We start from the raw sequence: 57,671 nt of genomic DNA on the forward strand, positions 1-57,671 counted from the left end.
CGCGTAGCTCGACTCCTGGCCGCTCGGGAGACGACTGAGAGTGAGGTCGCCGCCGCCGACCAGGACGATGCTCCCGGGTGTCTCGCCGCGCACGACCGTGGTCGGGATCCGTGTCTCCGGCCCCAGTACGGCGAGGGCCGCGGCGGCCGTCAGCACTTTCAGGGCGGAGGCGGTGCGCGAGGCGGTGGTTCCGCCGCGGTCGAAGAGCACCTCACCGCTCGTGGCGTCCACCACCCGCGCCTGCATCGATCCCAGGCGGGGATCCGCAGCGAGCTCGGCGACGGAGCACGTGCGCACGGGCCGCGGAGTCTCGTCAGCGGCGGGCCGGTCGGTGGCGGTCGGCTCCTGAGGCGGGGTGGCCGTGGGGGACGGGGATCCGATCGAGACCGGCTCGGAGTCGCGGCCGAGTGTCGATCCGATGGCGAAGGCGCCGGCTCCGAGGGTGAGCGCCCCGACCACGAGAGCCGAGACGATCGCCGCGAGCCGGAGCCGAGGGGAAGGGGTCGCGGTCATCCGGGCCATGGTAATCGCCACAGACGTGGGCTGGCTGGACGGTGCAGAGCTTCGCGGGACGAGTCTGTGGATGACGACAAGTCTGTGGAAGACAGGGAGTCTGTGGAAGACAGGGAGCCGCCTGTGGGAATCGAACCCACGACCTTCTCATTACGAGTGAGACGCTCTGCCGACTGAGCTAAGGCGGCGTGACGCAGAGCCTCGGCCCCGGACACGAGTACACAGCATAGCCTGCTCGCCGGCCCGGCCGTGAATCGTCGACGGCGACCTCAGCGGAGGACGGTGCGCAGTTCGTCGAACGAGCTGGCCATGCGTCCGGCGAGCGCTTCCCGACCGTCGTGGTCGACCCAGGCCGCCCAGGCGTGCCGCACGGCGGCGAGCCCGAGGAGCGTGAGCATCCGCGCCCGACTGCGCACCTCCTCGGGAGAGTCGGCACCGCGTGCGAGCCTCTCGACGACGAGCCCTTCGATCGCGAGCTCGAACTCGCGCATCCCCGCGATCTTGAGCCCGACGAGGTGCGGATGCTCGCGGAACAGCGCCCGCCGGAGGACATGCAGTTCGTGGTCCTGTTCGAGCGGCTCCTCCATCGCGGCGACGAACACCTTCTGGAGGTCGTCGAGTACGGCCCCGGTCCCGCAGAGGAACGCCGTAGCGGTCTCATCCCCGATCACGGGAAGACCGCCGACGAGCGCGTCCTCCTTCGAGGCGAAGTAGTTGAAGAACGTGCGCGTCGAGACGTCGGCCTCGCGCGACACGTCCTCGATCGTGACGCGCTCCGGGCCACGCTCGCTCGCGAGGCGCAACACGGCGATCTCGATCGCCCTCCGCGTCGCGATGCGCTTGCGTTCGCGCAGTCCCGGCCGCTCCCGCTCGCTCAACACTGCGGGTCCTTCGCAGGCACGGTGCCCTCGAGAAGGTAGGCGTCGACCGCGTCGTTCACGCACGAGTTCGATTTGTTGTAAGCGGTGTGCCCCTCGCCCGTGTAGGTCACGAGGTGCCCCGCCTCGAGCTCGCCGGCCAACGCCTGCGCCCAGACGTAGGGGGTCGCGGGGTCGTTCGTCGTGCCGACGACGAGGATCGGGGCGGAGCCCGCGGCCGTGATCGGCGCCCGCGTGCCCGTGAAGGCGACCGGCCAACGGCCGCAGAGGATGTCGCCGTACGCCATGTAGCGGCCGATGGTCGGTGCCGCGGCGACGAGCGCGGTCTCGTTGGCCCGCATGGCGACAGGGTCGGCGTCGTAGGAGTAGTCGACGCAGTTGATCGCGAGGAACGCCTCGGTGGTGTTCTCGGGATAGCTGCCGTCGGAGGTTCGACCGTTGTAGGCGTCCGCGTACTGAAACGCGAGATCGGCGCTGCCGCGGCGGACGTCCGTGAGCATCTCGCTGAGGTTCTTCCCGCCCTCGGCGCTGTAGAGCGGGTAGACGATGGCGGTGACGAGCGTGTTCGCGCCGAGTTCCCGGCCGTCGTTCGCGCGAATCGGGGACACGTCGACGCGGTCGAGCAGGGCGCGCACGTCTGCCATCGCGCTGTCGACCGAACCGGTGAACGGGCAGCCGGCGGAGCCGAGACAGTCGGCGAGGTACGTCCGCAAGGCGCTCTCGAACCCCTTCGCCTGCTCGAGCACCACGTCGGAGGAGCTCGCGGCGGGATCGATGGCGCCGTCGAGCACGAGACGTCCCACACGATCGGGGAAGAGTCCGGCGTAGGTGGCGCCGAGGAACGTGCCGTATGAGTAGCCGAGGTAGCTCAGTGTCTGATCGCCGAGGGCCGCACGCACGACGTCGAGGTCTCGGGCCGCGCTCGTCGTGCCGAGCTGGGCGAGGAGCGGCCCGCTGCGCTGCTCGCATCCCGCCGCGAAGGCGTCGGCGGAGGCGGTCTGCGCCTGGATCCATGCGTCGCTTCCGCGTGTGCCCGGCGTGATGTCGTACAGATACGAATCGAGTGCCGCCGAGTCGAGGCACGAGACGGCGGTGGAGGCTCCGACGCCTCGAGGATCGAATCCGACGATGTCGTAGCGCGCGGCGAGCGCGGAGTCCACGGCGTATCCGACGCTCGTACGGATGAAGTCGACTCCGGAGGCGCCGGGGCCGCCCGGGTTCACGAGGAGCGAGCCGAGCGGATGGCCGTCCGTGGCCGGTCGGCGGAGGAGGGCGATGGTGGCGGTCGCACCGCCGGGGTCGTTCCAGTCGAGGGGAACGGTGGCGTCGGCGCAGAGGGCCTCATCGCCGCAGTCGTCCCAGACGAGCACTTGCGAGTAGTACGGCGCGAGTTCGGCGTCGACCGACTGCGGCGCGGGGGTGGAGGTTCGGTTCACCGTCGGCCCGGGCGCGAGACAGGCGCTCAACAGCGATGCGGCGGCAGCGAGGACGGCGAGCGACCACCAGCGACGCGCGCGCATCACGCCGCCACCGCTCGGCGGGCGGCGGTCACGAGCATTGCTTCGAGCGCCAGGACCGGGGACACGTTGGCGTCGATCCGCTCGCGCGCGGTCGTGATGGCATCGAGGACCGCGAGGGTCTTCTCGGGCGACGTGGAGCGGGCGAGCGCTGTCATCTCGACACGCACCTCCTCGTTGATCACCCCGCCCGGCGCTCCGAGCTGGAGGCGCACCACGTCGCGGTAGAGCGACAGCAGGTCGACGAGGATGCGGTCGAGGCCGTCGCGCAGGCTGCGGGTGGCACGCCGCTTCTGGTCTTCTTCGAGGGCGCGCAACTGTGAGCGGAGCTGGGCGGGCACCGTGCCGCCGGGCTCGACGCCGAGGGACCGCAGCGCCTGCTGTCGTTCGGCGTCGTCGCGTTCGAGGGTGATCGCCTTCGCGTCGTCGGTCGCGACCTCGATCAGGCGTGCCGCTCCGAGGACGGCATCGGAGACCCCGCGGAGGTGGAGGGCGATGTGGAGCGTCTCGGCGCGCCGCTCGCGGGCGTTCGCATCGGTTGCAAGCCGATGCGCCATGCCGATGTGGCTTTGCGCCTGGCGGGCGGCACGTTCCGCCGTCGCCGCGTCGACTCCGTCGCGACGCTGAAGCAGGCCCGCGACGTCGTCGATGCTCGGTACCCGGAGACGCACCGAGCGCACGCGCGAGCGAATCGTCGGCAAGAGGTCGGCTTCGCTCGGCGCGCAGAGAATCCAGACCGTGCGCTCCGGCGGCTCCTCGAGTGCCTTGAGCAGCACGTTGGAGGTTCGCTCGCTCATCCTGTCGGCGTCTTCGATGATCATGACGCGATAGCGCGACACCGACGGTGAGTACTGGGAGCTCGCGACGAGCCGACGGACCTCGTCGATCGTGATGACGACGCGCTCGGTCGTGAGGACGGCGAGGTCGGGGTGCGACCGCGCCGCGACCTGGCGGCAGTCCGGACACTCCCCGCAGCCGCCGCGCCGACAGAGCAGGGCGGAGGCGAACGCGTAGGCGAGGTTCGACCGGCCCGAGCCGGGAGGACCGGTGAGCAGCCAGGAGTGCGTCATGGAGCCCGATTCGGCTCCGCGCTCGTCGCGTGGCGTCGAGGCGTCCTGCAGGGCGCCGATGGCGTGCTCCTGCCCGACGAGTTGGCTCCAGACGGTCATGAGTCCACGCTAGCCGCGACCACCGACAGGGCGTCCGTGATCGAGCAGCTCCGCGACACGCGCGCGGATCGCCGTCGCGATGTCGTCGATCGCCGCGCTCGCATCGAGGACGAGTACGCGTTCCTGATCCTCCGCGGCGATCTGGAGGAACCCGGCACGCACGCGCTCGTGGAACTCGGCCTTCTCGGCTTCGAGTCGGTCGAAGCGCTTCTGGGCGGCGACGAGCCGCGACCGCGCGGCAGTCGGATCGAGGTCGAGGAGAACCGTGAGGTCTGGCCGCAGCTCGTGCGTCGCCCACTCCGAGAGGGTGCGAACCTCCGCAGCATCGAGGACGCGGCCGGCGCCCTGGTAGGCGACGGAGGAGTCGATGTAGCGATCCTGGATCACGACCTCGCCGCGTTCGAGCGCGGGGCGCACGAGCGTCCCGATGTGCTGGGCGCGGTCCGCGGCGTAGAGGAGCGCCTCCGCCCGGGGATCGACCTCGCCCCGATGGTGGAGGACGATCTCCCGGATCTGCACCCCTACTTCCGTCCCGCCGGGCTCGCGGGTGCGGAGGACGCGCTCACCGCGGCCGACGAGCCACTCCTCGAGGAGCTGCGCCTGCGTCGTCTTGCCGGCGCCGTCGCCTCCCTCGAGGGTGACGAAGAGCCCGGTCACGACTCGGTCGCAGCCGGGGCGTCGGCCGCCGGGGCGGCCTTCCTCGTCGTGGCGCGCGCGGAGGCGGGCTTCACGGCCGTTGTCTTCGCAGCGGTCTTCTTTGCAGTCGTCGTCTTCGCGGCCGCGGTCTTCGCAGCCGGCTTCTTGGCCGGGGCCCGCTTGACGGGCGCCTTCTTCGCGGGGCCCTTTGCGCGCTTGTCGGCGAGCATCTGCACGGCCTGCTCGAAGTCGATCTCCTCGATCGCCTGCCCCTTGGGGATCGTGACGTTCGTCTCGCCGTCGGTCACGTAGGGGCCGAAGCGTCCGTCGCGGATGCGGATCGGCTTGCCACTGACCGGGTCGGCCTCGAACTCCTTGAGGGCGCTGGAGGCCCGGCGCGCCCCGTACTTGGGCTGGGCGAACACCTCGAGTGCCTCCGCGAGCTCGACCTCGAAGATCTGGTCCTCGCTCGTGAGCGAGCGACTGTCCGTCCCCTTCTTCAGGTACGGGCCGTAGCGGCCGTTCTGCGCGGTGATCGGCTCGCCCGTTTCCGGATCCTCGCCCACCGTTCGCGGCAGATCCAGCAGTCGCAGAGCCGTCGCGAGATCGATCGACGCGACGTCCATCGACTTGAACAGCGAGGAGGTGCGCGGCTTGACCACGGCAGGCTTCTTGGCCCCGCGCTTGGCGGGTGCCGTCGTGGCCTCGAGGACCTCTCCGGTGGCGGGATCCGCGGCGGGCTCGGCATCCGGATCGGTCTCGGTCACATAGGGGCCGAATCGTCCGTCCTTGACCACGACGATCTTGCCGTTCTCGGGGTTGCTGCCGAGCACGCGATCGGTCTGGACGGGGGCGTCGATGAGTTCTTGCGCCTTTGCGGGCGTGAGCTCGTCGGGCGCGAGCTCGAGCGGCAGGTTGACCCGGCGGGGGGTCTCCTGACCCTCCTCGGCGACCTCGAGATAGGGTCCGTACTTGCCGATTCGCAGAGTGATGTCGTCGGTGATCCGCACCGAGTTGATGCTCTTCGCGTCGATCTCGCCCAGGTTGTCGACGACGTGGCGCAGACCGGGATGCGAGCCTCCGCCGAAGTAGAAGCGGGTGAGCCAGTCGACCCGGTCCTCTTCGCCGCCCGCGATCTTGTCGAGGTCGCCCTCCATCTCGGCGGTGAAGTCGTACTCGACGAGGTCCGAGAAGAAGTCCTCCAGCAGCCTCACGACCGAGAAGGCGATCCAGTTCGGCACGAGAGCCGTCCCCCGCGGAGTCACGTACCCGCGGTCGACGATCGTCGAGATGATCGAGGCATAGGTCGAGGGGCGGCCGATGCCGAGCTCCTCGAGCGCCTTCACGAGGCTGGCCTCGGTGTAGCGCGGAGGTGACGACGTCTCGTGACCCTTCGCCTCTACTTCCGAGACGATCAGGCTTTGCCCGACCTCGAGCGGAGGCAGCTTGGCGTCCTTCTCGTCGCGCGTCCCGTGCCGTTCCTCGTCGCGGCCCTCCTCGTACGCGAGCAGGAAGCCCCGGAAGGTGATGACCGTGCCGGAGGCGGTGAACTCGGCGGCCTGGGCGGTGTCGCCCGCAGGGTTGGCGAGCAAGGTGACCGTGGCGGTCGATCCCTTTGCGTCGGCCATCTGGGAGGCGACCGTGCGCTTCCAGATCAGCTCGTAGAGGCGGAGGTCGTTTCCGCGGAGGGTCCCCGAGAGCTGGTCCGGGGTGCGGAAGGTCTCGCCCGCGGGACGGATCGCCTCGTGCGCCTCCTGTGCGTTCTTGTTCTTGCCCGAGTAGACGCGCGGCTTCTCGGGGACGGTCTCGGCGCCGTACAGTGCGGCGGCCTGGGAGCGCGCGGCGTTGAGCGCCTGCTGCGAAAGCGCGGGAGAGTCGGTGCGCATGTAGGTGATGTAGCCGTTCTCATAGAGCGACTGCGCGACGCTCATCGTCTGGCGCGCCGAGAAGCGGAGCTTGCGCGCCGCCTCCTGCTGGAGCGTGGACGTCGTGAAAGGGGCCGCGGGACGACGGGAGTACGGCTTCGACTCGAGGTTCGAGACCCTCACCGTGGTCGCGGGGTCGCGAAGGGCTTGGGCGAGGGCCGTCGCGCCCTGCTCGTCGAGGACGGTGACGTCGCCCTTGAGCTGTCCGCGGTCGTCGAAGTCGCGCCCGCTGCCGATCCGCTTGCCGTCGAGTCGCGCCAAGCGTGCATCGAAGCTCACCGATGCATCCGACTCGGGGGCGAGCACGGTGGCGAGGTCCCAATAGCTCGCCGAGATGAAGGCGAGTCGCTCGCGCTCGCGGTCGACGACGAGGCGAGTGGCGGCCGACTGCACGCGGCCCGCCGAGAGGCCCGGGCCGACCTTCCTCCAGAGGACGGGCGAGATCTCGTAGCCGTAGAGACGGTCGAGGATTCGACGCGTCTCTTGAGCGTCGACGAGAGAGGTGTCGATGTCACGCGTGTTCTCGCGTGCCTTCTGGATGGCGTCCTTGGTGATCTCGTGGAAGACCATCCGGTGGACCGGGACCTTCGGCTTGAGTTCCTCGAGGAGGTGCCACGCGATGGCCTCGCCTTCGCGATCCTCATCAGTGGCGAGGTAGAGCTCGTCGGCGTTCTTCAGTGCCCGCTTGAGGTCGGCGACCGTCTTCTTCTTCTGGTCCGAGACGACGTAGTAAGGCTCGAAGCCGTTCTCGACGTCGACCGAGAACTTGCCGAGCGGGCCCTTCTTGAGCTCCGGAGGGAGGTTCTTGGGCTCGATGAGGTCGCGGATGTGCCCGACGGAGGCGAGCACCTCGTAGCCGTCGCCCAGGTACTGGGCGATGGTCTTGGCTTTCGCCGGCGACTCGACGATCACCAGCTTCTTCGTGCCGGACACAGTTCTCCTCGGTTGATGATGTCGGGTCGGACGATCGGGGAGTCCGACGAGTCCCCCTCTCCGGGGGAGGCGGTCTGCGGCGACCGCTCGGGGGGAACACCGTGGCGTTCACGTCGGCTTCGGGGGCCCGACAGGCACACCATACACACTGACGCGGGGCGTCCCGCCCGTGCGGCGGGCGGGCGGAGTCGGCGAATGCGCTTCGGAAGAGCTGGGCGTCTGACAAATCGGGGGCGCGCAACCGGTGACGCGGAGCCTGGATCGGCGCATGATGAGGGGCATGGCAACGACGCACACCACCACCGCTCCCTCTTACACCGCGAAGCTCGTCGACGGCCCGCTGGAGGGCAAGACCGTCCGGCGCCCCTACGACGGCGAGTCGGCACCTGCCGCCCGCCTCGAGATCCCGGGCAGCCGGGCCGGGTCGCACTACATCTACCTGCTCGCCGGCTCGCTCGAACACGATGAGGGGGCGGGTGCGCGTCCGACGGCCGCCGCCTACCGCTATCAGCGTCTCAGCTCCGACTGACACGGATCGAGGCGACTCGGGCACGCCGAGAGCCGTCTGCCGTCGGGACCCGTCATCTGCGGGTCCCGACGACCCGCTCCTCCTTCTGGAGGCCCGACCATGCCCACCGCAGAAGCGACGTGCGCTCCGGGCCGCCCGACCTCGTGGCAGCGGCGTGCGCTCACGGAGGAGGGCCCGCCCGCGATCGCGCCGCAAGCACGAGCGGGCCCACGCCGACCTCCACCGAGACGGTGACCTCCCTCTCTTCGATCACGCACGAAGAGACGTCGGCGTCGTCGGCCCGCGCGACCTTCGCCGCTGCGGAGCAGGGCTCGCCGGGGACGAGCCCGGAGGCGACATCTGCCGCCGCGAGTGCCGCCGCGTCAGCCGCTGCCACCGCACGCTGGTGGCCCACGACACCTGCGCAGCCTCCGAGGACCGCGGTGGTGACGAGGATCGTCCCCACGACCACCCCGATGGCGACGACGGCGGCCGACCCCTCTTCGCCGTCGGTCGGAGGCGCGCACGCGCCCCAGGCGGTCGCGCGCCTCATCCGCCTCCTCCTAACGCGCACGACCGCACGGCGACCGGTAGGCCCAGGGTCGGGACCGGCCGGAGCTCTGCCGTCACCCGGACGCAGACGAGTCCGTCCTCTTCGGTGGTCGCGACCGTCGCTCCGAGCTGCGCCCGCTCGACGGGGAGCGCCGGATCGTCCCCGCGTGCCGCCGACCGTGCCGCGTCGGCAGCCGCATCGACCAGTCGCACATAGTGTGCGGACGCGGCCACCGACCCGAGGCACAGCGCGAGGACGACCACGACCGCAGGGAGCACTACCGCCATTTCGGCTGTGGCGGAGCCTTGGTCCGCGCTGAGCGCCCTGCGGAGCCGCGCCCTCACCCCGCGGCCGTCAGAGCGCGGGTCACCAACTCGGTCAGGATGCCCCGCACCTCGTCTCCCTTGAGGATGACGACGAGGAGCCCGGCAAAGCCCACCGCGGCCATTGTCGCGATCGCGTACTCAGCGGTCGCCGATCCCTCGTCCTCGCGCAGCCTCCGCAGAACTCGGTCTCCGAGCCGCCCGCTCCGCGCGTCCCCGAGTCGCCGCGCGGCGGCTATCCCCACCCCGAGCCCACTGTCGGTCCTCATTCCGTTCATCGTTCCGCTCCATCCCTGCCCCGCTTCGTCCGCCCCGCAACGAGCATCGTCGACACGCACCTCCCGCACGACAGTCGCAAACGGATCGGTGGACAACATCGGACGTTCCCCACTGTGGAGGGGATCATGCCGCTACCGCGAAGGTCGAGAAGAGGACCGCGATCACCATCGGGGCGACCCCGAGCAACAGGAACGACGGGAGAACGCACACCCCCAACGGGAGCATGAGCGTCACCCCCAGACGAGCGGCCCGCTCCCGGGCGGCGGACGCCGCCCGCACTCGGGTCAGCGCCGCTTCGCTGCGCAGGAGGCGACCGGCGGGTACCCCCGCAGCGCTCGACAGCCCGAGCACCGCTTCAGCCGCGTCGAGGGTTCCTACGCCGGCGGCGAGGCCGCAGTCGTCGAGCGCCGCGAGCACCCGGTCACGTGCGCCGCCGACCGAGGAGCCTCCGGCGAGCGCCACGGCGAGCAGGTCCAACGCAAGGCCCGGCGCAGGGTCCGTGGGCGACGCCCCTCTCACCAGACGACGTGTCCACAGCTGGGCCGTGGCCATCAGCATCAGTCCGCCAGCGAGACAGACGACGCCGGGCAGCGTGCCCGTGAGGACGCCGATGACGTCGAAGCCGAGCAGCCCGCCGAATCCGAGGGCGACGATCGGGAGGGCACCCACCACACGCCCCGTGGCCGCCGGACCGGCCAGGGCCACGTCGATGTCGCGACGGGCTCGTGCCAGTTCTCGCATCGACTCCGCCAACTCGGCGAGCGCGGCGGCGACGGGCGCGCCCGAATCGGACGCGACCCTCCACGCTGCGGCGAGCGCCGCCCACGCGCCCGCCTCTTCGTCGCCTCGACTCGACGCGCCGACGAAGCGTCGGCGCCTCACGGGGATCGTGCGCCAGACTCCGCGGGGCGTGCCCAACCGCGCCGCAGGCGCCCCCCGCAGGATCGCCTCCGTCACGTCTCGGCCGCGCCCCGCCTCGACCGCGACCGCGCGCAGGAGCCGCCGCCTCCGCGCGGCCGCGGCGCCCGGACCGACCACGGCGGCGAGGTGCGCCAGCGCCGACGCAGGGGCGACTCCCGCGGCGAGGAGGACCGACAACCTCTGCACCACGGCCGCGACTTCGTCGAGTCCCTCCGCGCGGCTCATCGGTCCGACCGTGATCGGAGCGGCAGCCCGCCTTCCTCGACCCGCAGCCGGCCTGCGGCATCGAGCGCGAAGCGGCCGTGGGCGGCAAGTCGTCGCCGCCCGCGCGCGCGTTCGAGATGCAGCACCAGATCGATGGCGCTGACCGTCTGCCTCGCGATCGCCTCCGGCCCCATGCCCGCCAAGGCGCCGAGCGCCTCGAGCCGCGCGGGCACGTCGGCGAGCGAATTGGCGTGCAGAGTGCCGGCGCCTCCGTCGTGCCCCGTGTTGAGGGCCGAGAGCAACTCGCGCAGCTCGACACCACGGCATTCTCCGAGCACGAGGCGGTCCGGACGCATGCGTAACGCCTCCCGGACGAGCCGGTCGAGGCCGATGCCGCCGGCTCCCTCGAGATTCGCTTGGCGCGACTCCAGCGAGACCACGTGGGGATGGGCCGGGCGCAGCTCCCCCACGTCTTCGATCGCGACGATCCTCTCGTGGGCGGGCGCACGGCCGAGCAGGGCGCCGAGGAGGGTGGTCTTGCCCGAGCCTCCCGCGCCGGTGACCAACAGATTCCACCGCGCGTCGACGGCTCGATGCAGGAGGTGCAGCCCCGCCTGGTCGATCATCTCGGCCTCGCGCAGATCGTCGAGGCTCCACGTCTCCGCTCGGGGGAGCCGCACCGAGATCTGCGTCCCGCCCGTCGCCACAGGCGGCAACACCACATGAACGCGGACGCCGTGGCGCAGGCGTACGTCGACGCACGGGCTCGCCTCGTCGACATGACGTCCTCCCGCGGCGACCAATGCCACCGCGAGGCGTCGAACGCCGGCGTCGTCGACACTCCAGCGCCGATCGCGCTCGGCCCCGCCGCCTCGGTCGATCCAGAGGCCTGAGCCGCCGTTGACGAAGAGGTCGGTGACCGCCGGGTCGGCGGCGTAGGGCGCCAGCGGGCCCAGGGCTTCGGCCGACGCTCGCGCCGCCGGCTCGTTCGCGGCCGTCCGGCGGTACTCCTCGGGGACCAGGGGGACGAAGTCTGCACTCATTCCGGCACGGTAGGTCGGACTCAGGCCTCGGCGAGGGCGTCCCCTCCGATCGGTGGACAGAACGCCGAATCGGTCTCTGTGGAGAAGCCACGATGCGCACCAGGCGCACACCACGATGCGCTTCCGCGAGCAGCGCTCGAGCGGTGGCGACCAGCAGTCTCAGCTACCGCCTGAGCGGTCCGAGGAAAAAGAAGGGGGCGGCACCCATTGGGGGGAACGGGTGCCGCCTCGGCGGCGCTGGATTGGGGGGAATCACTTGCGCCGCTGAGACCGAAGTTCATTCGGCCGTGTGTAAGAGTACGCCACACTCCAGATTTCGCCAAGTCCGGAAGAGCCTCTCAGCCGACTTTTCTCCGAACCTCTCCCAACTCTCAGGGTTGGAAGCCGGACGGCCGCTGTCGGACCCTGGCGCTACGGTGGTCGAGACCGACCGCGCCGGCCGGTGACAGGTCGACCTCGCGAAGGAGCGAATCGCAGATGTCCTCCCCCCTCGACGACGCCGAAGCCGGTGTTCCGGCGACTATCGATCACCTTTTGAACGAGTCGCGCCGGTTCCCGCCTCCCCCTGCCTTCGCCGCAGACGCCGTCGCGGATGCCGGGCTCTACGAGGAGGCGGCCCGCGACCGACTCGCCTTTTGGGCCGCCCGTGCCCGAGAGCTGGTGCACTGGCACCGTCCCTTCACTCGCATCCTCGACTGGAGCGAGCCTCCTTTCGCGACGTGGTTCGACGATGGCGAGCTGAACGTCGCTTACAACTGCCTCGACCGCCATGTGATCGCAGGGCACGGTGATCGCGTCGCGATCCATTGGGAGGGCGAGCCAGGCGACTCCCGCTCGATCACCTATGCCGAGCTCACGGCCGAGGTGAAACGCGCCGCCAACCTGCTCACGAGCCTCGGCATCCGCGCGGGCGATCGCGTGGCGATCTATCTCCCGATGGTCCCGGAGGCAGTGATCGCCATGCTCGCCGTCGCGCGCCTGGGCGCCGTCCACTCGGTCGTCTTCGGAGGCTTCAGCGCCGAGAGTCTGCGTGCGCGCATCGACGATGCGGAGGCGAAGCTCGTCATCACCGCCGACGGCGGGTGGCGCAAGGGCGCAGTCTCGCCCCTCAAACCGGCCGTCGACGCCGCCCTCGCACTCAGGGGGGAGTCGACCGTCGAGCACGTGCTCGTGGTGCGGCGCGGCGGAAACGATGTGCACTGGCACGAGGGCCGTGACCTCTGGTGGCATGAAGAGATCGTGGCGGTCGACGCCGACCATGTCGCGCGGGCGTTCCCCGCCGAGCAGCCGCTCTTCATCCTCTACACGAGTGGAACGACCGGTAAGCCCAAGGGCATCCTGCACACCAGCGGGGGCTACCTCACTCAGGTCGCGTATACGCATCGCGCCGTCTTCGACCTGCATCCCGAGTCCGATGTCTATTGGTCCACGGCCGACGTCGGCTGGATCACCGGGCACAGCTACGTCGTCTACGGCCCGCTGGCCAACGGCGCCACGCAGGTGATGTACGAGGGCACGCCCGACAGCCCCCACCCTGGCCGCTGGTGGGAGATCGTCGAGAAGCACGGCGTGACGATCCTCTACGCGGCGCCCACAGCGATCCGCTCGTTCATGAAGCTCGGCCGCCAGATCCCCCAGAGTTTCGACCTCTCGAGCCTGCGACTGCTCGGCTCCGTGGGCGAGCCCATCAACCCGGAGGCGTGGGTCTGGTATCGCGACGTCATCGGAGGCGGGCGGACACCGATCGTGGACACGTGGTGGCAGACCGAGACGGGCGCGATCATGGTCTCCCCACTGCCGGGCGTCACCACACTCAAGCCCGGTTCGGCACAGGTGGCGGTCCCCGGAGTCTCGATCGCCGTGGTCGACGACGAAGGCCGGCCCGTCGGCGCAGACGCGGGCGGGCTGCTCGTCATCACCGAGCCGTGGCCGTCGATGCTCCGCGGCATCTGGGGCGACCCGGAGCGCTACGTCGAGACCTATTGGTCGAAGTTCGGCGATCGCTACTTCGCGGGCGACGGAGCCCGGATCGATCGCGACGGCGACCTCTGGCTGCTCGGCAGGGTGGATGACGTGATGAACGTCTCGGGGCACCGTCTCTCGACCGCCGAGATCGAGTCGGCTCTCGTCTCGCACTCGGCCGTCGCCGAAGCGGCGGTCGTCGGTGCCGCCGACGAGACCACCGGCCAGGCGGTCGTCGCTTTTGTCTGCATCAAGGATGCCCACAAGGACGCGCTGACCGACCACGACACGCTCGTGAGCGGGCTCCGTGCGTGGGTTGGTGACCAGATCGGCCCGATCGCGCGCCCCCGCGACATCTACCTCGTGTCGGAGCTCCCGAAGACGCGAAGCGGCAAGATCATGAGGCGACTCCTCCGCGACGTGGCCGAAGGCCGCGAGGTCGGTGACACGACAACGCTGGCAGACACGATGGTCATGAGCACGATCAAGGGTCAGGTCACCGGCAAGTAGTTCCTTTTCACGACGGGTGCCGGACCGCAATCGATGCGCCGCTGGCGTCCGTCGTCGTGTCGGAGGCAGTCGATACGCTCTGATCGACTCACAACGGGTCCCCGGCCGCTGCGATTCGTGAAACCCTAGGGTCATGGACGCGATCACACAGCTCGTGCTGCTTATCACGCTCGCCGCGATTGTCCTGTACGCGCTGTACGGGGTGGTTCGGAAGGCGATCCGAGATGAGCTAAGCTCCCCTCGTTCAGATCAGGCCGACCCGAAGGCTACTCCGGGTCGTCGCGGTTCGACCTCCGAAGAGCCTGGCAACTAGTTCGCAGTTCCCGGCTCATGCAACCGAGCTGGTTGATACCTGTCCCTCGTTGAACAAGCGTGTCTGGTGACCGACCAACAACGAGGAGATAATTATGTCGATTCGCAAGATGTCCTGCGCCATTCTCAATGGAGGCGCTTTGGTGCTCGGAATGCTCGGCATTGCACCAGGCGGCGAATCCCGGCGACTACGTCGGCCTTGAACAGTTTGTCGAGAGCATCGGCGGAGAGTTCGCAATCAGTACGAACGCGACGGGACCGACCACCGCGGAAGGCGCCGAGCAGGCCCTTGCTGAGAACGCGACGGTCCCCGAAGGTGACTTGCTTGCAGCCGCTGGGACTCTCCCCAGGATTCTTTCACGGCGGCTGTGACCTCCTTTCGCCAGGGAACCAGCCCTCTTGTCGATGTGACGGGTAGCTGGGATTGGCGCGATGACTTTGCGGGCCAGACTGATCCGCGGGCTGTCGCCTCTCTTGGCTTCTCCTCATCGTGCGGTACGAGGTCGAACTTCCGCGCTTATACAGAAGACCTCAATGGCAGCTCCACCAGTACAACCTCGCTCTACGACAGCGGAGTGACAAGCAATGCTGCGGTATGGGAGGTGAACGCCGCCGTGAGCGGCTTCGTCAACAGTGCCGACACCGGACGTGTGTCAGTTACCTGGGACACGTCGGGCTGCACCGACGCCCTTCAGGCGGCATTCATTTACGAGGGGAACCAAGGCGGAGCTCTCGACTCCATCTCCGCACGCTTCGGAGCGCTGAGTCTCGGCGTCGTCCACGAGCTGCCCAAGACCCGCTCGGGAACGATCATGCGACGCCTCCTGCGTGACGTCGCCGAGGGCCGGGCGGTGGGCGGTGGGCGGTGGGCGACACGATGACGCTCGCCGACGCCCAGGTGATGTCGGCGATCACCTCCGCGATCGCCGCCGACTGACGCACCCGCTCGTCCCTCGCGAGATCAGGCGAAGGCGACGATCAGCTCGACCTCCACCGGAGCCCCGAGCGGCAGCTCGGCGACGCCGACGGCCGAGCGCGCGTGGCGCCCGGCCTCGCCGAACACCTCCCCCAGCAGCTCGGAGGCTCCGTTGATCACTCCCGGCTGCCCCGTGAACCCCGGCCCCGAGGCGACGAAGCCGGTCAGTTTGACGATCTGCGTCACCCGGTCCAACGACCCGATCGCGTCGGCGACGGCGGCGAGCGCGTTCAGGACGCAGACCCGCGCGAGGTCCTTCGCGACCTCGGGGCTCACCTCCGCGCCGACCTTGCCCACCGTTGCCAGGGTCCCGTTGACAAAGGGGATCTGCCCGGCCGTGTACACGAGCGATCCCTGGACGACCGCCGGCACGTAGGCACCGGCTGGAGCGGCCACGGCGGGCAGCTCGATGCCCAGCTCGGCCAGGCGCTCGGCGATCACGCGCCGGCCTCGACGACGGGGCGCTTGAGGTACGCGACGAGCCCGCCCTCGGGCCCGGTGACGATCTGCACGAGCTCCCACCCCTCTGAGCCCCAGGTGTTGAGGATCGCCGTGGTGTTGTGGATCATCAGCGGGGTGGTGACGTACTCCCAGCGGGGGACGGACATGGCTCTCCTCGAGTGCGGCCGGTGCGGGACGACGACTGAGTGCGCATCGGCGGGATGGGTGCCGACGGCTCGTCCGAGCCCGGCGACTACGCTGATTCTATGTCGGGGGCAGCGGGAGCCAGGGTCGTCAGATCGATCGGAGGCGCGATCGGAGGCTTCCTCGGGATCGTCGCGATGAGCGTCGTCGCGGGGGTCCTCGTGGCCGCCTCCATCACTCCGGCGATCGCTCTCGGCGGCATGGCTACGAGCAACACCGTCACGCTCTTCGACAATCTGCCCGAGTACCTCGAGATCGGCACTCTGGCTCAGAAGAGCGACGTCTACGCGAAGGACGCGTCCGGGGGTGACGTGCTGCTCGCCTCCTTCTACGCGCAGAACCGCGTGGAGGTCGGCTGGGACGCGATCTCGCCGTTCGTCAAGGACGCGGTCGTCGCCTCCGAGGACCCGCGATTCTACGAACACGGAGGCGTCGACCTGCTGGGCACCGTGCGCGCGGCGACCGCGACCGCGGCAGGCGGCCCCGTGCAGGGCGGGTCCTCGATCACCCAGCAGTACGTGAAGAACGTGCTCGTGCAGAAGGCCGAGGCTCTCACCGACCCGATCGCTCGTGACGCCGCGTACCGCGACGCGACCGAGACCACGGTCGAGCGCAAGGTGGCCGAGATGCGGCTCGCGATCGGGATGGAGAAGCGCTACCCCAAGGACGACATCCTGCTCGGCTACCTCACTATCGCGCTGTTCGGAGGCACGGTCTACGGGATCGAGGCCGCCGCGCGCTACTACTTCGGCATCGGCGCGAGCGAGCTGAGCCTCCCCCAGGCGGCCGCTCTCGTCGCCATCGTCAACAATCCGGAGAAGTTTCGCTTCGATCGCCCCGACAACCCCGAGAATCCCGCCTCTGCGGGCTACCCCCGCACGCTCGAGCGCCGCAACTACGTCATCGAGCAGATGGCGCGCGCATCGACGATCACTCCCGAGCAAGCGCAGGATGCGATGGCGGCTCCCCTCTCGCCGACCATCACCGAGCCGAGCACGGGGTGCCAGACCGCGGGAGTCGCGGCCTTCTTCTGCGACTACGTCACCTGGGTCGTCAAGAACGACGACGCGTTCGGCGCGAACCAGGAGGAACGGGACGCGACCTTCAAACGCGGCGGCTATCGCCTCTACACGACCCTCGACGCGCGGCTCCAGGAGGCTGCCGTCTCGGCGACGAGAGACTGGATCCCCACGTCGATGGCGAGCGTCGACATCGGCAGCGCGAGCGTCTCGGTCGAGGTGGGCACCGGCCGCATCCTCGCGATGACCCAGAACAAGGAGTACTCGAACGATCCGGACGTGACGGGACCGGGATACACGAGCGTCAACTACACCACCGACTTCGCCTACGGAGGCTCCTCCGGGTTCCAGGTCGGCTCGACCTACAAGGTGTTCACCCTCGCCGAGTGGCTGCAGGAGGGGCACTCTCTCGGCGAGAGCGTCGACGGCACGCGGCGTGAGTACCGCACGTTCCGAGACAGCTGCGAGCCCGACGGCACCTACTACGGCGAGCCCTGGAACCCGCGCAACGACGAGGGTGGCAACGGAGGCGTCACCACGGCCTTACAGGCCACGACCGGCTCGATCAACACCTCCTTCGCGGCGATGGCGCAGCAGCTCGACCTGTGCGGGATCCGCAACACGGCTCAGGCGATGGGCGTGCACCGCGCCGATGGACGAGAGCTGCAGAAGCTCGCGCCGACCATCCTGGGCACCAATGAGATCGCTCCGCTGACGATGGCCACCGCCTTCGCCGGCTTCGCGAACAAGGGCACGGTGTGCACACCCATTGCCATCGACCGGATCGTGGACCGCACGGGAGCCGACATCCCGCCACCCGTCTCGACGTGCACCCAGGGCATGTCCGAGAAGGTCGCAGCGACTGCGGGCTTCGCCCTGCAGCAAGTGATGGCGCGCGGAGGGACCGGGGCGCCGTCGGATCCCGGCACCGGGATCCCGCACATCGGCAAGACCGGCACGACCGACGACGCCCTGCACACCTGGATGGTCGGGTCGAGCACGAAGGTCGCCACCGCGACGTGGGTCGGCAACGTCTCGGGCCTCACCTCGATGCGTAGCTTCAGCCTCAATCGCGTCAACGCCGGTCAGGTGCGGCATCAGATCTGGCCGCGCATCATGCGCGTCGCCGACGCGACGTACGGAGGCGGCGCCTTCCCCGCCCCCGAGCGTTCGCTCGTCGACGCCCCGCTCGCCGCCGTGCCGCAGCTCGCCGGGCAGAGTCCCGCAGTCGCCACCGCGCGCCTGCGCGAGCTCGGCTTCACGGTGACCGTGTCGCCGGACCGGGTCCCGTCGGACCGCCCCGCGGGCACGGTCGCGCAGACGAACCCTCCCGCCGGCTCGCGGATCGCCCGAGGTGCGGCGATCACCCTCCAGCTCAGTGCCGGCTCGACCGCCCCACCGGGTGGCTGAGCACGCTGCCTCCGGCTCGAACGATGCCTGCCACCCAGGCCCGCCCGGCAGAATGGACTTCGGTCGCGCTCGCGGCCACCCCCGAGAGAAGGATCCATGACCGGACGCAGCCGCCGCCCCCTCACTACAGTCCTCGCGACGCTCGCCACGGCGGGAAGCGCCGCGGCCGTGTGGGGCATTGCGGTCGAGCGCACCCTCTTCACCGTGCGCCACGTGTCCTTCCCCGTCCTCCCCGCCGATGCCGCGCCCATCCGCATCCTGCACCTCTCCGACCTGCACATGGCCCCGTGGCAGTCGAAGAAGCAGGAATGGATCCGTTCGCTCTCAGCTCTCGCACCAGACCTCGTGGTCGACACGGGCGACAACCTCGGTCACCGTGATGGCGTCCTCGGCATCCGCAGCGCTCTGGCTCCCTTCGCCGGCGTTCCCGGAGTCTTCGTCAACGGTTCGAACGACTATTTCGGGCCGCGCATCAAGAACCCGTTGCGGTACTTTCGCGGCCCGTCGATCAACCCCTCCGCCGATCAGGTCGACCTCGACACGGAGGCGCTCACCGGTTTCTTCACCGAGGAGCTCGGCTGGATCGACCTCAACAATCGCGCGCAGAGCGTCACCGTCCGAGGCACGCGCGTCGAGTTCTTCGGAGTGGACGATCCGCACATCGAACGGGACCGCATCGATCTCGTGGCCGGCGCGGTCGATGAGCTGCGCGCCTCCGAGGACGAGCCTGCGAGCGTGAGTATCGGCGTCGCCCACGCGCCGTACCAGCGGATTCTCGACGACTTCGTGGTCAGGGGGGCGACTGTGATTCTCGCCGGCCACACGCACGGCGGCCAGGTCTGCGTCCCGGGATTCGGCGCCCTCGTCACCAACTGCGATCTGCCGCGCGACAAGGTGGCGGGAGCGACCAGCTGGGACAACGGCCTCCGCAGCTCCTACCTCAACGTGTCGGCCGGAGTCGGCACGTCGATCTACGCGCCGGTCCGTTTTGCGTGCCGGCCCGAGGTGAGCCTCATCACGCTCGAGCCAGCGAGCTAGCCACAGCGAGGCCGCGTGTCCGCCGCTCCTCCCGAAATCGGCTAGTATTAATGAGGCTCGTGGGCGGTCCTCCGCCTGCAGTCCACCGGGGTGTGGCGCAGCTTGGTAGCGCGCCTCGTTCGGGACGAGGAGGTCGTGGGTTCGAATCCCGCTACCCCGACCGGTGAGAAGCCCGGCCAGGATCGATGATCCGGCCGGGCTTCGTCGTTCCCGGAGCTCTGCCGTCCCCGCACAGCTCCCGTACCCGCGCAACTCCCGTGCGCGCAGCCGTCCCGTCCCGCGCCACGGAAGAGCCGGATCCGCGTCTCCCCGGCCCCTCCCAGAGCAGCCACGGCAGACTGTCCTCTTCAGCCGACAGCGCGGCGCCTGCCGCGACCGCGCCGTCCGCCGAGAGGAGCCCCGTGACCCGGCCGCTCGCCCGCCTGACCCTCGTCGTCGGTGTGCCCTATCTGCTCGCCCTTACCCTCGTCGCCCTCTGGCAGACGCCGATCGACCGCCCTATTGATGGCGCGCTCGAGCGTGGCCTCCGCTGGCTCGCGGAGCACGGCCTCGGTGCCGTCACCTATGACACGGTGGAGGCATGGGCGAACATCGCCCTGTTCGTCCCGTTCGGCGCCCTGGCGGCGCTGAATCTCCGCGCGCGCTGGGCGTGGGTAGCCGTGCTCCTGGGCGCGGCGACGAGCGCCCTGATCGAGACGGCCCAGCTCCTGCTGCTCCCGGCTCGGTTCGCGAGCACACACGATGTCGTGATGAACACCATCGGCGCGGCGATCGGAGCCGGTCTCGGCGCCAGCCTGCGCGCCTGGCTCCTGGGACGCGAACGCCGGAGGGCTCTGGAGGAGGATCTGGCATACGCACACATCCCGCTCCACGGCGCCTCCGGCGTCCCGATCGATCAGCAGCGCGCTGGCGGCTGATCGGAGTACATCAGCGGCCGAGACCGCGGTAGTCCCACCCCGCCTCGCGCCACGCGGCGGGGTCGAGGCAGTTGCGTCCATCCACGATGAAGGCGTTGCCCACCAGCGCGGCCGTCGCGGCGGGGTCGAGGGCGCGGAACTGCTTCCACTCGGTGACGACGACGACCGCGTCGGCACCGCGAAGCGCCTCCTCGACGTCGGCGGTGTACGAGATGTCGGGGTAGCGACGCTGCGCGTTCGCGATCGCCTCCGGGTCGGTGGCACGCACGGTCGCGCCCAGGTCGTGGAAGCGGGCTGCGACGTCGAGCGACGGCGAGTCACGGATGTCGTCCGACTCAGGCTTGAAGGCGAGGCCGAGCACGGCGATGGTCTTGCCGTCGACCGAGCCGCCGAGGCCCTCGGTGACAATGTCGACCACACGCTGACGGCGACGGAGGTTGATCGCGTCGACCTCCTTGAGGAATGCGACCGAGCCGCCCACGCCGAGCTCTTCGGCCCGCGCCGAGAACGCGCGGATGTCCTTGGGGAGGCAACCGCCGCCGAAGCCGATGCCAGCATTCAGGAAGCGGCGACCGATGCGCGCGTCGTATCCGATCGCATCGGCGAGCTGGGTGACGTCGGCTCCCGTGACCTCGGCGATCTCAGCGATCGCGTTGATGAACGAGATCTTGGTGGCGAGGAACGCATTGGCCGACACCTTGACGAGCTCGGCGGTTGCGTAGTCGGTCACGACGAGCGGGGTGTCGGCGGCGAGGGCGGTCGCGTAGACCTCGTCGAGAGCGGCACGCGCCGCCTCGCCTGCAGCACCGGCAGGAACGCCGTAGACGAGGCGGTCGGGGCTGATCGTGTCCTTCACCGCGAAGCCCTCACGGAGGAACTCCGGGTTCCAGGCGAGCGTCGCGCCGGTCGTGGCGACCCGCTCGGCGAGGCGCGCGGCCGTCCCGACCGGCACCGTCGACTTGCCGACGACGAGCGAGCCGGAGTCGAGGTAGGGAAGCAGTCCCTCCACGGCCGCGTCGACGAAACGCATGTCGGCCGCATTCTCACCCTGCTTCTGGGGGGTGCCGACCGCGACGAAGTGCACGGAGGCTCCCGCCGCCTCGGCCATGTCGGTCGAGAACCGCAGGCGGCCCGACGCCACACCGGAGGAGAGCAGCTCGGGCAGACCTGGCTCGAAGAAAGGCGCCGTACCGGCCGACAGAGCGTCGATCTTCGCCTGGTCCACGTCGATGCCGATCACCTCGTGACCGAGTTCGACCATCGCGGCCGCGTGAACGGCTCCGAGGTAACCGCAACCAATAACAGAGAGCTTCACAGGGGTTCTCCTAGCTTCACAGGGATTCTCCAGACTTCACAGCGGTTTTCCGAATCAAGGGCGTCGTTGAGTCGCGTCAGGAAGGGAGGGAGAGGACGGGCGGAGGCGGCGGAGTCGTCGCGAGCACCGCTCGCGCCTATCGCCGCGCCAATGCTCTCAGATCTCGCGCCACGTTGCCGACAGCGGTCGCTATCTGCTCGGCGACGCGGGCGTGCGTGACCTCGCTCCGGCCGATCGGATCGTCGATGTCGTCGCCGGCGGCCTCGACAGGGGCACGGCCACGGTGCGTCGCGGCAAGGCGGACGACGGCGCGGAGGCGAGCCGCCGGATCCTCGATGACAGGCAAAGGGACGTCAGCCACCACGAAGGGCAGCACGCGGGCGAACTCGAGGAGGGTGAAGCCCCGCAGCAGGACCGCAGGGAAGCGGCGGGCCGCGTCGACCAGATGATCGCGCGTCATCGTCAGCATGAGGTCGGCGCTCGACGCCACGGACTCCGTGAGCCGGGCGCTCGTGTGGTCCACCACCGCGTCGCCTCCGTGCTGCAGCGAGAGACGCGCCGAGATGGGGTCCATCGGATAGCCGTCGCGAGTCTCCACCCCCGCGCTGTGGAAGGCGAACAGCGGGCCGCCTTGCGGCGACGTCGCATCGTGCAGTGCTGCCCGAAAGAGCTGTTCGGCCATCGGAGAACGGCAGACGTTGCCTGTGCACACGGACAGGACCGTGAAGACCGGCGACCCTGAAGAAGTGGGAGGCGCGGCGGGGTTCCATCCCCGACGCGAGCGGCGCGAGCCATCGTCACCCGGAAAGGTCATCGGGACCCGTTCACGCCGTGGTGGACGCAGGCGCGGCCGCGGCCTCCGGGCGGGCTCCGGACCGCTCGGACCCGTAGTAGCTCGTGTAGTAGTAGCCGTATCCTCGGCCGACCTGACCACGCGGAGGCACGCGGTTGAGGATCACGCCCAAGGTGTGCCCGCTGACACGCTCGAGGTTCTGGATCGCCTTGCCGAGCTCGTCCGTGGTCGTCTTTCCGGCTGAGATCACTACGAGCGCCCCGTCGGTACGAGCGGTGAGGATCGCACCGTCGGTGACAGGCAGGAGCGGAGGTGCATCCACGATCACGATGGCCTCGCGGGCGATCTCGTGCAGCAGGATGTCCATTCCGTTGGACCCCAGGAGCTCGCTCGGGTTCGGTGGGATGGAGCCAGCACCGAGGATCCACAGGTTGCCCGACGGGCCCCAGGGCTGGAGGACGTCTTGCAGCTCGGCCTTGCCAATCAGGAGGTCGGTGAGGCCGACTCCGGGAACGAGGCCGAACGACTTCGCAACGGTGGGCTTGCGGAGGTCGCCATCGACGACGACGGTGCGCTGTCCGGAGGCGGCGAGCGTGACGGCGAGGTTGGCGGTCACGGTCGACTTGCCATCGGACGGGAGCGGGCTCGTCACGACGATGATGCGCGGCGGGCTGTCGACGTTCATGAACTGCAGATTGGTGCGCAGCTCGCGCAACGACTCCGCGAGGGCGTGCTTGCCGTCGGACTTGACGTAGTCGGTCGTGTCGGCCTCGGGGACAATGCGGTTGGTGTCACTCAGGCGCTTGTCGATGGGCAGGGTTCCCACCACGGGGAGGTCGAAGAGCCGCTCCACCATCTCGGCGGTGCGGATACGACGGTCGAGGGTATTGCGCACGAACGCGTAAATCAGGCCCAGCACGAGGCCCATGAGGGCACCGACCGCGAGCACGAGGCGGAGATTGGGGAAAGCGGGAGCGCTCGGCAGTGCTGCCGCCTGCACGACGGCGAGCTTGATGGAGTCGCCGACTCCCGTGTCCTGGTTGACCTGCTGGACGCGCGTGGCGATGGCCGACACCCAGGCATCGGCGAGTTTCTTGGCGCCGTCCGGAGTCGACGCGCTCGCCGTCACCTTGAGGACCGGGGCCGCCGTGTCCGGCGTCACCGTGATTGCCGCGATGAGCGACTCGGGGCTCACATCGAGTCCGAGGTTTTGGATCGCGATCTCGGCCACGGCGCGGGAACTGGCGATCGGCACGTAAGTCGCGAGGCTCGATTTGGCGACCGAATCGGCGATTTGCCGCGTGTAGATCGCCTGGTCGTCGTTGCTGTTCCCGGCTGTCGAGACCGAGACGATCCCCTGCGAGTCGGCGACATAGCGCGGCTTCTGGGTCAGCGACCAGCCGAAGGCGAGAATCGTGCCCAGGAGGATAGTCGCGACGATCGCGAGCCAGTGATCGCGGAGAAGCCGGAGGACGTCTCGAAGTTCCACAGTGTCAAGTTCCTTCACTGGTTCGGATCGTACGGCGGGCGCCGGAGACGACAAGCTCTGGCATTGTTGCACAGGCATGTTCCCGCGTTGTTTCGCGGCGCATCATGCGTGCCACCCCTTCGGGGCAGGTGTGGTCGACGTGATTCTCGAGAGGACTCCGAGCTCGTCGAGCTCGTCGAGCGCGTCCCCGACGACCGCGTCGGCATCCACACCCGCAGGAGGCGCACCGACCTCGGCGAGGAGCGCCTGCGTGAGCTCTGCGCGCGCGATTCCCTCACCCGAGAGCCGCCAGATCGAGGGACCGATCCCTGAGAGGCGGACGAGCCGATTCTCGAGGAACAGGAGGATTTCGCCCCCCGGCATGAGCAGGGCGTCGTCAGTCGGAGAGCGGACGATCAGGCCGTCGGGCACGTCGGCCCGGGCCCCGGTCGGCAGCGGCTCGACCGCCTCCCACAGGGCGGGAGCAGCCTCTTGTGGGGCGGCGAACGCCTTCTCGACCAGATCGAGGACCGCCTTCGCCTCGGAGTAGACCAGGCGCCGCACGCCGCCGAGCGCGATCAGACGTTCCACCAGATCGGTGATGGGTCGTGGTCGCGCCGAGAGGTAGGAGGTCTGTGGCACGAGGTCCTCGACGGCGGCGATGGGGTCGACCGGCTCGAAGCGCGGCGTCTCCACTCCTTCACGGCGCTCGAGGAGGATCACCCCCGCGAGGACGAGGGGCGCCTCCGGAAGCGGTCTCAACGAGAGCGACGCCGGGGCGAGTTGCGCCTTGGGTGCCGTTCCGGTGAGCGGCTTCACCGAGAGGGGCTTGGGGTAGGGCAGCACGCGGCCGTCGGGCAGCACGGCCACCGTCTCGTCGGTGACGTAGCCGAAGCGGGTACCGAGGGCCCGCGAGATGGTGGTCTTGCCGGTGCCGGAGGCGGCGACGAAGGCCAGAACGCGGCCATCGTCGTCGGCGATCCCGCACGCGTGCAGCATCAGGAGTTCGCTGCGCCGCACTCCGATCGCCTCGACCGTGAGGGTCGAGGTGAGGGTCTCCTCGAGCTGCTGGACCGAGGAGCTGGTGATGCGTGTCCCCTGCGAGACCGGGGTGGGCTGGCGCTCCCCCACCTCCACGACCACCTCCCGCGAGCCCTCGGTCGGCTCGATGCGACACGACTCCCAGCTGGTCATGATCCGCGCCGCGTCATCCTCGGTGACGCCGCTACCGAACACCACACGGAACGGCACCTCGAGCACGGCGACGGACATCGCGAGCAGGGCGACGGGAGCCCCGCTGCCGGTCAATAGGCCCCCTCGCGCGCGAGGACGGCGCGCGCGGTCTTGAAGAGGATGACGATGTCTCCCGTCATCGACCAGTTCTCGACGTAGTAGAGGTCGAGTCGGACGGTGTCCTCCCACGAGAGGTTGGAGCGCCCGCTGACCTGCCACAGACCGGTGATCCCCGGCTTCATGAGGAAGCGGCGGTGCACGTGCTCCTCGTACTGCTCGACCTCGCGCGCGAGGGGCGGCCTCGGTCCGATCAGCGACATGTCGCCCCGGAAGACGTTGAGGAACTGGGGCAGCTCGTCCAGGCTGAAGCGGCGCAGCACGGCACCGACCCGAGTGACGCGCGGGTCCTTCGCCATCTTGAAGAGGATCGAGTTGCCCTCGGCCCGCTGCTGCGTCGCGAGAGCCTCGAGTCGTGCCTCCGCGTCGACCACCATCGAGCGGAACTTGAGCATCTCGAAGGTCGCTCCGTTGAGGCCGATGCGCTCCTGCCGGAACAGGACGGGCCCCGGGCTCGTCGTCTTGACCAGGACGGCGACCACGATGAGGACGGGGGCGCTGAGGATGATGAGCATCGTCGAGGCGGCGATGTCGAACAGGCGCTTCGCGAAGCGCTGCCGTCCGTCGAAACGCGGCGTCTCGACATGGATGAGCGGAAGACCCGCGACCGGACGCGTGTGAATGCGCGGCCCGCCGATGTCGGTGAGGCTCGGCGCCACGACGAGATGCTCCCGGCCGGGCTCGAGGGTCCAGCTCAGCTCTCGGATGCGCTGCGGAGCGAGCTCGTCGGAGCTGGTGACGACGACCGTGTCGGCATCGGTGGCGTCCATGATGGCGCGCACACCGTCGATGCCGGAGAAGCCGTGGACGGCGAGGCCCACGAGCTCCGGCTCGCCGCGCAACGCCTCCGCACCGCCGACCGAGGTCGAGACGGCGCCGACGAGCTTGTAGCCGGCCTCGGAGCCGCGACGCAGCTCTCGCGCCGTGTGCAGCACGCTCGCCTGCGAGCCCAGGAGGACGACGTGGCTCGAGAAGCGACCCGCGCGACGCTCGCGCGTCAGCCAGGAGCGCCAGAGCAGCCTCCCGGCGCAGATGAGCACGATGCCGGCCGGGAACGCGGTGATGATGTAGCCGCGTGCGAGGAGGATCTGCAACAGATACGCGATGATCGCGACGATGCCGAAGAGCCAGATGGAGGCGTCGACGATGCGGCGGTACTCGACGTACCCCGTGCCGACGATGCGGCGGTCACGGGTGTCGAAGACCTGGAGCGCGAGCATCCACGCGATCGACAGCACGACGGACACCCACGTGTAGTTGACCGCGATGTCGACGGGGTTGTTGAAGCCCACGTCGGAGTTGAGGTCCAGGTCGAACCAGAACAATTGGGTCCCGAAGACGGACACGAGGATCGCGACGACGTCGGTCGCCAGGAGACGGCGACGGTAGTCCTGCTCCCACGAAGGCCGACGCTTGGGAGCGGATGCCTGCGTGGCCATGGATCCCCCCGACCTTTCCTGCTGTTCTGAAAGGCGTAGTTCCGTTTCCGGTGATGTCACGCCGCAAGGCTACCCACATCCGCGTTTCGCGGGAGTGTCGAAGAGGCGAGGCCTTCTCATGCGACTACCCGCGGAGGCGTCCGCGGCTCTCCTGGAGGTAGCAGGCACCGCAGAGCGACTCGTACGTGACCGCCGCTCCGTCTATGGCGACCTGGTCGCCGTCGAACACGAAACGGCCGTCGACGACGCGACCGTTGAAGATCGCTTTGCGCCCGCACCGGCAGATCGTCTTGAGCTCCTCGAGGCTGTGCGAGATCTCGAGCAGGCGCCTGCTGCCGGGAAAGGCCTCCGTGCGGAAGTCGGTACGGATGCCGTAGGCGAGCACGGGGACGTTCTCGAGGATCGCGATGCGCAGCAGGTCGTCGACGTGCGACTCCGGCAGGAACTGTGCTTCGTCGACGAGCAGAGCACTGACGTCGCGCGCCGACTCGGCGAGGATCCGCGCCCGCGCCGCCGTGAAGACCGCGATCGGATCGCCGTCCGGTTCGAACAGGATGTCGACGGGACGTGCCACACCCAGTCGCGAGACGATGAGGTCGTCTCCCTTGGTGTCGACGGCCGGCTTGGCCAAGAGCACACGGTGCCCGCGCTCCTCGTAGTTGTGCGCAGCCTGGAGCAGCGACGTGCTCTTGCCGCTGTTCATCGCTCCGTAGCGGAAGTACAGCTTGGCCATCAGGTCTCCTCCGGAGTCGGCAGGCGGGGGCCGGAGCGGCTCACTCGAGGAATCCGTCCTCTTCGGCGCGCCGGATCAACTCGCCCCGCCGACCCGCTGGTCGGCCGAGGGCGAGGTACTTGCGTCGGATGCGACGCAGATAGGTCTTGGCCGTCTCGAACTGCACGCTCATTCGCTCGGCGACCTCGGGAGTGGAGGCTCCTGCGGCGTAGAGTCGCAACGCCTCGCGCTCGGAGGGGCTCAGCTTGGGCCGCGGGGGCGGGACGACGGCGAGAGGCGGAGGGCGCCACCCGCCCGGGTCGACGGGTCGCCCGGGAAGGATGCCGAGCACGGCCTCCGCCACGTCACGCGCGGTGGCGTCGCCGCCGAGGTGCGCTGCCGCCCCTGCCCGCAGCGAACGCGCCCGGACCGCATCGTCGTCCGAGGAGAGCACGAGCACCCGCGCACCGGCGGCGCGACATGTGCGGAGTCTCCCCTCGATCGAGAGTGGCTCGTTCAGTTCGAAGTCCATCACCACGACCTGGGTGGGGAAGGACGGGCTCGTGACGAGCTCGAGCCACGATCCCGCGCTGACGACGACGTCGAGAGCGGGCGCATTGCGCGAGATCCATTCGACCGTGCGCGTGCGCACGCCCGCGTCGATGCGGAGCATTCCGAGGCGCACGGGACGCGGTGCATCGTCGGGGGCGACCCGGTGGGAGGAGCCGGGGGAAGGCTCACCGGGGCGGGTGACCATGTCGACGATCCTACGCGGGCGCACGGCCGCCTCGAACCGGAGGCGCTCGCGGCCCGGACGGAACGAGCCCAGTCTCGACCGGTCGGCGACGCGTCGGAGCGAGGCGTGTCGGACCATGATTCTCGGGCGGAGTCATCTCAGAACAGGGTCGGCTGGCCGACACCGGGCAGGGCCGCCGCACGCTCCGGGCCGAGCTCCTCGACGAGGAGACCGTCGCGCTGAAGACCACGGCGCTCGCCTCCGAGGACGCGCAACGTGCCGAGCGGCTGGTGCGAACCCGCGCCGCCGAGCGCTGACGAGCGCACCGAGCCGGTCGCCGGATCCTCCTCGCCGCGCCGGAGCCGGTGACGACGCATCAGCGGACGAATGCGCTCGGACAGCCAGCGACGGTACTCGATCGGCGCGGAGGCGGAACGTCCCGAATACAGGGCGCGATAGCGGTCGACGAGCTCGGGATGCTCGGCGGCGAGCCATCCGAAGAACCAGTCTTTGACGCCGGGCTTGAGATGTAACGCGGAATACATCACGGTGCTCGCTCCCGCCTCACGGCAGGCGCTCAACGCCGCGTCGAGGTGGGCCCGGGTGTCGGTGAGGAACGGAAGGATCGGCATGAGGAACACCGAGCACTCGAACCCGGCCTCACGCGCCGCGGTGACCGTCGCGAGCCGCGCCGCGGCACTCGGCGCCCCCGGCTCGAGGGACCGCTGCAACTCGTCGTCGTAGACGGCGATCGACACTCCGAGGTCGACGGGCACGTGCTCGGCGGCCTCGGCGAGGAGCGGAAGGTCGCGCCGCAGCAGCGACCCCTTGGTGAGGATCGAAAGCGGGGTGCCCGACGCCGCAAGCGCGGCGATGATGCCCGGCATGAGCTGGTAGCGCCCCTCGGCACGCTGGTAGGGGTCGGTGTTGGTGCCGAGGGCGACGGGGTGCCGCCCCCAACTGGGGCGGCCCAGCTCTTTTGCCAGCACGTCGGCCACGTTCACCTTGACCACGATCTGGGAGTCGAAGTCGCGGCCGCCGTCGAACTCGAGGTACTCATGGGTCGGCCGGGCGAAGCAGTAGGTGCACGCGTGGGTGCATCCGCGCATCGGATTGATGGTCCAGCCGAACGGCATGGACGACGACGAGTGCACCTTGTTCAGTGCGGACTTCGCGAGGATCTCGTAGAAGGTGATGCCCTCGAACTCGGGGGTGCGCACCGTGCGGACGAGTTCGCTGAGCCGCACGAGCCCGGGCAGCGCCTCCTCGCCCGCTGTGATCGCTTGACTGCTCCATCTCATGAAGAAATGAGAACATACTTTCGATTCCCGGTCAGCCCCCCGGCGCGAGATCTCGAAGATCGCCGGCGTGTCGTCGACGCGCCCCAGCCGACGGACCTGAGGCGCGAGGCGTCACGCGAGCCTCGCTCCCACGCGCGACCCGGCTCAGACGGAAGCGGACAGCGAGAGCGCCTCGGACGTCTCGTGCACGACACGCTCGGCTATCTCGGGCGAATCGTTGAGCGTCGAGCCGTAGCTCGGCACGAGCGAGCGGATGCGCGGCTCCCACGTCGCCATGCGGTCGGGGAAGCACTTCCGCACGATGTCGAGCATGATCGGCACCGCCGTGGAGGCACCGGGCGACGCTCCGAGGAGACCCGCGATGCTTCCCTCCGCACCGGTGATGACCTCGGTGCCGAACTGCAGCACGCCGCCCTTCTTCTCGTCCTTCTTCATCACCTGCACGCGTTGGCCCGCGGTGATGAGATACCAGTCCTCGGAGCGAGCGCTGGGGAGGAACTCGCGCAGGGCCTTGAGCTTCTTGGAGCGGCCAGCGAGGACCTCGCCGATCAGGTACTTCATCAGATCGAGGTTGTCGCGCGCCACGGCCAGCATCGGGCCGATGTTGTGCGGGCGGATCGACCGCGGCAGGTCGAGCCAGGAGCCGCGCTTGAGGAACTTGGGCGTGAATCCCGCGTACGGCCCGAAGAGGAGGGACGACTGGCCGTCGACGACGCGGGTGTCGAGGTGCGGCACCGACATCGGAGGCGCACCGACCGCGGCCTTCCCATAGACCTTCGCGTGGTGCTGCGCCACGACCTCGGGGTTGTCCGTGCGCAGGAACTGGCCAGAGATCGGGAAGCCGCCGAAGCCCTTGATCTCGGGGATGCCCGACTTCTGCAGGAGGTGCAGCGCTCCGCCGCCGGCCCCGACGAAGACGAAACGGGCCGTGACGCGCTTGGGGGTGCCTCCGACGAGCTGCTTGAGGTCGAGACGCCAGGTGCCGTCCTTCTGCCGGGTGATGTCGGTCACCTCGTGGCCTGTGTCGAGAGTCCCGCCGTGCGCGACGACGTGGTCGAACAGCTGCCGGGTGAGCGAACCGAAGTCGACGTCCGTGCCCGCTGGCACCCGCGTCGCCGCGTAGGGCCCGCCGCCAGCAGGGCGTCGCTCCATGAGCAATGGCGCCCACTCGTGGATCATCTTGACGCTGTCGGTGAATTCGATGCCGGCGAAGAGCGGCTGGTCTTTCAGCGCCTCGTAGCGCTTGCGCAGGTACTCGACGTTGGCCTCTCCGTGCACGAACGTCATGTGCGGAGCCGGGTTGATGAAGCTCGACGGCTCTCGGATGTCGCCGGACTCGACGAGGCTCGACCAGAACTGGCGCGAGATCTGGAACTGCTCGTTGATCTGGATCGCCTTCGCGGGATCGACCGAGCCGTCGGCCGCCTCCGGCATGTAGTTGAGCTCGCAGAGGGCTGAGTGACCGGTGCCGGCATTGTTCCAGGGATTCGACGATTCCTGCGCGACATCGCCGAGGCGCTCGTAGGCGGCGATCGTCCAATCGGGCTGCAGCTGGGTGAGCAGTGCGCCAAGAGTGGCGCTCATGATGCCCCCACCGATGAGGGCGACGTCGACCGGTTCCGAGGAGTTCACGAGAGACGAGTTTACCGTCGCCGTGTGCCGTGCACGCGGGCCAAAGGCCCGCTCGCCCATCAAATTCGCGGATTTTCCCGCGCGAGCAGGCGGGGAGGGGTCGGGAGCGCCGACCCCTCCGTGCCGTCAGGCGACCGGCTGCTTCGCGGCGATCAGCTCGGCGATCTGTACGGCGTTGAGCGCCGCGCCCTTCCGCAGGTTGTCGTTGCTGATGAACAGAGCCAGACCGCGTCCCTCGGGTGCGCCCTCGTCGGCACGGATTCGTCCGACGAAACTCGGGTCCTTGCCTGCCGCCTCCAACGGCGTCGGCACCTCGCGGAGCACGACGCCGGGGGCGGCCGCGAGCAGCTCGCGGGCGCGCTCGGGGCTGAGGGCGGAGGCGAACTCGGCGTTGATCGAGAGCGAGTGGCCCGTGAAGACCGGTACCCGCACGCACGTGCCCGAGACCAGCAATCCGGGGAGCTCGAGGATGCGGCGGCTTTCGTTACGGAGCTTCTTCTCCTCGTCGGTCTCGTTCGAGCCGTCCTCGACCAGGTTGCCGGCGAAGGGGATGACGTCGAATGCGATCGGCGCGACGTACTTGTCCGGCGCGGGGAAGGCGACCGCCGAGCCGTCGTGAACCAGCTCGAGCAGGTGCTCGTCGGCGACCGCGGCGCGGACCTGGCCGGCCAGCTCGTTCGCACCGGCGAGGCCGCTGCCCGACACGGCCTGGTAGGTGCTCACGATGAGGCGGGTCAGGCCGGCCTCGCGGTCGAGCACCTTGAGGACCGGCATCGCGGCCATCGTGGTGCAGTTGGGGTTGGCGATGATGCCCTTGACCGCCTGGTCGATGGCGTGCGGGTTGACCTCGCTCACGACGAGCGGGACCTCGGGGTCCATCCGCCAGGCGCTGGAGTTGTCGATGACGGTGGCGCCGGCCGCCGCAAAGCGGGGCGCCTGCGCGCGCGAGCCGGTGGCTCCCGCCGAGAACAGGGCGATGTCCAGCCCCGAGGGATCGGCCGTCTCGACGTCCTCGACCACGACGTCCGCGCCGCGGAACCGGAGGGTCGTGCCCGCCGAGCGAGCGGTGGCGAAGAAGCGGATCGACGCGACGGGGAAGTCGCGCTCCTCGAGGAGGCGACGCATCACCGCGCCGACCTGACCGGTCGCGCCGACGACGCCCACGTGAAGGGTGGTGCTGCTCATGCTGTGCTCTTTCGTCCGAGCGGCGCAGATGCCGCTGTCAGCGGAGGTGTCGAGGAGGCGGTCACGCCGCCGCGGTTAAGGGTCAGCGTCCGGTACCGGCGTAGACGACGGCCTCGTCCTCGCCGTCGAGCCCGAACGCGGTGTGCACGACGCGCAGGGCCTCGTTCACGGTGTCGGCGCGAGTCACGACCGAGATGCGGATCTCGCTCGTCGAGATCATCTCGATGTTGATGCCCGCCTCGTAGAGGGATCGGAAGAGCTTCGCCGAGACTCCCGCGTTGGTGCGCATCCCGGCGCCGACCAGAGCGAGCTTCGCGATCTGGTCGTCGTACTGCAGCGATTCGAAGCCCACCGCCTCTTTTTCGGCGTTGAGCGCCATGAGGACGGTCTGACCATCGGCCTTGGGCAGGGTGAACGAGATGTCGGTACGACCCGTGGCGGCCGCCGAGACGTTCTGCACGATCATGTCGATGTTCGAGCCGGTCTTGGCGACCACGGTGAAGATCTGTGCGGCCTTGCCCGGGGTGTCCGGCACCCCGACGATCGTGATCTTCGCCTCGTTCAGGTCGGCGGCGACTCCGGCGATGATCGGCTCTTCCACGGATTGTCCATTCTGATCGGTGTCGCGTGCGTTGTAGACGATGGTGCCCTCGTTGGGGCTGAAGGAGGAGCGCACATGCAGCGTGACCCCGTGCCTCCGGGCGAACTCGACCGCTCGGATGTGCAGGACCTTCGCGCCGGCAGCGGCGAGCTCGAGCATCTCCTCGCTCGACACGCGGTCGAGCTTGCGGGCGCGTTTGACCACGCGCGGGTCGGCGGTGAACACGCCGTCGACATCGGTGTAGATCTCGCAGGTGTCGGCGCCGAGGCCCGCGGCGAGCGCGACGGCCGTGGTGTCGGAGCCACCCCGACCGAGGGTCGTGATGTCCTTCGTGTCGCGGTTGAAGCCCTGGAACCCGGCGACGATGACGATGGCGTTCTCGTCGAGCGCCTCCCGGAGGCGGACGGGGGTGATGTCGACGATGCGCGCGGCGCCGTGCTGCGCATCGGTGATCATGCCGGCCTGACTGCCGGTGAAGGAGCGGGCGTCGAAGCCCATGCTCTTGATCGCCATCGCCAGCAGCGCCATCGAGATGCGCTCACCCGAGGAGAGCAGCATGTCGAGCTCGCGAGGGGCGGGGATCGGCGTGACCTCGTGGGCGAGTTCGAGCAGATCGTCGGTCGTGTCGCCCATCGCGGAGACGGCGACGACGACGTCGTTGCCCGCCTGCTTCGTGGCGACGATGCGCTTCGCGACCCGCTTGATGCTCTCTGCGTCGGCGACGGAGGATCCCCCGAACTTCTGGACGATCAGGCTCACGCGGTACTCCCGGGTCGGTGGCGAGGCCGCCGTCGCGACCCGACGGGCGAGTCTACCCGCGGGCGCATACTGACACGGCCATGTGACACTGCTCAGTTCTCGACCAGCCGCCGGCCCTCGAAGGCGCGGCCGAGGGTGATCTCGTCGGCGTACTCGAGGTCGCCTCCGACCGGGAGACCGGAGGCGAGGCGGGTGATGCGGATGCCGAGGGTGCTGAGCATCCGCGAGAGGTAGGTGGCGGTCGCCTCGCCCTCGAGGTTGGGGTCGGTCGCGATGATGACCTCCTGCACCTCGCCATCGGCGAGTCGCTGGAGGAGCTGGCGGATCCGTAGCTGGTCGGGGCCGATGCCGTCGATCGGGCTGATCGCGCCTCCGAGCACGTGATAGAGGCCACGGAACTCTCGGGTGCGCTCGATCGCGGGAACGTCCTTCGCCTCCTCGACCACACAGATGACGGTGCGGCTGCGACGCGTGTCGCGACAGATGCCGCACGTCGCCTCCTCGGCCACGTTTCCGCAGATGTCGCAGAAATGCACCCGGCCGCGGAGTTCGAGCAGGATCTCGGCGAGGCGCGTCACGTCGAAGGTCTCGGTCTGGAGGATGTGGAACGCGATGCGCTGGGCCGACTTCGGCCCGATGCCGGGGAGCCGGCCGAGCTCGTCGATCAGCTCCTGGACGATGCCTTCGTACACGGGGTCGCCTCCTCTCTCGTGGGGCGGGTGGAAAGCCTGGGGCGAGCGGCCCCGCGCAGGCGCGTCATGCGCCGGTCACGCGAGGACCCCGCGGGGTATGCGGCTGCTCCTCGATGAACTGGGCGCCGAGGATCTCGCGGACGACGGCCTCGCCGTAGCGCTGCCGTCCGTCGGCGGTGGCCGCCCGGGTGGTGCGCGTGACGGGGCGCGTGGGCGCCGCGGGGCGCTGCGGGGCGGGAGTGGTCTCGGCCTGTTCCGCCGTGATCGGCTTGCCGGGAGGCGCGACCGTCGCCCAGGCGTCGGGCATCGGCGGCTCCACGGGAGGCATGTCGTCTTCCGGCGGCTCCTCATCGAAGGGAGGCACATCGTCGGCGACGGGTGTGGCCTGAGCCGCCGGGGCCGGCGCGGCGGGGGACGACTCGGGGGCGGGGTCGGCCGGGATCGCGACCGTCGCCCATCCGCCGCCCGAGGCATCGGCCACCGGGGCGACCGGCGCGGGCGCGGCGGGAGTCGCCTCGGCAGCGGCGCGCTCCGCCTCCGGCGCCGCCGCGGGCGGCTCGACGCGGGCGATGTACTTGACACGGAGGCCGAGCACCTGCTGGATCGCCTGCCGGAGGTATTCGCTGACGCCCGGCTGGCCCGCGGTCCCGGGCATCTTGAACGACTCGACGTCGTTCTGGCTGGGGAACGAGAGTGTGAGGACGTCGTCTTTGAGCGCCCTGACCTGCGCGGTGTACGCGACGAGCCAGGCCGTCATCTTGGCCTTCTGCACGACCTCGAGGATCTCGGGCCAGGTGTCCTTCATCCGCTGGAGCGTGACCGCGGGCTCGGAGTCGATGGGCGCCTCCGAGTCGGGCTCCGACGACTCGGGTTCCGACGACTCGGGCTCCTTCTGAGCGGACGGCTCGGGTGCTGTCGGGGCGGACGATGCGCGGGAGGCGGTCACGGGCGCCTCCGTGCGCGGGGCGGCGGCGATCGATTCTGGGACGGAGCCGGGCATCGCCGCAGGGGAGGGTCGATGCGGCACGGCGGGAGGGGCGGCACGACGCGGGTCTTCGGCGTCCGCCGCAGGAGCGATCGTGCCACCCGAGCCCCGAACGAGAGTGCGCGCGATCATGAGCTCGAGGTGCAGCCGCGGAGACGTCGCGCCCGTCATCTCGGTCAACGCCTCGTTGACGATGTCGGCGACGCGCGAAAGCTCGGCGAGGCCGAGCGCGCGTGACTGACCGGCCATGCGATCGAGCTCGTCCTGCGAGACGCCACGGAGGACCGAGGAGGCAGCGCCTCCGGTCGCCGCGACGACGATGAGGTCGCGGAGACGTTCGAGCAGGTCCTCGACGAAGCGCCGCGGGTCTTGCCCGGTCTGGATGACACGGTCGACGGCGCCGAACGCCTCGGCCGAATCGTGCTCGGCGAGGGCGTCGACCACCTCGTCGAGGAGGGCGCCGTGGGTGTAGCCGAGCAGCGCGACGGCACGCTCGTACTCGACCGAGGTGCCGTCCGATCCGGCCATGAGCTGGTCGAGGAGGGAGAGGGTGTCCCGCACGGAACCGCCACCCGCGCGCACCACGAGCGGCAGCACGCCGGGGGCGACATGCACTCCCTCGCGCTCGCACAGCTCCTGCGTATAGTCGAGCATCTGCGCAGGCGGGACGAGGCGGAACGGGTAGTGGTGGGTGCGCGAACGGATCGTGCCGATGACCTTGTCGGGCTCGGTCGTCGCGAAGATGAACTTCACGTGCTCCGGAGGCTCTTCGACGATCTTCAGCAGAGCGTTGAAGCCCTGCGGGGTCACCATGTGCGCCTCGTCGAGAATGAAGATCTTGAACCGATCGCGGGCCGGCGCGAAGATGGCGCGCTCGCGGAGGTCGCGCGCGTCGTCGACTCCGTTGTGGCTCGCCGCGTCGATCTCGACGACATCGAGGGAGCCCTGGCCGTCGCGGCTGAGCTCGACGCAGCTGTCGCAGACGCCGCACGGGGTGTCGGTGGGGCCGGCTGCACAGTTGAGGCAGCGGGCGAGGATGCGAGCCGAGGTGGTCTTGCCACAGCCGCGCGGGCCGCTGAAGAGGTAGGCGTGGTTGACGCGGTTGGTGCGCAGGGCCGTCATGAGCGGATCGGTCACCTGCGACTGGCCGATCATCTCGGCGAAAGTCTCGGGCCGGTATCGGCGATACAGGGCTGCTACCACCCGTACAGAGTAGCCGCGACCTCCGACACCGGCCGGTGGGCGCGGAGACCCGGCGCTCCCGTAGCCTCGGAGCCGTGACCCCACCCGCTTTCGACGCCATCGTGCTGGCCGGCGGGCGCGGCGAGCGCCTCGGCGGGGCCGACAAGCCGCTGCTCGAGCATCGCGGATCCACGCTGCTCGCCCACGCGCTCGGGGCGGTCTCCGGCGCTCGACGCCTCGTCGTCGTGGGTCCGACGACGCTCGCCCGCCACGTCGGCCCGGCACTCCTCGTGCGCGAGGAGCCGACGTTCGGCGGTCCCGTCGCCGGTCTCGCCGCCGCGCTCCCCCTGCTCGGGGAGTCGCCGGACCCGGACTGGGTCATCGTCATCGCCGCGGACCTCGTCGATCCCGCTCCTGCCGTCGAGCGCCTGCTGTCGGCCGCGCAGGAGGCGCGACCGGCGATCGCCTCGCTGGTCGCGATCGACGGCGACGGGCATCCGCAGCTACTGCTGGGCGTGCACCGTCGGAGCGCGCTGCTCGCCGCGGCGGCACGACTGGGCACAGCGGCGCACGGTGCCTCCGTGCGCACTCTGCTCGCCGGGCTCACCACGCACCAGGTCGCCGTGCCCGCGGGCTCGACCGCCGATGTGGACGACCTGGCCGACGCCCTCCGACACGGAATCGACGTGCGGACGTCCACGACTCAGACTGGGGTGGTGGACGAGACGACGAGCGCCCCCTCCGACCGCGAGCCCGGCGAGGACCTGGCGCCCCGGGACGACCACGGACCCCGCACGGGCACCGAGCCCCTCACAGACACCGAGCCCCTCACAGACACCGAGGCGATCCTCGCCGCGTGGTGGGCGGAGCTCTCCGCCGCGCTCGGACTCGGCGCCGTACCGACCGACAAGGACACCCTGCTCGCCCTCGCCGGGGAGGCGGCGCGCGGGGTCGTCCGGCCAGCCGCCCCCCTGACGACCTTCCTGGCCGGCTACGCCGCCGGCCTCCGCGGAGGCGACCGTGCCGCGCTCGAGCAGGCGCTGGCCGCCGCCTCCGAGGCGATCCAGGATCGCTCCCGCGGCTGACGTGACCAGAGGACCGACTCGGTGGCGGCCTCGGCTCGGGGACTCGTCTGGAGCAGGGCATCGCCGGCAGCGGCCCTCCGCGCGCAGCAGAATGGACGGATGAGCACGCCGACCGACTGGGACAGCGCGCGGGCGATCATCGCTGCGGCGACCGCGCGGCAGCAGCCCTCTCTCGTGCCGCTCGCCGAGGCGGAGACACACGTCACGGTCGACGCCCTCCTCGCGCCACGCCCCCTCCCCCACTACGACTCCTCCGCCATGGACGGCTGGGCGGTGCGGGGCGCCGGACCTTGGACGCTCGGCGACGGCACCGCGGTGCCCATCGTCACGGGCGGTCCGGTTCCCGCCTGGTGCGACGCGGTCCTCCCGACCGAGCACGCCGTGCGGAACGGCGATGTCCTCTCGACCGCGTACTCGCTGCCTGCGGGACGCCACGTGCGCCGGGCCGGGGACGAGGCTCCAGCGGGGACCGTGCTCATCGACGCCGGGACGCGGCTCCGCCCACCTCACCTGGCTCTCCTCGCGGTCGCCGGGTTCGACGCGGTCACCGCTCGCCCGACGCCGTCTGTGGCGCTCGTCTTCACAGGCGACGAGATCGATGCCGAAGGGATGCCGAGCCGGGGCCGCGTCCGCGACGCCTTCAGCCCTCTCCTGCCACCCCTCGTCGAGCGGTGCGGCGGGACAGTCGAGGCGACGGCTCGGCTGGGCGACGACGAGGAGGCGATCGCCTCCGCGCTGCTCGCAGGCTCGGCGCCGATCCGTATGACGACGGGCGGCACCGGGTGGTCACGAGCAGATGCGGTGCGTCGCGCGCTCGGCCTCATCGGCGCGACGCTGCTTGTCGATGGCGTCTCGATGCGACCAGGCCACCCCACGCTGATCGCGACCCTGCCCGACGGCCCTCTCGTGATCGCCCTCCCCGGCAATCCGCTCGCGGCATTCCTCGCGGCGCTCTCGTTCCTCCCGCCGGCGCTCGATGCCGCGTCGGGTGCGTGCCCCGTGCCGCTGCGCCGCGGCGTGCTCGGCGAGGCGCTCGGTCGGCCGGGCTCGACCACGCTCGTCCCGGTCGTCGAGGAGGACGGAACCTGGCGGGCCGTGCACGGCATCCGCTCGCATATGCTCTCGGGCCTCACGGCGGCGGAGGCGGTCGCGGTCGTTCCCGGAGCGGGCGCCGCGCTCGGCGACTCCGTACGACTGCTGCGCCTCCCCTGGTGAGAACCGGGGCGAGGCGAGCCGCGGTCCCCGTCCTCAGGCAGCCGGCTCGAGCCGCACGACGACCGACATCGAGGTAGGGCTAGCCCTGATCGCAGCGGTCGAGTCCAACGGCACCAGCACGTTCGTCTCGGGAGGGTAGGCGGCAGCGCACCCGCGCGGGGTGTCGTAGGCGACGACGCGGAACGCCTCCGCCCGCCGTTCGACCCCGTCTTCCCCCGAGTCCGACGACGACCCGTGCCCGGCCGTCACGCATCGCGCGGATGGTGGGCTTCCGTCGCGGCTCCGGCTTCAACCTCTACTCCGGCGAGGCCCGCCTGCTCCCCTGAGCCGACACGGAGTCGCGTCGAGCAGCGGCGCAGTCGTTACACGACCGACAGACACTGCCGGGCGATCTCCAGCTCCTCGTTGGTGGGGATCACGAGCACGGCGACGCGGGAGCGGTCGGTGGAGATGCGGCGCGCGCCGCGTTCCGGGGCCGCGTTGCGGTCGGCGTCGAGCTCGATGCCGAGACCTTCGAGCCCGCGCAGGGCTCCCGCGCGGACGGCGGGGACGTTCTCGCCGACTCCGGCCGTGAAGACGATCGCGTCGACGCGGCCCAGTTGGGCGTAGTAGGCGCCCACATAGTGGCGGAGGCGGTGGTAGTAGACCTCGAGCGCGGCGCGGGCCCGTTCGTCGCCGGCCTCGGCCGCCTCCTGCACGTCGCGCATGTCTCCGCGACCCGACAGGCCGAGGAGGCCGCTGCGGCGGTTGAGGACCGTGTCGAGCTCGTCGATAGACAGACCCGCCTTGCGGGCGAGGTGGAAGACGACGGCAGGGTCGAGGTCTCCGGAGCGGGTGCCCATGACGAGGCCTTCGAGCGGGGTCATCCCCATCGAGGTCTCGACGGAGACGCCGCCGTCGACGGCACACGCCGACGCACCGTTGCCCAGGTGCAGGATGATCGACGCGACGTCGGAGCGACGGCGCCCCAGGAAGGCTGCCGCCGCCTCCGACACGAACTTGTGCGACGTGCCGTGGAAGCCATAGCGCCGGATGCGGTGCTTGTCGGCGAGGTCGGCGGGCAGTGCGTAGGTCGAGGCCTCGGCGGGGATCGTGTGGTGGAACGCGGTGTCGAAGACGGCGACGTGCGGGACGTCCGGGAACGCCTTCTGCGCCGCCTCGATGCCCTCGAGGTTGGCGGGGTTGTGCAGGGGCGCGAGGTCGGCGAGATCCTCGATGTTGATCTTGACCAGGTCGGTCACGAGCGTCGGCTCGAAGAAGCGCTTGCCGCCGTGCACCACGCGGTGGCCGACCGCGACGGGCGGGAACTCGTCGAGGCTCGGCCCCTGCTCGGCGAACGCGCGGAGCATCGCGTCGAAGCCGGCCGTATGGTCGGGGATCGGGGCCTCGAACTCGACGGTCTCGCCGTCGTGGCTGTGCCGGGTGCGGCCCGTCTCTTCGCCGATCCGCTCGACGAGACCGCTGGCGAGCGTCTCCTCGGTGGTCATCTCGATGAGCTGGTACTTGAACGACGACGAACCGCTGTTGACGACGAGGACGACGGACACGAGGGACTCCTGGGGTGGTCGGGGTCGGGGAGGAGTGCTGCGGCGGGTGGCCGTCAGCGCAAGACGGGGATGGCGGAGGTGGGCGGGACGATGGCCTGGGTCGCCGCTTGGATCGCGGTGATGGCGACGGTGTTGACGATGTCCTGCACCAGGGCACCACGCGAGAGGTCGTTGACCGGCTTGCGCAGCCCCTGCAGCACGGGCCCGATCGCCACGGCTCCCGCCGAGCGCTGCACCGCCTTGTAAGTGTTGTTGCCCGTGTTGAGGTCGGGGAAGATGAAGACGGTCGCGCGGCCCGCCACTTGCGAACCCGGCATCTTGGAGGCGGCGACCGCCGCATCCGCTGCTGCGTCGTATTGGATCGGTCCCTCGACGAGCAGGTCGGGGCGGCGCTCACGGACCAGCGCCGTCGCCGCGCGGACCTTCTCGACGTCGGCACCCGCCCCGCTCTCGCCCGTGGAGTAGGAGAGCATCGCGATTCGCGGCTCGATGCCGAACTGCTGCGCGGTTTCGGCGGAGGAGATCGCGATGTCGGCGAGCTGTGCCTCGGTGGGGTCGGGGTTGACCGCGCAATCTCCGTAGACCAGGACGCGATCGGCGAGGGCCATGAGGAAGACGCTCGACACGACGGAGACGCCGGGGCTGGTCTTGATGATCTCGAAACCGGGGCGGATGGTGTGCGCGGTCGTGTGGGCGGCTCCCGAGACCATGCCGTCGGCCAGCCCGAGCTGCACCATGAGCGTGCCGAAGTAGGAGACGTCGGTGACGGTGTCGTAGGCGTGGTCGTACGTGATGCCCTTGTGCGCCCGGATGCGCGCGTACTCGTCGGCGAACCGGGCGCGCAGCTCGGGATCGAGCGTGCTGAGCACGCGCGCCGCGTCGAGGTCGAGCCCGAGTGCGGCGGCGCGGGCGCGGATCTCAGCCTCCTCTCCCAGGAGGGTGAGGCGGGCGATGCCACGCTTGAGGACCGTGGCGGCGGCGCGGAGGATGCGGTCGTCGCCTCCCTCGGGCAGGACGATGTGACGATCGGCCATGCGAGCGCGCTCGATCAGCCCGTACTCGAACATGAGCGGCGTGACGACCTCGGAGCGGCCGACGTCGAGGAGCGTGAGCAGCTCCACCGCGCTCACCGCCTCCTGGAACAGCGCGAGCGAGGTGTCGCGCTTGCGCGGCGAGTCGGCGGCGAGGCGGCCCCGCGCGGCGGTGACGCGGACAGCGGTGTCGTAGGTGCCGAGCTCGGTCATGACGATCGGGAGGCGGGTGTCGATGCCCTCGATCAGGCGGACGATCGGTTCGGGCAGCTCGAAGCCGCCGTTGAGGATGATGCCCGTCACGGTAGGGAACGTGCCTGAGGCGTACGCCATGATGACCGCGAGGACCACCTCGGGGCGGTCGCCGGGCACGATCACGACGCCGCCCTCGGTCAGGCGCGGGAGCACGTTGACCATCGACATGCCCGCGACGACCACGCCGAGCGCCTCGCGACCGAGGAGCTCGGGATCGCCGGCGACCACGACTCCGTCGACCGCCTCGACCAGGCGCGACAGGCTGGGAGCAACGAGCAGGGGGTCTTCGCGGATCGCCCAGACGGGGACCTCGACGGGGACCGACTCGCGGATGGCGGCGACCGCCTCGACCGCGGTGGCGGGATCGGCGCGGTTCGCGATGACTCCGATGAGTCGCGCGTGCGCGGTGCGCAGCTCGACGGCGGCGAGCTCGGTGATCTGCCGCATCTCTTCGGGCGTGCGCGCGGGCGCCTGGCCGAGCTGCTCGCGCCGGGAGGGGTCACGGCCGGTCAGCACGAGGAGCACGGGCGCGCCGAGGTTGGCGGCGATGCGGGCGTTGTAACCGAGCTCGGTCGGGCTGCCGACGTCGGTGTAGTCGGAGCCGAGGATGACGACGGCATCGCACTGGGCCTCGACGCCCTTGTAGCGCTCGACGATCCGCGAGAGCGCAGCCTCGCCGTCGGCGTGCACGTCTTCGTAGGTGACGCCGATGCAGTCCTCGTAGGCGAGACCCGAGTCGGCGTGTCCGAGCAGCATCTCGAGAACGTAGTCGGGCTCGGACGTGGAGCGGGCGATCGGCCGGAAGACACCGACTCGCTGCACCGTACTGCTGAGCATGTCGAGGACGCCGAGGGCGACCGTGGACTTGCCGGAATGACCTTCGGCGGACGAGATGTAGATGCTCTGAACCATCGGAATCAGCCTACCGAGAGGGTCCCGGCTCGAGCCTGGGCAGGTGCCCCGGATGGACGTTCGTCCAGCGAACTAGGCCTGTGGAGACAGCGAACAAGGCCTGTAGAGACAGAGAAGACCCCCCGCGCACCCGCCAGAGCCCGGTTACCCTTGCTGCGTTTCCGCCCTGGGGGAGTTGGCCTGGATGGCGCCACGCGGGGAGCCGGGAGAGAGTCTAGCCGACTCGGGGCGCCTCCGATCGCTGCGCGTGGGCACGATGGTCAGCGGAGCGGGGCGGCAGCGGGTAGTATCGACGAGTCGCGGCCCCGGTCGCGCCAGGAGGATTCGCCTAGTGGCCTATGGCGCACGCTTGGAAAGCGTGTTGGGTGAAAGCCCTCGGGGGTTCGAATCCCCCATCCTCCGCGAACGGTGTCCGTTGCTCTCGCCAGCACGGGCACCGTTTGTGTCTCCTCGACCCGGGCCGGGATGAACGGCTGGGGTGGCGCCCTCCTCCGATCACTCCCGTGAGGGCTTGACGCCTTCTCGACCACCATGCCTCGGGCAAAGAAGTGCTTCAGTGGGAATGGAGGATCTGATGAAGCCCCCTCGGACGCCATTTCTCATCGGCCTTGTCCTGGTCGTGGTCGTCATCTCCCTCGCGACTCTCTACTCAGGGGGACTGCTCGGTAACGCCTCCGTTCCGTAGGAAGAACGGATCCGCGCGGCCGCAAAGAGCATGATAAGCGGCGGGATAAACAGAGTTTCGCGCCTTATTTTCCCACCGTGGAATGCGCCAGATGACATTCCCCAGGGATCCCCTCGGTGCCGTTCAGCACGCAATCCTACCGGCAACGAGTGCGCCGTAAAGACGGCCCCAAAAATGGGGGCTCACAATGTTGATGGTCGGCCGGGCGCTCCTGACCCGTGTCGCTAGCGTTCAGCGCTGTCACCTCAATCAGCGCAGATGGGGCTTCCTGCGCTCTTTCACAGCATTCCACTGCGCCCTCTAGAACGGATCTCGCATGACAACTCCCGCCCCGACCCGACGGGCCGTCGCCATTGCCACTGCGTGGGCGGTTCCCGCCGTCGCCGTCGCCGTAGCCGCTCCCTTCGCCGCCGCATCGCCCGTCCCGACCCCTACCCCCACTCCGACCCCTCTCGTTCCCGGCCAGCCGGACACGTATCCGGATGCCACCTATTCGGAGACATCTCAGCTCTACAGCAACCCGAGTCTCCGCAGCTCGAGCGGCACCGGCTATGCCCGCACCCTGTTTCGCGCGAACACCGATGGAGAGGACTTCTCGTCCTACAAGACGGGCTGGACCTACGTCATCACCTCGGCGAAGCCGCTCGCCGGCATCACCTATGACACGACGAGCCTGTCGCCCCATCAGCAGGGTGTCGTCGTCGACGGCCTTTACACCTACTCGTGGTATCTCACCCACGCGGTCGAGAGCACGTGGGCCCGCGTGAAGCCGACGGCGTTCCCCCAGGCCATTCAGTTCACGCTCAACGACACGACCGCTGTTCCTCAGGTGGTCGTCGGCGAAGCGACCGCCACGACCCAGCCCTGACAAGAGCCCTGGTCGGGCTCCGGCCGTGAGGGCGACGAGCGTGTCGCCCTCACGGCCACCTGACGGCCAGCGCCTCCGGCACTCGGAGGCTCACCGTCACCAGGCCGTCCTCCCTGGTGAGGACGACCTCGCCGCCGAGCGCCGATGCCGCCGCTCCGAGATCGCGCAGTCCCCGCTCAGTGGAGGGCATCGCCGGAGCAGTGCCCTCGTCGACGCCGCGCTCGGGGGAGGTCACCGCGGCGACCACGCCGCCCCCTTCATCGATCCGGACCGCCACTCCGAGCGGTCCGGCGGCCGAGTGCTTCAGCGCGTTGGTGAGACCTTCCCGGCAGAATCGGACCAACAGCACCGCCGCCTCAGCACTGAGCGCGCCAGGATCGCCGACCACCTGCACATCAAGAGCACGGCCCGTGGCCTGCACCCCCGCGAACAACGCCTCCAGGCTCACAGCCGCTTCGGTCAGACCTGGGGCAGGAGCGGCTCGCAGTGTCGCCGTGAGCGAGTCGATCGCCATGCGTGTCTGGAGCTCGATCGACTCCGAGAGGATGCGGAGCTCTCTCGTCGACAGGCTCTCGACGTCTCGCAGGGCCGCAGAATGCAGACTCAGGAGGGTCAGCGAGTGACCGAGGGAATCGTGGATCTCGGAGGCGATCCGCTCGCGCTCCCCGTCGCGCGACCGTTCGACGTCGGCGGCCCTCCTGTCGAAGGCGACCAGCAGCCGTTCGTTCGCTGCCCGGTCGCTCCTGCGCTTCACCCCGGCGAGTACCCCCGACACTCCGATGACCACCGTCACCGCCATCGAGAAGACCCCGACGAGGATCGAGGCCCCGAGAGTCTCCGGGGTCGCCCAGCGCACGATGTAGAGGCCGAGGAGGAACCCGTTCGCGAGCGCGCCGGCGACGATGAACCGCGCGGTCGTCCGCGGGGGCAGGCGAAGGCCGAGGACGACGAGGGCCGTCCACATCGCCGGAGTGGCGAGGGGAGTCAGAGCGGAGCCGACGATGGCTGCGACACCCGCGGTCCTCGGCCGGCGGCGCTGCACACCGAGAGGAAGAATCGCGGCGAGGCCGATCGCCAGGGTCAGGAGCAGATTCCACAGCGGCAGCCGCGGGGCGACGAGCGAGAAGACCGCGAGTCCCACGACGAGATTTGCGCTCATCAGGGTCAGGCCGCCGGCCGGACGCTCAAGCCAGGGGGTAGTGGACATCGTGGGGCTCCAAGCGAGTGATGCGCGGCAGATCCGACGAAAGGAGATAATACTGGTGATGAAAGGCAAGCCCTGTCTGAGAAATGGTTCACTACTGCACATCGGGTCACGATGACGTCGATTCCCGCCACGCGGGCAGACAGCCCGACGCCCCTCCGTGTCCTCCTCGTCGACGATGATCCGCTCGTCCTCATCGCGCTCCGTCTGCTCTTCAGAACCGACCCGTCGATCGATGTGGTGGGCGCGATCGATGACGGAGCGCACGTTCTCAGCGAGACCAGGAGACTCTCTCCTCAGGTCGTCGTCCTCGATGCCAAAATGAAAGTCGTCTCGGCGCCGGCCGTGCTCGGACCATTACGCCAAGCCTTTCCCGAATTAGGAATCCTCGTGATGTCTTCTTTTCTCGGGGAGCAGGCCGAAGATGCCCTCCTGCGCGCCGGCGCGAGTGCTTTCATCACCAAAGTCGCGCCTCCGGCAAAGATACTGGCGGAAGTGCGTCGCGTCGCTGGAGTGAGGGCTTCGCGGAGTACACGAGTGTCGCTCTCCGCCCGTGAACGCGACGTTGCCCGGTCGATGGCCGATGGTCTGACGAACACCGCGATCGCCGAGCGACTCGGGCTCACGGCGAGCACGACTCGCACCTACGTGTCCCGCCTGTTCACGAAGACCGGACTCCGGACCCGTCTCGAGGTCGCCAACGCGGTCCACTCAGGCGTCCTCGACGTTCGGGACGCCGACTCTTAGCACGGAAGGCCCCCAGCGCCGGCAAGAATCCACCCCGCACGGCCTCGCACTCTCCTTTCGACACGATCCGATGTGGACTCCTGTTGACGTGTCGTCGCAGACGACGGTGTCGTGCGCGACGATCGGAGGAGCCCTTACCTCCAGGGAAAGAGGTTCGAGGCCGCTCTACCCGGACCTTCCTGTCACTGGCCGCCCGAAAGGCATGTGCGGGATACCGGGGGTGCTTGTGTGGGCCGAGCGAATCCCGTAGGTGACGCTCGGCCCGCACATCACCGTGAGGGCAGCAGCTTTCCTTCGCGCAGGCGGTGCCGCGGTTAGCGGGACAGTCGGAGCAGCCACTCGTCGAGCAGCCCGGCCTCGGCGACACTCAGGGCATCGACGCTCGGCAGAGCGGTGCGCAGGGCGACCGCGTGAGCGACGACGGCGCGGGCTTCGGGATCGGCGGGACCCGCCTCCGCAGTGGTGATCGCGGCGAGCACCGACTCGCGCGAGCGCGGCGAGAGCTCGTCGTCGGGCTCGGCCAGCGCTGTCAGCGTGAGGGTGCAGCCGAGGGCGGCCGACTGGATCAGGCGGGTGGCCCGCTCGACGTCGACGGTGAGGCGACCGGCCTCGGCCACGGCGCGGACCGCGGCGAGGAGGATGTCGCGGGCCAGCCGCGCCGCCTCCGACTCCTCGCCCGGCCGCGCCGTGAACATGAGCGCATAGAGGTGCGGCTCGGCGAGGCCGAAGGCGACGTGCTGGTCCCAGCTCGCGCGAAGGGCGTCGACGGGATCGGCGGGCGCCTCGCTCCGCTCGAAATCGGCGAGCGCGGAGGCGAAGCCTGCTGCGGCGGCGGAGTCGAGCAGTCCGCGCAGATCGCCGAAGGTCCGGTAGATCGTCGGTGCCTGCACACCGGCGGCGGCGCTGATCGCGCGGGTCGACACGGCGTCCCTGCCGCCCTCGGCGAGCAGCTCGATGGTCGCCCGGAGGATGCGGTCCCTGGTCGTCACGCTCTCGGTCACAGGTACCGACGCTAACACGTCGGCGTTAGCGGCCGTGTCCTCTGCGAGATCGAGCCGTCAACGGCGACGGGGGCGACCCCACGCAGCCCACGCCGACAGGTACGGCGAGCACCCGGAGGATCGGTCTCTCGGCGACGCCGCTCAGCCTTCGCGGACGTGCCAGGGCTGTCCGTAACCGCCTTCGGCGACCGGGCGCGCCATCAGCTCGAGGTACGGCTCGGCGTCCAACGCCTCCGGGCCGAGCACGCCGACCCCCGACCACGCGCCGGTCGCGAGCAACTCGAGCGCGATCACCGGGTTGAGTGCGGTCTGCCACACCACGCATTGCGCGCCGTACTCGGCCATCGTCCACTCGTTGTCGCTCACGTGGTAGAGGTACACCTCGCGGCGCTCGCCTCCCTTGACGCCCGTGACCCACAGACCCGCACAGGTCTTGCCCGTCATCCGCGGACCGATACCGGCCGGATCCGGCAGAGCGGCGGCGACGACGTCCCGCGGAGCGACGAGCACCGGACCGTCCGCCGAGCGGACCCGGAGCGGCTCGGTGCGGTCGAGACCGAGCAGGTTGAGGGTGCGCAAGACCCCGATGAACTGCTCGCCCAAGCCGTACTTGAAGGTGACCCGCCGCGCGTCGAGCCAGCGCGGCATGAGCAGCACCTCCTCGTGCTCGACGTTCACGCACTCGACGGGCCCGATGCCCTCGGGGAACTCGAACACCTCGGGCTCCGAGAAGGGCGGCGTGGTGTACCAACCGCGGTCCCTCTCGAACACCACTGGAGGATTCAGACACTCCTCGATGGTCGTCCAGATCGAGAACGACGGCGCGAAGATCTCCTCGCCGTTCTCGTCGCGGACGACGAGGTTCGCTCCGTCACGGACCCCGAGCTCGTCGATCTCGTCGAAGAGGTGATCGCTCGCGTAGCGCGCGAAGACGTCCGAGAGGCCCGGCTCGACGCCCATGCCGACAAGGGCGAGGCGGCCGCGCGACTCCCACTCGGCGGCGGCGGCGAACTGCTCGGCGCCCAGGACGACCCCGGTCTGGCGGTGTGGCTCGTGCGGGTGCGGATGCGAGAGGCTCATCGCCATGTCGAGGTAGTCCGCCTCTGCGGCGAGCGCACCGGCGAAGACCGTGGGCACGAACTTCGGCTCGACCGCATTCATGACGTGGGTGGCCCGGTGTGCGCGCGCGACCGTCTCGACGTTCTCGGCGTCGGAGGCGTCGATCCGAGCAGCGACGAAACGGTCGTCGACCCCGTGGTGCTCTCCGATCCACGCGACCGTGCGCTCCGCGCGGTCGAGGTCGTAGTCGCAGACGATGATCTGCTCGAAGAAGGAGCGACGGGCCGTGATCTTCGCGAAGGCGTCGCCGACGCCGCCGGCGCCGACCAGGAGGATTCTCATGCGCCTACCGTAGCGACGGATTCACGTGCAGAACAAGGCTGGAACAGTCGAGATGGAGAAGTGGGGTGGGCCACGGCGACTGATTCCGTCATGTCTCCTCATGATGCGCCCGCTCGAGGAGTCGGATGAAGCGCGAGAGGCGCTCGAGTGACACGAGCGACGTGGGCGCGGAGGTGGGCAGGCTCGGCGCGTGCACGAGATACGCCGCCCACTTGGCCCGGGAGATCGCCACGTTGAGGCGATGGGGCAGGAGGAGGAACTCGAGCCCGCGTGGCACGTCGGCACCCGAGGAGGCGGCGAGCGAGACGATCGCAGCCACCGCCTCCCGCCCTTGGAACAGATCGACGGTGCCGACCGCCGTGTCGCGGAGACCCGCGGCATCGAGGGCCTCGCGCAGCAGGCCGCCCTGGGCGTTGTAGGGGGCGACGACGATGACGTCGGCGGCGGTCAGGAGGCGCTCGCCGTTTTCGTCGCGCCAGCGCCGCCCGACGAGCGAGAGCGCGATCTCGACCACACGCCGCGCCTCCTCGGGCGAGGACGTGGTGTTGCCGTGGTGCGGGACGGGGGCCGAGTGGAGCCCGGGCGCGATCCCCTGAAGGTCGCGTTCCGGCGGGGCGCACGAGGCTAGCGCGCCCTGGTAGGAGAGCTCGGAGACCGCGGCCGCGAGCGCCGGATGCAGCCGGTAGCTCTTGTCGAGGAAGTAGCCGTATTCGGGCGGGAGCACGTCGTGGCCGTCAGCGAGCCAGCCGAGCGCCGAGGCGTCGACCGGCTCGGGATGGGAACCCTGGCTGACCTGCGGCAGCTGCTGCGGGTCGCCGAGCAGGAGGATGCGCTTCGCGGCGACCGCCGAGGCGATCGTGGGTGCGAGCGAGAACTGGCCGGCCTCGTCGATCACGAGGAGGTCGAGGCTCCGCCGCGGCACGCTGGCCTCGTTCGCGAAGGTCCACGCGGTGCCTCCGACGACGCAGCCGCCCTCTGTCTCGAGCACGGAGGCGAGCGCGGCACCGTCCGCGACGGGCGTCCACGCGAGTGCCTCGAGCGCCTCGGCCGCCACGCCCGAGCGCGGCTTCTTCACGACTCGCGTCGGATCGACTCCGCGCTCGACGACCGTGGTGAGCAGGTGCTCGACGACCGAGTGCGACTGCCCCACGACCCCCACCCGCCACCCGTGCTCGGCCACGAGCCGGGCGATCACCTGCGATCCCACGAAGGTCTTGCCGGTGCCCGGCGGACCCTGGACCGCCAGGGCCTGCCGCTCGATCGCGAGCAGGGAGCGGACGACCGCGTCGGCGACATCGCCTCCGCCCACCGGCACCACGGACGACGGCGGCCGGCGGCGCAACACGTCGAGCGCGGGATCCGGCATCAGCTCGGGAAGCGCATCGAGGACCTCGCCGCCCCAGCGCGCGATGGCCTCGGGCTGCGGTGTCGCCCGCGGCGGCGGCGCGGGAGCAAGCGCGAGCGGCACGTCGTCGTGCGGCTCCTCCCCGGCCTTCAGTCCCTCTTTGAGCAGGAGCTCGACCTGTTCGCCGACGTCGTGGATCTCGAGGATCTCGGCACGCTCGCTCGCACCCCGCAGGCCAGGGCCGGGCGCCGGCGCTCCGGGCGGAGGCGATGCCTCGTAGACGAGGAACGGCGTGGCGCCCACCCTGAGTCGGCTGCCCGGTGCGAGCCGCCCGAGGAGGCGCACCTCCCGCGAGAAGAGACGCGCGCGCGGCGGCTTCGACCACTCGCGCACGACCTCCGCGCGCTCGACGACGACCACGTCGCGTGCGTCAGCCCAGTCGTCGAGCGGCTGGCGGAGGCGGTCGAAGTGTTCCTGCCAGAAGGTCTTCGCTTCGCGACGGTGGTAGTCGATCGCTGCTCCGGCAAGCGCGAGCGCCGTCTGATCGGCGGTGCGCTCATGCGGCCGGACTCCCTCGACCCGGGCGAGGAGGGCGACCGCGATCGGATCGGGCTCGCGAGCCACGGGAAGATCGACCTCGACCAGCGGGAGCGGTGCCTCGCGGACGGGGGCGAGCGAGAGCAGCCACTCTCGCAGGCGGAGGGTCGAGCGACAGTCGTACGCGTTGTATTCGGCAATCTCGGCGAGGCGCCGGCGCCCCTCCTCTTCGCGCGGGCCATCGAGCAGGGCGGCCGCCTCGGCGTACGCGGTGATGCTGTCGGTCGCAGTCGTGACTCCGGCCGCGTCTCGCGTCTCGCTCGCCATGTAGAGCGGCTCGAGCTTCTTGAGGGAGTAACTGGGCGAGCCCACGCGCAGGGCCCGCCGCACGACCGGGTACAGGTCGACGAGAACGCCCTCGCGCAGCAGTCCGTCGACCTCCTCCTCGCCCACACCATGCCGCCGGGCGAGCGAGAGCAAGTGCGCCCGCTCGTAGGAGGCGTAGTGATAGACGTGCAACCCCGGATGCAGGGCCCGGCGCTCGCGCACCAGCGCGAGGAAGTCGATCAGCGCACGGCGCTCGCCCGCGAGATCGTGCGCCCAGAGCGCGGTGAACCGCTCGTGCACGTCGACCAGGCCGAAGAGGTAGTCGAGACCCCACTCATGGCCATCCTGAGTGAAGAGAGGATCGCCCTCGAAGTCGAAGAAGACGTCGCCCGGGTCGGGCGCGGGCAGCGCCTCGAGGAGGGAGACGTCGACGACCTCGACCACCGGCACGCCGTCGGGAGCGGCCTCGGTGGCGAGCTGGAGCCGCGCCTGCGCGCGGAGGCTCTCGAGCGCACCGGCGCCCAGACCGGGTACGGGTCCGCGACCGGAGGCGAGCCCGTCGATCGTGGTGACACCCGCCGCGGCGAGCTTCGCCCTCTGGTCGAGACGGAGCCCCGCGACGAGGATCGGGTCGCGGTGAGCGCGCACCTCGGGTGCACACACTCCACATCGACCACAGGACGCATAGCGAGGGTCCCCCCAGCGCAGCGGCTCGACCGCGGCGACGCGCTCCTCGAGCACGGCACGCAGCCGCGCTCGCTGCACCCGCTGCACCGGAGCGATGACAGCCAGCTCGTGACTCGTGATGGAGCCGTCGCCGAGCACCAAGTGCACGTGAGGACCGACGCGGACGCCGCGCGCCTCGATCTGCTCCGCGTAGGCGGCGAGCTGCAGCAGCGCGGGGATCGTGGCGTGACGGGCGAGCTTGGTGTCGTAGACCTCGTACGCGCCATCGGGCGTGCGGAGGAGGAAGTCGGAGAAGCCGAGGAACACGCCGTCGAAGAACGTGGCCTGGTAGAGCACCTCGACCCCCGCCTCCATGGCCGCGACAGCAGCGTCGGCCGCCGCCGCATAGTCGGCGCGCTCGGGCCGCTCGAACTCGACGACCCGATGCGCCTCTTTGAGCTCTGCCAGGAATCGACGCTCGTGCTCGTCGCCCAGGCGCGCGGTGCGGACGAGCATGTCGTCCTCGTCGACGTCGAGCTGCGGCGCGCGACCGAGAGCGGTGTCGAGCCTGCGCAGGACCGCCCACTCGCAGGCGGACCAGAGGGAGAGGTCGGTCGGGCTCGTGACGATCGCCCCGTTCTCGACGTACATGCGACTCCCTCCACGACCGCCGACGGCGATCGCCTCCAGGCTAGGGGGAGCCTCCGACATCGGACCGGGCTCGAGGAGAGCGTCGCCACGGCCGCTCGGAGGCACCGGACGCATGGCAGGCTGGCCGGGTGACCAGGATGCGCTTCGAGATCATCCCGTCGGGCGACATCGCGGCACGGGCGCAGCGGGCGTTCCCCGACCCCTCCGCGACCACACTCACCGTCACGAGCCTCCCGAAGCACGGCACCGAGCGCACGATCGAGAGCGCCGTCGAGCTCGCGGGGCTCGGCTTCCGGGTGGTTCCGCACCTCGCGGCACGCACCGTCGACGGCAGGGAAGCGCTGGAGCGGGCCTTGATGCGACTGCGCGACGCAGGAATCGATGAGGCGTTCGTCGTCTCGGGTGATGCGAAGACGGCGAGAGGGAGCTATTCGACGAGCCTCGAGCTGATCCGCGACGCCGTCGAAATCGCGCCCGGCCTGGCTCTCGATATCGCCGGCTACCCCGAGGGACACCCGCACCAGAGCGACGAGAGCATCGAGCGCCACCTGCGCGAGCGCGCGCCGTTCATCCGCTCGATCGTCACGCAGATGTGCTTCGACGCCGACGCGGTCGCCCACTACGTCGACCGCGTGCGGGCGCAGGGCATCACGGCGGAGGTGTGGGCCGGCGTGCCGGGGCCCGTCGAGCGCGCGCGGCTCCTCGCCCTCGGTGCGCGGATCGGCGTCGGCTCGTCGCTGGGATTCCTGCGGCGCAGCCCCTCCATCGCCGGTGGCCTGCTACGCGGACCCCGCTTCGCGCCCACCGCCTTCGTGGCGCGCCTCGAAGCGGCCGTCGGCGACCGCCTGGCCGGCCTCCACGTCTACACCTTCAACGAGCTGTCCGCCCTGCCCTTCTGACCGCCGCCCTCCCCCGCCTTCGCGAGATGCCACTTATGCGCGCGACACGCCGATGGAGGCGCGCATAAGTGGCATCTCGCGAAGGAGGTGGTCAGCGACGCGCCCAGAGAGGCGGGTGCGGCAGCTCCGCCTCGGTGCGGAGGCGGCCGGCGAGCGGCGCCCAGACGACGAGCGCCACGCCCACCCCGAGCAGCAGGCCGCCGACCGTGTCGCTCAGCCAATGCGCACCCAGGTAGGTGCGGCTCGCCATCATCGCCAGCGTGTACAGGAACCCGGCGATCCACACCCAGAGCAGCGGGAAGACCAACGCGAGCACCATCGCGGTGGTCGCCGCATTGGCGGTGTGACCGGAGGGGAATGAGCCGTAGTCACTGGTGACGAGCATGTCCGCGGGCCGGGCGCGGCCGACGAGCTCCTTGAGGAGCTGCGTGGCACCGACGCTGACGAGCGCGGCGATCGCGTAGTACAGCGCGGCCCACCGCCTCCGGAACAGGAGGAGGACAGCCACGATCGCCAGAGGGATGATCGCCGTGCCGACGATGCCGGCGCCGATCGTGTTCATCACCAGCGCCGGCAGGTCCCACAAGGAGGAACGGTGGGCGACGATCTCGTCCATCCACTCGACGTCGAAGCGGAAGGCACTCGTCGGACGGAACGCGATGAGCACCGCGAGCACCGCGGTGAGCACCAGAGCGACCGACGCGGACACGAGCGGCCACCGCCGAGAGACGCGGTGAGCGGCCTCTGTCGACAGCAGGCGCGCGGCGACGCCGTCGGAGGGGACCTGCTCCGCCATCCGCGTGCGCTGCACGGCGTCGGGGCGCGCCACAGGCCGGTCGGTCAGGGGCTCATCGCGGGACTCCATCCGGACATGATGCCGGGCCCGGCCGCCTCGCGCCGGGGATTGCACCGGGGCGATTCGTCTCGACCGAGCGCGTACGAGGCTCAGAAGCCGATCCGCGGACGCGCTCCGGTGATGGTGTCGCGTACGGAGGCGTCAGGCCGCCGGCACCGCGGAGAGCGGCGTCCCGACCGGATCGCCGAGCAGCTGCTCGAAGACGAGCTCGGCCGCGCCCAGCATCAGCAGATCGGCGCCGAGCTCGGTGCGCACGATGCGCACGGAGTCGAGGGCCACGCGGAAGGGGCCACCGTGCGCGAGACGCTGCTCGAGCACGCCGGGCGCGACTCCGACCAGCTCGCCGAGGAACCCGCCGAGCACGACCAGCTGCGGATTGAAGATGTTGATGACGGTGCGCAGCGCCACGGCGAGGTACCCGAGCTGGCGCTCGACCTCAGCGCGCACGGAGGGGTCGTTGGAGGCGGCGAGCGCCTCCTCCAGCCGCTCGCCCTCCTCGAGCCCGAGCACCGTCAGCAGCTCGGCTCGTCCGACCTCGGTCTCGAGGCAGCCGGTGGCGCCGCAGTGACAGTCGACGCCTGCACTGTTGACGAGAGTGTGACCGATCTCGCCCGCGTACCCGTCGATCCCGTGCAGCGGCGAGCCTCCGACGATGACGCCCGCGCCGATTCCGCTGGCGCCTCCGTTGAGATAGAGGAGGTGCGAGACGTCGCGACCGGCGCCGAGCACGCTCTCGGCGAGCGCGCCGAGGTTGGCGTCGTTGGCCGAGAGCACCGGGAGGCCGGTGGCCTCGGCGAGCATCCGCGAGAACGGCTCGTCGACCCAGCCGAGATGCGGACCGACGCGGACGAGGCCGTCGGTGTCGCGCACCAGTCCAGGTACGGCGACCCCGACGCCGACGATGCGCGAGTCCTCGGGCAACTCGCTGAGCAGCTCGGCGATCGCGTCGGCCGCCAGCAGAGCAGCCTCGGCCGCGCTCGGGACCGAGGCGGTGCGGCGGAGGCGACGACGGACTCCGGCGTCCAGCCCGACTGCGGCGACCGTCACCGCGTCGATCTCGGGATTCACGGCGAGCGCCACCACCCGCGGATCGGCCTCGACGACAGGGCTGGGCCGCCCGACCTGATTGAGGGCGTCCGGTTCGCGTTCGCGCACGAGACCGCGCTCGACGAGCTCGCCGACGAGGGCGGCGATGGTGGAGCGGTTGAGGCCCGTCAACCGGGTCAGCTGCGAGCGGGACCGAGGACCGCCGCGGTGCACGAGGCGCAGGATCGCGGAGAGGTTGTGCCGTCGGACGCGGTCGAGGGTGTTGCCGCGCGTCGCGTGGTCGGGCATTCGGCGGCCTCCTCTGTGTGCCGGGGTCAGCCTATCCGCGCCGCCCCGCCGCGGCAGTCGTGCGCTCGCGGCAGCCGCGCGGACCGCACAACCTCAGCTGAGACGGCCGGTCACGCACCATCGTGCGTCAGGCGCCGTCTCAGCTGAGGTTGTGCTGGAACGGCAGCGCCCTTCTCGAGCCCGTTGCACGCCGCCGAGACGCCCGATATGTTGACTTCAACAACAATTCGGCGACGTCGCCGGAAAGGATCGGATCCATGTCCCTGACCCCCACTCGTGCCGACAAGTTCTCGTTCGGCCTCTGGACCATCGGCTACAGCGGGACGGATCCGTTCGGCGGCCCCACTCGGCCGCCGCTCGACGTCGTGCACGCGGTCGAGAAGCTCGACGAGCTCGGCGCCTACGGACTCACCTTCCACGACGACGATCTCTTCGCCTTCGGCTCGACCAACGCCGAGCGCCAGACCCAGATCGACCGCCTCAAGGGCGCCCTGGAGTCGACCGGCCTCATCGTCCCGATGGTCACCACCAACCTCTTCAGCGCCCCGGTCTTCAAAGACGGAGGATTCACCTCCAACGACCGCGACGTCCGCCGCTTCGCGCTGCGCAAGGTGCTGCGCAATCTCGACCTCGCCGCCGAGCTCGGCGCCAAGACCTTCGTCATGTGGGGCGGCCGCGAGGGCGCCGAATACGACTCGGCAAAGGACATCCGCGCCGCTCTCGAGCGGTACCGCGAGGCCGTCAACCTGCTCGGCGACTACGTCACCGACAGGGGCTACGACATCCGCTTCGCGATCGAGCCCAAGCCGAACGAGCCCCGCGGCGACATTCTCCTGCCGACCCTCGGCCACGCGATCGCGTTCATCGACTCCCTCGAGCGCCCCGAGCTGGTCGGTGTGAACCCCGAGGTGGGCCACGAGCAGATGGCGGGCCTGAACTTCGCCGCCGGCATCGCCCAGGCGCTGTACCACGGCAAGCTCTTCCACATCGACCTCAACGGCCAGCGCGGCATCAAGTACGACCAGGACCTCGTCTTCGGCCACGGCGACCTGCACAACGCGTTCGCACTCGTCGACCTGCTCGAGAACGGCGGCCCCGGCGGCGTGCCCGCCTATGACGGCCCGCGCCACTTCGACTACAAGCCCTCGCGCACCGAAGACGAGACCGGCGTCTGGGACTCCGCCTCGGCCAACATGCGCACCTACCTCCTGCTTAAGGAACGTACCGCGGCCTTCCGCGCCGACCCCGAGGTGCAGGATGCGCTGGCCGCCGCGAAGGTCGACGAGCTCGCCACGCCGACGCTCGGCGAGGGCGAGTCGTATGACGACCTGCTCGCCGACTCCGCGTCGTTCGAGTCGTTCGACACCGATGTCTACTTCGGCGGCAAGGGCTTCGGCTTCGTGCGCCTCCAGCAGCTCGCCACCGAGCACCTGCTCGGCGCCCGCTGATCCGCCTCCCTCCTGGGCGGGCATCTCGTGAGGTGTCCGCCGCGATCCAGAGAACGGACACGCGATGACGCTCGTCGCCGGAGTCGACTCCTCGACCCAGAGCTGCAAGGTGGTCGTACGCGACCTCGAGACGGGGGCTGTGGTGCGCACCGGCCGTGCGAGCCACCCCGACGGCACCGAGGTCGATCCGGCCGCGTGGTGGGAGGCGCTCCAGCTCGCTCTCGCCGATGCCGGCGGCCTCGACGACGTCGCCGCGCTCTCGGTCGGCGGCCAGCAGCACGGCATGGTCGTCCTTGATAGCGAGGGACGCGTCATTCGACCCGCGCTTCTGTGGAACGACACTCGTAGCGCGTCCGCGGCGACCGCGTTGCTCGACGAGCTGGGCGCGGAGGCGTGGGCGGAGCGCACGGGATCGGTCCCCGTCGCCTCCTTCACGGCGACGAAGCTGCGCTGGTTGCGCGACGCCGAGCCCGAGAACGCCGCCCGCGTCGCCGCCGTGGCGCTCCCCCACGACTGGCTGACCTGGCGCCTGCTCGGCTACGGCCCCGGCTCCGCGCGCGGGCCGCGGCTCGACGCGCTCACGACCGATCGCTCCGACGCCTCCGGCACCTCCTACTGGGGCGCCGACGGCTACGACCTCGAGCTGCTCGAGCGCGCGCTCGGCCACCGACCGCTGCTCCCCCGGGTCCTCGGCCCCTCGGAGGCGGCAGGACGGACCGACGCCGGCCTCGTCGTCGGGCCTGGCGCGGGCGACAACGCCGCTGCCGCGCTCGGGCTCGGCGCAGGACCGGGCGACGTGGTCGTCAGTATCGGCACGAGCGGCACGGTGTTCGCTGTGACGGAGGACCCGGTGCGCGACGCCTCCGGGACCGTCGCCGGCTTCGCCGACGCGAGCGGACGGTTCTTGCCGCTCGTCGCCACGCTGAACGCCGCGCGGGTGCTCGGCTCGACCGCTGCGCTGCTCGGGTGTGACGTCGACGAGTTCGCGGCCCTCGCGCTCGAGGCGGAGGCGGGGGCCGGTGGCCTCGTGCTCGTCCCGTATTTCGAGGGCGAGCGCACCCCCAATCTGCCCGAGGCGACGGCGAGCCTGCAGGGGATGACGATCGCGTCCACCACTCGGCCGAACCTCGCCCGGGCTGCCATCGAGGGGATGCTGTGCGGGCTCGCCGACGGGCTCGACGCGGTACGCGGGCAGGGTGTTCAGGCCCGGCGTCTCCTCCTCATCGGCGGTGCGGCCCAGAACAGGGCGGTGCAGCTCGCGGCCTCGCAGGTGTTCGACGTGCCGGTGGTCGTTCCGACGCCGGGCGAGTACGTC

The 57,671-nt window shown here is 70.1% G+C and carries 48 protein-coding genes, 3 tRNA genes and 1 other RNA gene (2 of these 52 only partly in view); 15 read left to right on the top strand and 37 right to left on the bottom strand.

What is annotated here, in order from left to right:
• From ITJ45_RS09990 to topA, 7 genes are all read right to left on the bottom strand, one after another.
• Nucleotides 1–513, bottom strand: partial view of a D-alanyl-D-alanine carboxypeptidase/D-alanyl-D-alanine-endopeptidase gene (locus ITJ45_RS09990; RefSeq protein ID WP_194609482.1) — the 5' portion only. Its footprint begins 903 nt before the window's first position; the window shows 513 of its 1,416 coding nt (coding positions 1–513); its start codon is at nucleotides 511–513; its stop codon lies beyond the left edge, outside the window.
• A gap of 115 nt (nucleotides 514–628) precedes the next feature.
• A tRNA-Thr gene (locus ITJ45_RS09995) sits at nucleotides 629–701 on the bottom strand.
• Nucleotides 702–782: 81 nt separating this feature from the next.
• Entirely contained in the window at nucleotides 783–1,394 is a 612-nt protein-coding gene (locus tag ITJ45_RS10000) for a TetR/AcrR family transcriptional regulator (RefSeq protein WP_194609484.1), read from the bottom strand.
• Nucleotides 1,388–2,911 (bottom strand): alpha/beta hydrolase, encoded by a 1,524-nt coding sequence (locus ITJ45_RS10005; RefSeq protein WP_194609486.1) that lies wholly within the window; start codon nucleotides 2,909–2,911, stop codon nucleotides 1,388–1,390. Before ITJ45_RS10005 ends, ITJ45_RS10000 begins: the two co-directional genes overlap by 7 nt.
• On the bottom strand, nucleotides 2,911–4,077 hold the full coding sequence (locus tag ITJ45_RS10010) for a DNA polymerase III subunit delta' (protein WP_194609488.1): 1,167 nt from the start codon (nucleotides 4,075–4,077) through the stop codon (nucleotides 2,911–2,913). The genes ITJ45_RS10005 and ITJ45_RS10010 overlap by 1 nt, the downstream gene beginning before the upstream one ends.
• 9 nt (nucleotides 4,078–4,086) lie before the next feature.
• A complete protein-coding gene (tmk, locus tag ITJ45_RS10015) occupies nucleotides 4,087–4,734 on the bottom strand; it encodes a dTMP kinase (protein ID WP_194609490.1) in 648 nt (215 codons plus the stop codon).
• Nucleotides 4,731–7,571 (bottom strand): type I DNA topoisomerase, encoded by a 2,841-nt coding sequence (topA, locus tag ITJ45_RS10020; protein WP_194609492.1) that lies wholly within the window; start codon nucleotides 7,569–7,571, stop codon nucleotides 4,731–4,733. The genes tmk and topA overlap by 4 nt, the downstream gene beginning before the upstream one ends.
• 280 nt (nucleotides 7,572–7,851) lie before the next feature.
• Between topA and ITJ45_RS10025 the strand changes: the two genes are divergently transcribed.
• Nucleotides 7,852–8,100, top strand: coding sequence for a hypothetical protein (locus ITJ45_RS10025; RefSeq protein ID WP_194609494.1), 249 nt, complete (start codon nucleotides 7,852–7,854; stop codon nucleotides 8,098–8,100).
• A 160-nt stretch (nucleotides 8,101–8,260) separates the two neighbouring features.
• On the opposite strand, the gene ITJ45_RS10030 is transcribed toward ITJ45_RS10025, so the two are convergent.
• The 5 genes from ITJ45_RS10030 to ITJ45_RS10050 form a co-directional block, all read right to left on the bottom strand.
• Entirely contained in the window at nucleotides 8,261–8,632 is a 372-nt protein-coding gene (locus ITJ45_RS10030; protein ID WP_194609496.1) for an Rv3654c family TadE-like protein, read from the bottom strand.
• Entirely contained in the window at nucleotides 8,629–8,919 is a 291-nt protein-coding gene (locus ITJ45_RS10035) for a TadE family type IV pilus minor pilin (RefSeq protein ID WP_194609498.1), read from the bottom strand. Before ITJ45_RS10035 ends, ITJ45_RS10030 begins: the two co-directional genes overlap by 4 nt.
• A 53-nt stretch (nucleotides 8,920–8,972) precedes the next feature.
• Nucleotides 8,973–9,224, bottom strand: coding sequence for a DUF4244 domain-containing protein (locus ITJ45_RS10040; protein WP_194609500.1), 252 nt, complete (start codon nucleotides 9,222–9,224; stop codon nucleotides 8,973–8,975).
• A 133-nt stretch (nucleotides 9,225–9,357) separates the two neighbouring features.
• Entirely contained in the window at nucleotides 9,358–10,380 is a 1,023-nt protein-coding gene (locus ITJ45_RS10045; RefSeq protein ID WP_194609509.1) for a type II secretion system F family protein, read from the bottom strand.
• Nucleotides 10,377–11,402 (bottom strand): TadA family conjugal transfer-associated ATPase, encoded by a 1,026-nt coding sequence (locus ITJ45_RS10050; protein ID WP_194609511.1) that lies wholly within the window; start codon nucleotides 11,400–11,402, stop codon nucleotides 10,377–10,379. The genes ITJ45_RS10045 and ITJ45_RS10050 overlap by 4 nt, the downstream gene beginning before the upstream one ends.
• Before the next feature lie 477 nt (nucleotides 11,403–11,879).
• Here ITJ45_RS10050 and acs point away from each other — a divergent pair, with 477 nt between their 5' ends.
• The gene (gene acs / locus ITJ45_RS10055) at nucleotides 11,880–13,874 is read left to right on the top strand and encodes an acetate--CoA ligase (protein WP_194609513.1); all 1,995 of its coding nucleotides are present in this window, start codon (nucleotides 11,880–11,882) and stop codon (nucleotides 13,872–13,874) included.
• Between the two features lie 887 nt (nucleotides 13,875–14,761).
• Complete coding sequence (locus tag ITJ45_RS10060) at nucleotides 14,762–15,067, top strand: hypothetical protein (protein ID WP_194609515.1); 306 nt, start codon at nucleotides 14,762–14,764, stop codon at nucleotides 15,065–15,067.
• Nucleotides 15,068–15,147: 80 nt separating this feature from the next.
• Here ITJ45_RS10060 and ITJ45_RS10065 read toward each other — a convergent pair whose 3' ends face one another.
• Nucleotides 15,148–15,603, bottom strand: coding sequence for a RidA family protein (locus ITJ45_RS10065; RefSeq protein ID WP_323742979.1), 456 nt, complete (start codon nucleotides 15,601–15,603; stop codon nucleotides 15,148–15,150).
• Entirely contained in the window at nucleotides 15,600–15,770 is a 171-nt protein-coding gene (locus ITJ45_RS10070) for a hypothetical protein (protein ID WP_194609517.1), read from the bottom strand. Before ITJ45_RS10070 ends, ITJ45_RS10065 begins: the two co-directional genes overlap by 4 nt.
• A 99-nt stretch (nucleotides 15,771–15,869) precedes the next feature.
• Here ITJ45_RS10070 and ITJ45_RS10075 point away from each other — a divergent pair, with 99 nt between their 5' ends.
• The 4 genes from ITJ45_RS10075 to ITJ45_RS10090 all read left to right on the top strand — a co-directional run bounded on the left by ITJ45_RS10075 (nucleotide 15,870) and on the right by ITJ45_RS10090 (nucleotide 20,191).
• A complete protein-coding gene (locus ITJ45_RS10075) occupies nucleotides 15,870–18,236 on the top strand; it encodes a penicillin-binding protein (protein ID WP_194609519.1) in 2,367 nt (788 codons plus the stop codon).
• A 96-nt stretch (nucleotides 18,237–18,332) separates the two neighbouring features.
• Nucleotides 18,333–19,274: a metallophosphoesterase gene (locus ITJ45_RS10080; RefSeq protein ID WP_194609521.1), complete on the top strand. Its 942-nt coding sequence runs from the start codon at nucleotides 18,333–18,335 to the stop codon at nucleotides 19,272–19,274.
• A gap of 86 nt (nucleotides 19,275–19,360) precedes the next feature.
• Nucleotides 19,361–19,434, top strand: a tRNA-Pro gene (locus ITJ45_RS10085).
• A gap of 241 nt (nucleotides 19,435–19,675) precedes the next feature.
• Complete coding sequence (locus tag ITJ45_RS10090; protein ID WP_194609523.1) at nucleotides 19,676–20,191, top strand: VanZ family protein; 516 nt, start codon at nucleotides 19,676–19,678, stop codon at nucleotides 20,189–20,191.
• A 10-nt stretch (nucleotides 20,192–20,201) separates the two neighbouring features.
• On the opposite strand, the gene ITJ45_RS10095 is transcribed toward ITJ45_RS10090, so the two are convergent.
• The 13 genes from ITJ45_RS10095 to ITJ45_RS10155 all read right to left on the bottom strand — a co-directional run bounded on the left by ITJ45_RS10095 (nucleotide 20,202) and on the right by ITJ45_RS10155 (nucleotide 36,362).
• On the bottom strand, nucleotides 20,202–21,506 hold the full coding sequence (locus ITJ45_RS10095; RefSeq protein WP_194609525.1) for a UDP-glucose dehydrogenase family protein: 1,305 nt from the start codon (nucleotides 21,504–21,506) through the stop codon (nucleotides 20,202–20,204).
• A gap of 136 nt (nucleotides 21,507–21,642) precedes the next feature.
• A complete protein-coding gene (locus ITJ45_RS10100; protein WP_228493805.1) occupies nucleotides 21,643–22,320 on the bottom strand; it encodes a low molecular weight phosphatase family protein in 678 nt (225 codons plus the stop codon).
• 10 nt (nucleotides 22,321–22,330) lie between these two features.
• Nucleotides 22,331–23,788, bottom strand: a complete 1,458-nt coding sequence (locus ITJ45_RS10105) for a polysaccharide biosynthesis tyrosine autokinase (protein WP_194609529.1) — start codon at nucleotides 23,786–23,788, stop codon at nucleotides 22,331–22,333.
• A 102-nt stretch (nucleotides 23,789–23,890) separates the two neighbouring features.
• Nucleotides 23,891–25,075, bottom strand: coding sequence for a hypothetical protein (locus tag ITJ45_RS10110; protein ID WP_194609531.1), 1,185 nt, complete (start codon nucleotides 25,073–25,075; stop codon nucleotides 23,891–23,893).
• Nucleotides 25,072–26,556: a sugar transferase gene (locus ITJ45_RS10115; protein WP_194609533.1), complete on the bottom strand. Its 1,485-nt coding sequence runs from the start codon at nucleotides 26,554–26,556 to the stop codon at nucleotides 25,072–25,074. Before ITJ45_RS10115 ends, ITJ45_RS10110 begins: the two co-directional genes overlap by 4 nt.
• A gap of 124 nt (nucleotides 26,557–26,680) precedes the next feature.
• Nucleotides 26,681–27,289: a thymidine kinase gene (locus ITJ45_RS10120; protein WP_194609535.1), complete on the bottom strand. Its 609-nt coding sequence runs from the start codon at nucleotides 27,287–27,289 to the stop codon at nucleotides 26,681–26,683.
• Nucleotides 27,290–27,329: 40 nt separating this feature from the next.
• Complete coding sequence (locus tag ITJ45_RS10125; RefSeq protein ID WP_228493807.1) at nucleotides 27,330–28,025, bottom strand: DNA-binding response regulator; 696 nt, start codon at nucleotides 28,023–28,025, stop codon at nucleotides 27,330–27,332.
• Nucleotides 28,026–28,162: 137 nt separating this feature from the next.
• Nucleotides 28,163–29,305, bottom strand: coding sequence for an Rv2578c family radical SAM protein (locus ITJ45_RS10130; RefSeq protein ID WP_194609538.1), 1,143 nt, complete (start codon nucleotides 29,303–29,305; stop codon nucleotides 28,163–28,165).
• Nucleotides 29,306–29,449: 144 nt separating this feature from the next.
• Complete coding sequence (locus ITJ45_RS10135) at nucleotides 29,450–30,997, bottom strand: malate:quinone oxidoreductase (protein WP_194609540.1); 1,548 nt, start codon at nucleotides 30,995–30,997, stop codon at nucleotides 29,450–29,452.
• A gap of 66 nt (nucleotides 30,998–31,063) precedes the next feature.
• Complete coding sequence (locus ITJ45_RS10140; RefSeq protein ID WP_194609549.1) at nucleotides 31,064–32,122, bottom strand: aspartate-semialdehyde dehydrogenase; 1,059 nt, start codon at nucleotides 32,120–32,122, stop codon at nucleotides 31,064–31,066.
• A gap of 82 nt (nucleotides 32,123–32,204) precedes the next feature.
• Nucleotides 32,205–33,482, bottom strand: a complete 1,278-nt coding sequence (locus ITJ45_RS10145; protein WP_194609551.1) for an aspartate kinase — start codon at nucleotides 33,480–33,482, stop codon at nucleotides 32,205–32,207.
• Between the two features lie 92 nt (nucleotides 33,483–33,574).
• Nucleotides 33,575–34,174 carry a recombination mediator RecR gene (recR, locus tag ITJ45_RS10150; RefSeq protein WP_194609553.1) on the bottom strand — a complete coding sequence of 200 codons (600 nt, stop codon included), beginning with the start codon at nucleotides 34,172–34,174 and terminating at the stop codon, nucleotides 33,575–33,577.
• 64 nt (nucleotides 34,175–34,238) lie between these two features.
• Complete coding sequence (locus ITJ45_RS10155) at nucleotides 34,239–36,362, bottom strand: DNA polymerase III subunit gamma and tau (RefSeq protein WP_194609555.1); 2,124 nt, start codon at nucleotides 36,360–36,362, stop codon at nucleotides 34,239–34,241.
• Nucleotides 36,363–36,436: 74 nt separating this feature from the next.
• Between ITJ45_RS10155 and ITJ45_RS10160 the strand changes: the two genes are divergently transcribed.
• The gene (locus ITJ45_RS10160) at nucleotides 36,437–37,426 is read left to right on the top strand and encodes an NTP transferase domain-containing protein (RefSeq protein ID WP_194609557.1); all 990 of its coding nucleotides are present in this window, start codon (nucleotides 36,437–36,439) and stop codon (nucleotides 37,424–37,426) included.
• A 99-nt stretch (nucleotides 37,427–37,525) separates the two neighbouring features.
• Nucleotides 37,526–38,641, top strand: coding sequence for a molybdopterin molybdotransferase MoeA (locus ITJ45_RS10165; RefSeq protein ID WP_194609559.1), 1,116 nt, complete (start codon nucleotides 37,526–37,528; stop codon nucleotides 38,639–38,641).
• A 33-nt stretch (nucleotides 38,642–38,674) separates the two neighbouring features.
• Here the strand turns inward: ITJ45_RS10165 and ITJ45_RS10170 are convergent, their stop codons facing one another.
• The 4 genes from ITJ45_RS10170 to ffs form a co-directional block, all read right to left on the bottom strand.
• On the bottom strand, nucleotides 38,675–38,890 hold the full coding sequence (locus ITJ45_RS10170) for a hypothetical protein (protein ID WP_194609856.1): 216 nt from the start codon (nucleotides 38,888–38,890) through the stop codon (nucleotides 38,675–38,677).
• A 113-nt stretch (nucleotides 38,891–39,003) separates the two neighbouring features.
• A complete protein-coding gene (locus ITJ45_RS10175) occupies nucleotides 39,004–40,188 on the bottom strand; it encodes an acetate/propionate family kinase (protein WP_194609561.1) in 1,185 nt (394 codons plus the stop codon).
• A 53-nt stretch (nucleotides 40,189–40,241) separates the two neighbouring features.
• Nucleotides 40,242–42,386 (bottom strand): phosphate acetyltransferase, encoded by a 2,145-nt coding sequence (pta, locus tag ITJ45_RS10180; RefSeq protein WP_194609563.1) that lies wholly within the window; start codon nucleotides 42,384–42,386, stop codon nucleotides 40,242–40,244.
• A gap of 110 nt (nucleotides 42,387–42,496) precedes the next feature.
• An RNA gene (ffs, locus tag ITJ45_RS10185) (signal recognition particle sRNA small type) lies at nucleotides 42,497–42,593 on the bottom strand.
• Between the two features lie 110 nt (nucleotides 42,594–42,703).
• On the opposite strand from ffs, the gene ITJ45_RS10190 reads away from it, so the two are divergent.
• A tRNA-Ser gene (locus ITJ45_RS10190) sits at nucleotides 42,704–42,788 on the top strand.
• Nucleotides 42,789–43,387: 599 nt separating this feature from the next.
• Nucleotides 43,388–43,939 (top strand): hypothetical protein, encoded by a 552-nt coding sequence (locus ITJ45_RS10195; RefSeq protein WP_194609565.1) that lies wholly within the window; start codon nucleotides 43,388–43,390, stop codon nucleotides 43,937–43,939.
• Between the two features lie 49 nt (nucleotides 43,940–43,988).
• Here the strand turns inward: ITJ45_RS10195 and ITJ45_RS10200 are convergent, their stop codons facing one another.
• A complete protein-coding gene (locus ITJ45_RS10200; protein WP_194609567.1) occupies nucleotides 43,989–45,146 on the bottom strand; it encodes a sensor histidine kinase in 1,158 nt (385 codons plus the stop codon).
• Between the two features lie 111 nt (nucleotides 45,147–45,257).
• Between ITJ45_RS10200 and ITJ45_RS10205 the strand changes: the two genes are divergently transcribed.
• Entirely contained in the window at nucleotides 45,258–45,890 is a 633-nt protein-coding gene (locus ITJ45_RS10205) for a response regulator transcription factor (protein ID WP_194609569.1), read from the top strand.
• Between the two features lie 314 nt (nucleotides 45,891–46,204).
• Here ITJ45_RS10205 and ITJ45_RS10210 read toward each other — a convergent pair whose 3' ends face one another.
• The 3 genes from ITJ45_RS10210 to ITJ45_RS10220 all read right to left on the bottom strand — a co-directional run bounded on the left by ITJ45_RS10210 (nucleotide 46,205) and on the right by ITJ45_RS10220 (nucleotide 51,818).
• Nucleotides 46,205–46,891: a TetR/AcrR family transcriptional regulator gene (locus ITJ45_RS10210; protein WP_194609571.1), complete on the bottom strand. Its 687-nt coding sequence runs from the start codon at nucleotides 46,889–46,891 to the stop codon at nucleotides 46,205–46,207.
• 141 nt (nucleotides 46,892–47,032) lie between these two features.
• Nucleotides 47,033–48,292, bottom strand: coding sequence for a saccharopine dehydrogenase family protein (locus tag ITJ45_RS10215; protein WP_194609573.1), 1,260 nt, complete (start codon nucleotides 48,290–48,292; stop codon nucleotides 47,033–47,035).
• An 88-nt stretch (nucleotides 48,293–48,380) separates the two neighbouring features.
• Nucleotides 48,381–51,818 carry a TM0106 family RecB-like putative nuclease gene (locus tag ITJ45_RS10220; RefSeq protein ID WP_194609576.1) on the bottom strand — a complete coding sequence of 1,146 codons (3,438 nt, stop codon included), beginning with the start codon at nucleotides 51,816–51,818 and terminating at the stop codon, nucleotides 48,381–48,383.
• Nucleotides 51,819–51,955: 137 nt separating this feature from the next.
• On the opposite strand from ITJ45_RS10220, the gene ITJ45_RS10225 reads away from it, so the two are divergent.
• Entirely contained in the window at nucleotides 51,956–52,717 is a 762-nt protein-coding gene (locus ITJ45_RS10225) for a methylenetetrahydrofolate reductase (RefSeq protein ID WP_228493854.1), read from the top strand.
• A gap of 91 nt (nucleotides 52,718–52,808) precedes the next feature.
• Here ITJ45_RS10225 and ITJ45_RS10230 read toward each other — a convergent pair whose 3' ends face one another.
• Entirely contained in the window at nucleotides 52,809–53,582 is a 774-nt protein-coding gene (locus ITJ45_RS10230) for a phosphatase PAP2 family protein (RefSeq protein WP_228493808.1), read from the bottom strand.
• A gap of 132 nt (nucleotides 53,583–53,714) precedes the next feature.
• Nucleotides 53,715–54,908, bottom strand: a complete 1,194-nt coding sequence (locus tag ITJ45_RS10235; protein ID WP_194609580.1) for an ROK family transcriptional regulator — start codon at nucleotides 54,906–54,908, stop codon at nucleotides 53,715–53,717.
• A 257-nt stretch (nucleotides 54,909–55,165) separates the two neighbouring features.
• On the opposite strand from ITJ45_RS10235, the gene xylA reads away from it, so the two are divergent.
• Nucleotides 55,166–56,356, top strand: coding sequence for a xylose isomerase (gene xylA, locus ITJ45_RS10240; protein ID WP_194609582.1), 1,191 nt, complete (start codon nucleotides 55,166–55,168; stop codon nucleotides 56,354–56,356).
• Between the two features lie 64 nt (nucleotides 56,357–56,420).
• Nucleotides 56,421–57,671, top strand: partial view of a xylulokinase gene (xylB, locus tag ITJ45_RS10245; RefSeq protein WP_194609584.1) — the 5' portion only. It continues 135 nt past the right edge of the window; only the first 1,251 of its 1,386 coding nucleotides appear in the window; its start codon is at nucleotides 56,421–56,423; the stop codon falls past the right edge of the window.

It is taken from the genome of Rathayibacter sp. VKM Ac-2879 (assembly GCF_015351245.1).
Lineage (GTDB): Bacteria > Actinomycetota > Actinomycetes > Actinomycetales > Microbacteriaceae > Rathayibacter.

What these genes read in the sequence shown, in the direction of transcription:
- ITJ45_RS10140 (WP_194609549.1), bottom strand. Translation starts at nt 32,122, where the DNA reads ATGAGCAGCACCACCCTTCACGTGGGCGTCGTCGGCGCGACCGGTCAG.
- ITJ45_RS10080 (WP_194609521.1), top strand. Translation starts at nt 18,333, where the DNA reads ATGACCGGACGCAGCCGCCGCCCCCTCACTACAGTCCTCGCGACGCTC.
- ITJ45_RS10070 (WP_194609517.1), bottom strand. Translation starts at nt 15,770, where the DNA reads ATGTCCGTCCCCCGCTGGGAGTACGTCACCACCCCGCTGATGATCCAC.
- ITJ45_RS10130 (WP_194609538.1), bottom strand. Translation starts at nt 29,305, where the DNA reads ATGAGATGGAGCAGTCAAGCGATCACAGCGGGCGAGGAGGCGCTGCCC.
- ITJ45_RS10135 (WP_194609540.1), bottom strand. Translation starts at nt 30,997, where the DNA reads ATGGGCGAGCGGGCCTTTGGCCCGCGTGCACGGCACACGGCGACGGTA.
- ITJ45_RS10165 (WP_194609559.1), top strand. Translation starts at nt 37,526, where the DNA reads ATGAGCACGCCGACCGACTGGGACAGCGCGCGGGCGATCATCGCTGCG.
- ITJ45_RS10030 (WP_194609496.1), bottom strand. Translation starts at nt 8,632, where the DNA reads ATGAGGCGCGCGACCGCCTGGGGCGCGTGCGCGCCTCCGACCGACGGC.
- ITJ45_RS10045 (WP_194609509.1), bottom strand. Translation starts at nt 10,380, where the DNA reads ATGAGCCGCGCGGAGGGACTCGACGAAGTCGCGGCCGTGGTGCAGAGG.
- ITJ45_RS10200 (WP_194609567.1), bottom strand. Translation starts at nt 45,146, where the DNA reads ATGTCCACTACCCCCTGGCTTGAGCGTCCGGCCGGCGGCCTGACCCTG.
- ITJ45_RS10120 (WP_194609535.1), bottom strand. Translation starts at nt 27,289, where the DNA reads ATGGCCAAGCTGTACTTCCGCTACGGAGCGATGAACAGCGGCAAGAGC.
- ITJ45_RS10195 (WP_194609565.1), top strand. Translation starts at nt 43,388, where the DNA reads ATGACAACTCCCGCCCCGACCCGACGGGCCGTCGCCATTGCCACTGCG.
- xylA (WP_194609582.1), top strand. Translation starts at nt 55,166, where the DNA reads ATGTCCCTGACCCCCACTCGTGCCGACAAGTTCTCGTTCGGCCTCTGG.
- ITJ45_RS10205 (WP_194609569.1), top strand. Translation starts at nt 45,258, where the DNA reads ATGACGTCGATTCCCGCCACGCGGGCAGACAGCCCGACGCCCCTCCGT.
- ITJ45_RS10235 (WP_194609580.1), bottom strand. Translation starts at nt 54,908, where the DNA reads ATGCCCGACCACGCGACGCGCGGCAACACCCTCGACCGCGTCCGACGG.
- acs (WP_194609513.1), top strand. Translation starts at nt 11,880, where the DNA reads ATGTCCTCCCCCCTCGACGACGCCGAAGCCGGTGTTCCGGCGACTATC.
- ITJ45_RS10100 (WP_228493805.1), bottom strand. Translation starts at nt 22,320, where the DNA reads ATGACCTTTCCGGGTGACGATGGCTCGCGCCGCTCGCGTCGGGGATGG.
- ITJ45_RS10230 (WP_228493808.1), bottom strand. Translation starts at nt 53,582, where the DNA reads ATGGAGTCCCGCGATGAGCCCCTGACCGACCGGCCTGTGGCGCGCCCC.
- ITJ45_RS10220 (WP_194609576.1), bottom strand. Translation starts at nt 51,818, where the DNA reads ATGTACGTCGAGAACGGGGCGATCGTCACGAGCCCGACCGACCTCTCC.
- ITJ45_RS10040 (WP_194609500.1), bottom strand. Translation starts at nt 9,224, where the DNA reads ATGAGGACCGACAGTGGGCTCGGGGTGGGGATAGCCGCCGCGCGGCGA.
- ITJ45_RS10025 (WP_194609494.1), top strand. Translation starts at nt 7,852, where the DNA reads ATGGCAACGACGCACACCACCACCGCTCCCTCTTACACCGCGAAGCTC.
- ITJ45_RS10115 (WP_194609533.1), bottom strand. Translation starts at nt 26,556, where the DNA reads ATGGCCACGCAGGCATCCGCTCCCAAGCGTCGGCCTTCGTGGGAGCAG.
- ITJ45_RS10005 (WP_194609486.1), bottom strand. Translation starts at nt 2,911, where the DNA reads ATGCGCGCGCGTCGCTGGTGGTCGCTCGCCGTCCTCGCTGCCGCCGCA.
- pta (WP_194609563.1), bottom strand. Translation starts at nt 42,386, where the DNA reads ATGGTTCAGAGCATCTACATCTCGTCCGCCGAAGGTCATTCCGGCAAG.
- ITJ45_RS10075 (WP_194609519.1), top strand. Translation starts at nt 15,870, where the DNA reads ATGTCGGGGGCAGCGGGAGCCAGGGTCGTCAGATCGATCGGAGGCGCG.
- ITJ45_RS10215 (WP_194609573.1), bottom strand. Translation starts at nt 48,292, where the DNA reads ATGAGAATCCTCCTGGTCGGCGCCGGCGGCGTCGGCGACGCCTTCGCG.
- ITJ45_RS10035 (WP_194609498.1), bottom strand. Translation starts at nt 8,919, where the DNA reads ATGGCGGTAGTGCTCCCTGCGGTCGTGGTCGTCCTCGCGCTGTGCCTC.
- ITJ45_RS10050 (WP_194609511.1), bottom strand. Translation starts at nt 11,402, where the DNA reads ATGAGTGCAGACTTCGTCCCCCTGGTCCCCGAGGAGTACCGCCGGACG.
- ITJ45_RS10125 (WP_228493807.1), bottom strand. Translation starts at nt 28,025, where the DNA reads ATGGTCACCCGCCCCGGTGAGCCTTCCCCCGGCTCCTCCCACCGGGTC.
- ITJ45_RS10010 (WP_194609488.1), bottom strand. Translation starts at nt 4,077, where the DNA reads ATGACCGTCTGGAGCCAACTCGTCGGGCAGGAGCACGCCATCGGCGCC.
- ITJ45_RS10225 (WP_228493854.1), top strand. Translation starts at nt 51,956, where the DNA reads ATGCGCTTCGAGATCATCCCGTCGGGCGACATCGCGGCACGGGCGCAG.